Origin of the sequence: Micromonospora sp. NPDC048894, assembly GCF_040649765.1 — a bacterium.
GTDB classification, from domain to species: domain Bacteria; phylum Actinomycetota; class Actinomycetes; order Mycobacteriales; family Micromonosporaceae; genus Micromonospora; species Micromonospora antibiotica.
This window is the reverse complement of the sequence record NZ_JBEZFY010000007.1, coordinates 55,670-113,340: the sequence shown is the minus strand read 5'-3', so window position 1 is coordinate 113,340 and position 57,671 is coordinate 55,670. Positions and strand designations below refer to the sequence as shown.

Sequence of the window (57,671 nt, the reverse complement as noted above, 5' to 3'; positions counted from 1 at the left end):
GTCAGCGCCGCGCCCAGCCCCCGCCCCCGTCGGTCGCGGGCCACGGTCAGCCCGGCGAGGAAGCCGATGTCGCCGCGACTACGGTCCGCCCCACAGGCGACCAGTCGCTCGGCCTCCCACCTGCCGTACCAGTCGACGACCGTCGGGTCCTCGGGGCGCGACGAGGAGGTGGGGAAGGCGTCGTCGATCAGCGCGGACAGTGCCGGGTGGTCCGCCGGGCCGAGGCGGACCACCCGCTCCTGCCCGGGTTGCCGTGGCGGGGCGGCGGTGGTCCAGAGGAAATCCCAGTCGTCGACCCGGGTCGCGCCGAACCGGTCGACCAGCAGCCTCCGGTCGGCCCGGGGCAGCTGCAGGTACTGCCCCGGGCGCACGAACCCGTCGGTGACCAGCGCCGCGACCAGCTCCACCGCCGCGTCGACCGGACCGACCACACCACCCGCCCGGTCGTTCTCCGCCGCCGGGAGCACCCAGGCCACCGCGCCGTCGCGGACCCAGCCGCGGGGCCGGTCGTCGCGCCGCAACGCGTGCCGTACGTACGGATGGTTGTCGGTGGCGGCGAGGACTGCCGCCCGGCCGGCAAGTTCCCGGTCGGTGTCGATCATGCCAGCAGCCTAGAACCCGGCCGGTCGAGACGCCCCGGCGACGACGATCTCCACGGTGGAGATTGACGAGTCGACCGATTGGGTACATCGGGGCCGACCTACTGGGACCCCCTACCGGAGGACATACACATGCTCGCCATCCTCGCGGCCGTCGTCTTCGGCTTCGCGCTCCTGCTGGACCTGCTCAACACCAACTTCGGCGCCCCCGACCTGTTCAACTGGAACACCCTGGTCCTGATCGGCCTGCTGCTGCTCTCGCTCTACCTGGCCGGCGTCGGCAGCGGCCCGCGCGGCGGTGGCGGCGGCCGGTGGTACCGGGGCCGTCGGCCGGGTCGCGGCTGACCGCACCTGACCGCATCGGATCAGAACGGGCGGGGCCGACGGCGCGATTCCGGCGTCGTCGGCCCCGCCCGGTACTGTCTTCCTGATGGATTCCGACGCCCTCTTCTCCCTCGGTGCACCCGCCGCGGCGCCCAGCGCCCCCGCGGGCACCGTCGGCGTCGACGACTTCGCCTCGGTGGGGCAGGACGCCCCTCTGCCGGTGCGGATGCGGCCTGCGAGCATCGACGAGCTGGTCGGGCAGGAACACCTCCTCGCGCCCGGCGCCCCGCTGCGTCAGCTCGTCGGCGGCGGCGCGGCGCTGTCGGTCATCCTCTGGGGCCCGCCGGGCAGCGGCAAGACCACCATCGCCCACCTGGTGGCCCGGGCCACCGACCGTCGCTTCGTGGCCATGTCGGCGCTGACCGCCGGGGTCAAGGACGTCCGGGCCGTCATCGAGGCCGCCCGTCGGCAGCGCCGCTCCGGCGGCCCGCAGACCGTGCTCTTCATCGACGAGGTGCACCGGTTCAGCAAGACCCAACAGGATTCGCTGCTCGCCGCCGTCGAGGACCGTACGGTCACCCTGCTCGCGGCGACCACCGAGAATCCGTACTTCTCCGTCATCTCGCCGCTGCTGTCCCGGTGCGTGCTGCTCACCCTCCAGCCGCTGGACGACGCGGCCGTGCGGGCGCTGCTACGGCGCGCGGTGACCGACCCGCGCGGCCTCGCCGGCGCGCTGACCCTGGCCACCGACGCCGAGGACCACCTGGTGCGCCTGGCCGGCGGTGACGTCCGCAAGGCGCTCACCGCGCTGGAGGCGGCGGCGGCCTCGGCGACCGCGCTCGACGTCGACCGGATCGACCTGGCCACCACCGAACAGGCGGTGGACGTGGCGGCCGTGCGTTACGACCGCGACGGCGACGCGCACTACGACGTGACCAGCGCCTTCATCAAGAGCATGCGCGGCTCGGACGTCGACGCCGCGTTGCACTGGCTGGCCCGGATGCTGGTCGCCGGGGAGGACGCCCGGTTCATCGCCCGCCGCATGGTCATCTTCGCCAGCGAGGACGTCGGCCTGGCCGACCCGTCCGCCCTGTCGGTGGCCACCGCCGCCGCGCACGCGGTGGAGTACGTCGGCCTGCCCGAGGCCCAGCTCAACCTCGCCCAGGCGGTCATCCACCTGGCGACCGCGCCGAAGTCCAACTCGGCCACCACGGCCCTCGGCGCGGCGATGGCCGACGTACGGGCCGGTCGGGGCGGCGCGGTGCCGCGTGGGCTGCGCGACGCGCACTACTCCGGCGCCCGGGGGCTCGGGCACGGCACGGGCTACCGCTACCCGCACGACGACCAACGCGGAGTGGTCACCCAGCAGTACGCTCCCGACGACCTCGTCGGGACCGACTACTACCGGCCCAGCGGGCACGGTGCCGAGCGGTCGGTGGCCGCCCGGCTGCCCCTGCTGCGCCGGATCGTCCGGGGGCTGTCCACCCCGGTGTCACGACCCGACGGGCCGGTGCCGGTGGTCAACGGCCGTCACCCGTCGGGCCCGGGACACGCCGGTGGGGCGGATGAGGACGGCGGCGACGCCGGGGAGGTTCAGCAGTGACATCGCGAGGTGGGGAGCAACCGCAGGACGGTCCCGACGAGCGGCGTGAACCTCGCGCCAAGGGACGTCGGTGGGGTCGGGGGCGGGGCGGCGACGACACCCCGCCCGAGCCGGCCGGCGAAGAGTTCGGTTGGATCGACGACCTGCGTACGGCGAAACAGCAGCGCACCGAACTCGGCCCGGACGGTGGTCCCGTGCCGCCGGTCCGCCCGGTGCCGCCGGTTGCCGGACGGGGACCGGTCGCCCCGCAGGACGCCCCGGGGGGGCCGGTCGCGCCGCGCGTCGGTCAGCCGGTGTCCCGTCCCGACGGGCCCCCCTCGGCCGGCGTCCGCCCACCGCAGCCGGACCCCCGGCCGCAGCAGGCGCCGCCGGCTCTCCGGCCGCAGCCGGCCCCGCCGGAGCCTCGGCCGCAGCAGCAGCCGGGCGCCCGACCGGAGTCCGGACCTCCGACAGGTCCGCCGGCCGGTTCACCGGGTCCGCGGCGGGAGACGCCGACATCCGGTGGCCCCCGCCCGCCGCAGCCGGGTGGGCCGTCCCCGCTGCCGCCGGTCGGCCCCGCCCGGCCCGGGTCGGCGTCAGCCGGCACCGATTCGCCCCGTCCCGCCCGCCCCGACGGACCTCCACCGGGGCCGGCACACCCCGCTACCCAGGCTGCCCCACCGGTGCGCGGGCCGGGCTGGTCCGCACCCTCCGGGCAGCATCCGCGTCCGGGTGCCGGGCCCTGGCCGGGCCAGGCGTCCGCCGATCACCCCGGCCCGCAGCGGCCCGGACAGGCATCCCACCCGGACGCCACCGCCGGTGGTTCCGGTCCGGGCCGGGCTGCGGTCCCGGCCCCCGGCCGGGCGACGGTCCCCGGCGCCGCTCCCGGCCGGCCGGTGCCACCCGGTCAGGCACCACCTGTCGGATGGGTCGGTCCCGGTGCCCCGACGCCTGCCGGGCCTTCGCACGGTGCCCCGACACCCGCCGGGCCACCCCTGGGCCGTCGGGCGGTACCCGACGACCGGTCGGGGGCGGCAGCAGCGGATGGTCCTTCCCTGCGGGGTCGCCGGACCGTGCCGGACGACCGGCCGAGAGAGCGACGTCCCGGTCCGGTCGAACCGGCGAACCGGCCCGGCCCCGGGCCCGGTGGTCCCGCGCCCGCTGCGGCGCAGCCGGCGGGCACACCCCGCGCCGGGGTGGGTGCCCCGACCGGCGCCGGAGTACTACCGGACCCGACTGCCGGCGGCCCCCGTACCGCCCCGACGGCCCCGCCGGGCGGTAACCCTCCGCCCGAGAGGGCCGGGGGGGTCCGCCGCGCCGAGGCGCCGCCCACCCCAGTGCGCGATCCCGGTGGCCGGCCGGCCGGCGAGCGGGCAGGCCGTCGTCGTGCCGCCGAACCGGACCAACCGGTGGTGCCGCTGACCGGCAACGCGCCACCGCTACCCGGGGCCGCGCCGACCCCACCCGATGTTCCGTCGTCGCCGTCCGTTCCCGGCACCGGCCGGTCCGGTCCGGCTGCCCACGACGACAACGGGCGTCGCCGCCCGCCCACCGACATCGCCCCCCCACCGGGCCGACGGTCCGGTCCGGACGGCGGGCCGGCGGACCACCGTCCCGGGTCGGACGGCGACGGGCCCGGGGGGCGGCGGAACCGCCCGGACGGTGAGGAGCCGTCAGGGCAGTGGCATGTCCGGACCGGGAACGAGTCCGATCCCCAGGGTCGCCCGCCCCTCGACGAGTCGCGCGGCCGGCGGAGTCGGCCGGACGAGGGTACGGCGGCTGGTCGACCGGTCCCGACCGGTCCCGCCCAGGACGAGCGGCCCCGTGGCGACCGGCCGGATCGGCCGGCGGACTGGCTGCGGCAGGCCGGTCGCACCTCACACACCGACCCCGCCCTGCGGGTGCTCAACCGATCGACCCCACCGGGTGGTCGGCCGACCCCGCCGGGCGGCGTTGGTCCGGCCGACCCGGCTGGTCGGGGGCGACCGGGTGACCCGCATCGGCCGGAGCAGGCTGGCCCACGCCGGCCGGAGCACGGTGACCCGCATCGGCCGGAGCAGGCTGGCCCACGCCGGCCGGAGCACGGTGACCCGCATCGGCCGGAGCAGGCTGGGCCGGCTCGGGGGACGGCACGGCCGGTCCCGCCCGAGCGGCCGGCCGGTCCCGGGCCGGTGGGCGATGACCCCGGTCCGGTCCGTGCAGCCCGCCCCGGGCCCGACCCGGCTCGGGGTCCGCGTCCCGGTGGCTCCGATCCCGGGTCCGGCGGCCCCCGGGCCGGTGGTACCGCTTCCGTACCGGTTCCTGGCACCCCGCCGGTTGCGGGGGCTGCGCGCCCCGCCGGTCCCGGTCCGGTGTCCGGTGGCCCCCGGGTCGGCGGCTCGGCCCCGGTGCCCGGCACCGCGCCGGTCCCGGGCGGGTCGCGCCCGGCAGGCCCGCCGCCGGTGGCCCGACCGTCCCGCGACGCCGGTCCGGACGGTGCCGCGACGGCACCGACCTCCGGCGCTCCCCGCTTCGGCGCACCGGGTCCGAACGCTGCCGCCGCGCCCCGCAACGAGGTACGCGCCGGGGGCGGGCCACGTCCGGACGCCCCCGCCCCGCCGGCCCCGCAGCCGGGGGCACCCGAACCGGGCGCACGCCGACCGGGCGCGTCCGACCCGAGGGCGGCGCAGCCTGACCCGAGGGCGGCCAAGCCCGGCGCGTCCGACCAGGTCGCACCCCGTCCCGGCACGTCGTCGCGGGGCACCGCCCGTGCGGAGGGGTCGGTCACCGGCACCGCCCGCCCGGACGGTCCCGCCACCGGCCCGGTCACCGGCGTCGCCCGACCGCCCGCCATCACCGACGATCCGCATCGGGCGGCTGGTGCGGACGGCGGCCGGCCCGCCGGGCCACGGTCCGCTGCCCGACCCGCCGGTACGGGTGGGGCCGTCGCGGCGGCGGCTGTCGCCCGGGCCACCGCGCCGGGCGGACGACCGGTCGCCGGCCCGCAGGACGCCGTGGGCCGGGCAGCACCTCCGGTGCGCCCCCCCGATCGGACGGAGCCGGCAGGTGCTCCGGCCGGCCCGTCCTCCGGTCGGGTCGACGGCCCCGGGGTGGCCCGGGTGACGCCACCGCAGGGGGCCCGGTCTGATCCGGACGGGTCGGCCGGGGCGCCGTTGCGTTCGCCCACGCAGGACGAGCCCGACGGCGCCGACGACACCGGTGGCGAACCGCGTCGCCGGACCGGGCACCGGCGTCGCCTGCGGCTGGGAATCCTGGTGCTGGCCAGCGCGTTGCTCCTCGGGGCGCTCCCGGCCTTCTTCGGGATGCGGACCTTGAGCCGGGACCCGGTCTTCGGCACCCTCGACGAGTTGGGCGTGCCGGGTTGGGCGACGGTGGAGACGGTGGACAACGTCAGTGGCAGCCGCTGGTGCCTGCAGGACTGCCGGCTGCGGGAGCGCACCGTGGAGTCCGACCGCGCGCCGCAGGAGACCACCCAGGTCTACGAACAGGCCCTGCGCGCGCAGGGCTGGCGGCCGTGGAAGGTGACCCGGTGCCCGGAACAGCCGGCCAAGGGCAGCTACACCTGCTGGCGGCGCGACGAGTTGACCCTCGACCTGTGGGTGCGGGAGCCGACCTGTGCGGCACCGCAGGCCAGCGGTGACCCGGCGGTACCGCCGGCCACCCCGGTCCCGCCCGCGGCGGGGGAGTGCACCGGCTCGTTGGTGTCGGTGAAGGTCCGCAACGCGATCGACGACGAGCGGACCCGGCCACAGCCGAGCACCGACCCGTCACTGACCGGTGAGGACCCGTTCCCGACGATCACCGACGATCCGCTCGGCAGCCCGACACCTTCACCATCCTGAGCCGGCTTCCATCACGGACGGTAGGGTCTGGGGCTGGCAGGCCCGCCTGCTCCCGATCGACCCGGTGCGGGTCACGCCGCGACCCGGGTCGCGTGTTCCGGGGCGTCGGGCCCCGGAACCCTGCTTGAGGAGGACATGCGTGGATGGTGGACAGATCGCTGCGCTGATCGCGGCCGGCGCGTTCCTGATGCTGGTGCTCGTGCTGGCGGTACCGATCCTGCGGCTGCGGCACACCGTGGACGCGACGACCCGGATGATCAACGACCTCAACGAGCAGACCGCCCCGTTGCTGGGGGACGTGAACACCACGGTCAAGAACGTCAACGTCGCCCTGGAGCAGGTGCAGACCTCCCTCGACGGGGTGAACCTGCAACTCGCCAAGGTCGACACGATGACCAACCACGCGCAGAACGTCACCGCCAACGTGGCGAACCTGGCCACCGTCGTCTCCGCCGCCGCGGCGAACCCGCTGGTGAAGGTGGCGGCGTTCGGGTACGGCGTCCGCCGGGCCGCCTCGGCGCGGCGTACCGCGGAGACCGAGCGTGAGGTGCGCGACACCATCAAGCAGCAGCGTCGGGCCGCCCGGCGCGGCAACAGCTGACCCGGCCCGGGTCGCACAGGAGGCATGACACATGAGGCGACTTTTCTGGCTCGGCATCGGGCTGGCCGTGGGCGTGGTGGTGGTCCGCAAGGCCACCCGGACCGCCCAGGCGTACACCCCGGCCGGGATCGCCAGTGGGCTGTCCGAATCCGCTGGCGGTCTGGTCGAGTCGCTGCGTAGCTTCGTGGAGGACGTACGGATCGGGATGGCCGAGCGCGAACAGGAGATCCACGAGGCGTTCGCCCGGGGTGAGGCGTTCGACGACCAGTTCGCCGAGCTGCGGGAGGACCCGCGTATCGGTGACCGAGAGATCTTTCCGGAGGAGCACCAGCGATGAAGACGGCGGAGATCAAGCGGCGGTACCTCGCCCATTTCGAGGCGAACGGGCACACCGTGGTGCCGTCCGCTCCGCTGCCCGCCATCAGTGATCCGAACCTGCTGTTCGTCAACGCCGGCATGGTGCAGTTCGTTCCGTACTTCCTGGGGCAGCAGACCCCGGCGTACCGGCGGGCGGTGAGTGTGCAGAAGTGTCTGCGTACGCCGGACATCGACGAGGTCGGCAAGACCAGCCGGCACGGCACGTTCTTCCAGATGAACGGCAACTTCTCCTTCGGAGACTACTTCAAGTCCGGGGCGATCCCGCTGGCCTGGGACCTGGTCACCAAGCCGGTCGCCGAGGGCGGTTACGGGCTGGACGGGGAGCGGGTCTGGCCGACGGTCTACCTCGACGACGACGAGGCGTTCGAGATCTGGCGGTCGGTGGGGGTGCCGGCCGAGCGGATCGTGCGCCGGGGCAAGGCGGACAACTTCTGGTCGATGGGCATTCCGGGGCCGTGCGGCCCGTGCTCGGAGCTGTTCTACGACCGGGGTCCGGAGTACGGCCGCGAGGGCGGCCCGGCGGTCGACGAGGACCGCTACATGGAGTTCTGGAACCTGGTCTTCATGCAGTACGAGCGGGGTCCGGGCAGCGGGAAGGAGGACTTCCCGATCCTGGGTGACCTGCCGGCGCAGAACATCGACACCGGCATGGGCCTGGAGCGGATGGCCTCGATCCTGCAGGGCGTCGACAACCTCTACGAGATCGACGAGGTGCGGCCGATCCTGGACCGGGCGGCGGAGCTGACCGGCAAGCGGTACGGCGCGCACTCGGGTCACGTGGCGAGCGAGTCGCACCCGGACGACGTACGGCTGCGGGTGGTCGCCGACCACGTGCGGACCGCGTTGATGCTGATCGGTGACGGGGTGACCCCGAGCAACGAGGGGCGCGGCTACGTGCTGCGCCGGATCATGCGGCGGGCGATCCGGGCGGTGCGCCTGCTGGGCTGGCAGGAGCGGGCGTTGCCGGAGCTGCTGCCGGTGGCCCGGGACTGCATGTCCCCGTCGTACCCGGAGCTGGCGGCCGAGTTCGACCGGATCTCGCAGTACGCGTACGCGGAGGAGGACGCGTTCCTGTCGACGTTGCGGGCGGGGACGACGATCCTGGACACGGCGATCGCGCAGACCCGGTCGGCGGGCAAGCCGGCCCTGTCGGGTGAGCAGGCGTTCCAGCTGCACGACACGTACGGTTTCCCGATCGACCTGACGTTGGAGATCGCCGCCGAGCAGGGCCTCCAGGTCGATGCGGAGGGTTTCCGCCGGTTGATGGCCGACCAGCGCAACCGGGCCAAGGCCGACGCGCAGGCCCGCAAGACCGGGCACACCGACGTGTCGGCATACCGGTCGGTGCGTGACGACGGTGGTGCGGTGGAGTTCACCGGCTACACCGAGCTGAGCCGGGAGACCCGGGTGCGGGCGCTGCTCAGCGGTGGCGTCACTGTCGGCGCGGCGGTCGAGGGTGACACCGTCGAGCTGGTGCTCGACACCACCCCGTTCTATGCCGAGGGTGGCGGTCAGCAGCCCGACCAGGGGCTGATCACGGTCGGTGCCGGTCAGGTCGAGGTCTTCGACGTGCAGCAGCCGGTGCCGGGTCTGATCGTGCACCGGGCGAAGGTGGTCCGGGGTGAGGTGCGGGCCGGCGAGACCGGCTACGCGGAGATCGACGTGACCCGGCGGCGGGCGATCTCGCGGTCGCACACCGCCACCCACCTGGTGCACCAGACGATGCGCAACTTCCTCGGCGAGTCGGCGACCCAGGCGGGCTCGCTGAACGCCCCGGGGCGGCTGCGGTTCGACTTCAACACCCCGACCGGGGTGTCGCCGAGCGTGCTGCACGACGTGGAGCAGCAGGTCAACGAGGTGCTGTTGGCGGATCTGGAGGTCAACGCCTTCATCACCACCCAGGAGGAGGCGCGGCGGATCGGCGCGATGGCGCTGTTCGGCGAGAAGTACGGCGAGCGGGTCCGGGTCGTCGAGGTCGGCGACTACGCCCGGGAGCTGTGCGGCGGCACCCACGTGGCCCGTTCGGCCCAGCTCGGCCTGGTGAAGATCCTCTCCGAGGCGTCGGTGGGTTCGGGCGTGCGCCGGATCGAGGCGCTGGTCGGGATGGACGCGTTCGGTTTCCTGGCCCGTGAGCACCTGCTGGTGTCCCGCCTCGCCGAGTTGTTCCGGGTGCCCGGTGAGCAGGTCGCCGACCGGGTCGAGCAGACCGTGACGCAGCTGCGTGACGCCGAGAAGGAGCTGGAGAAGCTCCGCGCCCAGCTGGTGCTGGGCGGGGCGGCGGCGCTGGCCGGGCAGGCGAAGGACGTCGGCGGGGTGGCGTACGTCGGCACCGAGGCGCCGGAGGGCGCGGCCGGTAACGACGTGCGGACCCTGGCCCAGGAGATCCGCGGCAAGATCGATCCGGCGCGGCCGGCGGTGGTGGCGGTGGCGGCCCGATCGAACGGCAAGGCGTCCCTGGTGGTGGCCGTGAACGCGGCGGCCCGTGGCCGTGGTCTGGCGGCGAACGACCTGGTGAAGGCGGCCTTCTCCGGTCGGGGTGGCGGCAGCCAGGACGTCGCGCAGGGTGGTGGCCTGCCCGCCGCCGAGGCGCCGAAGCTGCTGCTCACGGTCGAGAAGGCGATCGCCGACGCGTGACGGATCAGCGCACGAGCCAGGGCGGACCAGAGCTGGTCCGCCCTGGCTCGTCACCGGGGAGGGTGACCGACGGTGAGTGAGTTGTCCCGGGGGGTCCGGTTGGGTGTCGACGTCGGGCAGGTCCGGGTGGGGGTGGCCCGCTCCGATCCGCACGGGATCCTGGCCACTCCGCTGGTCACTCTGGCCCGGGATCTGACCACCGGCCCGGACGCGGTGCCCGGTGACCTTGCGCAGCTCGCGCAGCTGGTGGCCGAGCACGAGGCCGTCGAGGTCGTCGTCGGGCTGCCGGTCAATCTGGCGGGCCGGCAGGGGCCGGCGGCCCAGCACGTGTTGGCGTACGTGCGCCGGTTGACCGAGGTGATAGCGCCGGTTCCGGTGACGCTCACCGACGAGAGGATGTCAACCGTCGTCGCGTCTCGTAGGCTTGCCGAGCGTGGCGTCCGGGGAAAGCGCCAACGTGCGGTGGTGGATCAGGCCGCCGCGGTCGAGATCCTGCAGAGCTGGCTGGAAGCGCAGCGGAGGCGGACGGAATGATCGACGATCTGGACCTCGGGTTCGACGAGCAGGAGAGGGGGGAGAAGGGCCGGCACCGGCGTGGCTTCGTCAGCCGACGCAACGGCGCGTCGGGTGGCGGCAAGTCGGGCGGCGGGCACCTGAAGACGATCTTCGCTCTGTTCATGGCCCTGGTGCTGCTGGGTGGCATCGGGGGCGGGGCCTTCTACGGCTTCGACCGGATCCGTAACCACTTCATCACGCCGGACTTCGACGGCCCGGGCACCGGTGAGGCGCTGGTCGACGTCAAGCAGGGCGACACGGCCACCGACATCGGCAACTCCCTCTATGACGCCGGTGTGGTCAAGAGCACCAAGGCCTTCGTCGAGGCGGCCGACGACAACGCGCTCAGCAAGAACATCCAGGTCGGCCGGTACAAGGTCAAGAAGGAGATGCGCGCCTCCGACGCGCTCGCCCTGTTGCTGGATCCGAAGAGCCGGGTGGTCAACGGGATCACCATCCCCGAGGGCATGATCACCCTGGCGATCTACGACCTGCTGGCCAAGGAGACCAAGATCCCGGTCGCCGAGTTCAAGGCCGCCGCGAAGGACCCGGTCAAGTTGGGCGTGCCGGAGTTCTGGTTCAACCGCAAGGACGGCAAGAAGGGGCCACGGAGCCTGGAGGGCTTCCTCTACCCGGCCACCTACGAGCTGCCGCCGAAGGCGACCGCCCCGCAGATCCTGTCGCTGATGGTGGACAAGTTCCTCGACGTGACCGGGGAGATGAAGTTCGTCGAGACGGTCGAGGCCGACCGGGGCATCTCCCCGTACGAGGCGTTGATCACGGCGTCGATCGCGCAGGCCGAGTCGGTCAACCACGTGGACATGCCGAAGGTGGCCCGGGTGATCTACAACCGGGTCTACACCGACCGCTACCACTGCAAGTGTCTGGAGATCGACAGCGCGATCAACTACTGGCTGCGGTTGCAGGGCAAGAACCCGAAGGATTCCGACATCCTCAAGCAGTCCGAGCTGAACGACCCGAAGAACCCGTACCGGACGCACGGCGCGGACGGGCTGACCATCACCCCGATCAGCAACCCCGGCGAGGACGCCCTCAAGGGGGCGATGAGCCCGCCCAACGGCACCTGGGTCTATTTCATGACCGTCGACAAGAAGGGCACCATGGGCTACGGGACGACCGACGCCGACTTCCGTGACCTGCAACGCCAGATGTGCACCAACGGCGTGCTGAGCGGAGAGAACTGCCGGTGAGGGCTGCGGTGCTCGGCCGGCCGATCGCGCACTCCCTCTCCCCGGTGATCCACAACGCCGGTTACGCCGCGGCCGGGCTCGACGGCTGGTCGTACACCCGGATCGAGTGCGGGGCGCAGGAGCTGCCGGCCCTGGTCGCCGGCCTGGGACCGGAGTGGGCCGGGTTGTCGGTGACCATGCCGGGCAAGGAGGCCGCGCTCGCGGTGGCCGACCGGGCGTCGCCGGTCGCCACCGCCGTCGGCGCGGCCAACACGCTGGTACGGCGTCCCGACGGCTCCTGGTACGCCGACAACACCGACGTCTCCGGCATGGTGACCGTGCTGACCTCGGCCGGGGTGCCGGCCGGGGCCGCCGTCACGGTGCTCGGCGCCGGGGGCACCGCCCGGGCCGCCCTGGCCGCCGCCGGTGGGCTCGGCGTGACCACGGTGACCGTGGTGGCCCGCCGCCCGGCGGCGGTGGCGCAGCTGCGGCCGGTGGCGGCGGCCGTCGGGGTGGAGCTGGTCCCCGTGGCCTGGGCCGACGCCGCCGCGTACCTGCGCGCCGACCTGGTCGTCTCCACCGTGCCGAAGGGGGTCGCCGACCCGTTGGCGGACGGGGTCGACTGGGGACCGTCCACGGTGTTCTTCGACGCGTTGTACGACCCGTGGCCGACCCCGCTGGCCGCCTCGGCGCTGGCCGCCGGCCGTCAGGTGCTCTCCGGGCTGGATCTGCTGCTGGCCCAGGCCGTCGGCCAGTTCACCCAGTTCACCGGGGTGCCGGCACCGGTCGAGGCGATGCGCGCGGCGCTGGCGGCGGCCCGCCGCTGACCCGCCCTCCCGCCGGGCCGGCCGGTCCGGCCGGCGTTCCCCGCGACCCTGCCCGGCCGGTCAGGAGCGGCCAGGATGACGGCGAACCGCATCGCCGACTTTCCGGTCAATCAGGCGTAACCTCGGGAAGCCGGCATTCGTTTGCTCGCCCGCCGAAAAGCAACCCCGGCTGCCTTATTCTTTGGTTAAGTCCTGTCGCCACCTTGATTTCACCCCTGCCACAGCCGCCCGTGGTGGTTACGCTGCTGCCGGTAATCGTCGCCCACCCGGGGAGAGTTCCTTGAGCAGGCACGGAATCCACCGCGCCCTTCCGGCCATCACCGGCCGACGCAAGGCGGTCGTCCTCAGTGTCCTGAGCGTCACCGCAGTCGGCGGCATCGTGGCCACGATGATGCCGCTGATCGCCGCCGAGGTGCCGCCGATCGTGCTCTCCGCCGTCGCGGACACCACGGCCACCCAGGTCCCGCAGGACGGCGACAACGGGGTCAAGACCACCCTGGCCAGCTGCCCGCAACTCTGCGACGGCAACCGGGTCGGCCAGCGCGACGCCGTCCTGGAGTTCCAGGTCCGTGGCCTGCCCGCCGACGCGGTGAAGGTCAAGGCGTCCCTGCGGGTGTACGCCTGGCAGCAGTTCACCTCCCGGGTCCGGGCGCACGCCGCCGAGGGCACCGCGGTCGGTACCGGCGCGTGGCACGAACGGCCCGTCCTCGGCCCGGCGCTGGCCACCGTCGACCGGGTCGCCCAGGGCTACAACGAGTGGGACGTCTCCGGCGCGGTCAGCGGCAACGGCCAGGTCACCTTCGCCCTGACCCAGGAGAACTGGAACACCCGCATCTACTGGGCGTCCCGGGAGAACACGAAGGCCACCATCCGGCCCAGCCTGGTGGTGACCTACCAGCGGGGCGGCCGGCCGCCGACCCGGCCACCGGCCACCACGGCCCCGCCGACCACCGCCGCCCCGAAGCCCACGCCGACGCGTACGGTGGCGCCGTCGCCGTCGCCGACCCGGACGGTCGGCCCGCCCGCGCCGACCACGGCCGCCCCCCGCCCCACGCCGACGGTCCGCCCCGGCACGGACGTGCCCGGCTGGCGGCTGGTCTGGTCCGACGAGTTCACCGGGCCCACCGTCGACCTGAAACGGTGGAACCTGCGCGACAACGAGGGCCGCGACATCGACAAGGGCTGCAACGTCGACGACGCGGACAACACCTTCGTCGCCGACGGGGTGCTGACCCTGCGCGCCCAGCGGGAGACCGCGGTGTGCAGCTCGCAGACCCGGCAGTACACCCAGAGTTACCTGGACACCATCGGCAAGGCGTCGTTCACCTACGGCCGGTTCGAGATGCGGGCCAAGTCGCCCAACGGGCCGACCGACTCCAAGGGCCTCTGGCCGGCGTTCTGGCTGCGCCCTGACGACGGCGGCAAGGGCGAGATCGACGTGGTGGAGCTGCCCGGCGGGTCGTCCCTGCACGGGGCCGCCACCCAGGCGATCTTCTACGACTACACACCGGTCAAGCAGGACCAGCGGTGGGACTTCCCGACCGGCTACCCGGGTGACGGCTTCCACACGTACACCACGGAGTGGGAGCCGGGGGTGATCCGCTGGTACATCGACGGCCGGCAGGTCTGGCAGCGCGACCGCAGCACCACCCCGTGGTTCGACGAGGCGTTCAACAAGCCGTTCAACCTGCGGCTGAACTTCCAGGTCGGCGGCTGGCTGGGCGACCCCGACGCGGCCACCCGCTTCCCGGCCGACTTCCGGGTCGACTACGTCCGCGTCTGGCAGCGCTGACCCGGACCGGGCACCGTACGCCGCCCGGTGGGCCTCGGCCCGCCGGGCGGCTGCTTGCCCGCTGCCCCTATCGTGTCCGCCAGCGCGCGGCGCTCGGGCGAGGACGGGAGAGGGCATGACGGCGGTGGCGGACCCACGGACCCGGCAGGACGGCCTGGGCTGGGTGACCCGGGCCATCTTCGGTGACCCCCGGCTCTGGCTCGGCGGTCCGGCCGACCCGGTGCCCACCACCCACCGCCCGGCCGTCCGGTACGCCGTGGTGCCCTCGGTGGAGCGGGCCAGGTTCCTGCTCCCGCTCGTCTCCCGCCGGGTCGGCGCGGCGTCGACCCTGGCGTACAACGCGCTGCGCCCGCCCCGGGTGCGGGCCAACCGGTTGGCCGTCGGGATGCTGGCCGGGCTCGGGGCGACCGGGCTGGCCCGGATGCCGGTGCTGACCGTCGCGGTGCCCACCGACGCCGATCCGGCCGAGTTGCTGCTCGCCGAGCACCTGGGCCGGCTGGCTGGCCGACCGCTGCACGCCGCGATCGGCATCCGGCCGCCGGACCCGCACCACAAGCCGACGTTGCAGCTCTTCGACGACCGGGGCGCCGCGCGGGCGTACGCGAAGATCGGGTGGAACGACGCGACCCGGGCGATGGTCCGCGCGGAGGCCGCCGCGCTGCGGGATCTGCCCCGCGACGGCGGTGACTTCCCGGACGTGCCCCGGCTGCTGGACGAGGTGAGCTGGGGTGACCTGGCGGTGACCCTGGTCGAGCCGATGCCGGCTCGGATCCGCCGGCCGCGTCACCCGCTGCGCCCGGAGGTGGCCGCGATGCTGGCGGTGGCCCGCCGCGGTGGCCCGGCGGCGGCCCGCCGCCCATTGCGCGGCTCGGCGTTCCTGGCCGATGTGACCGCGCGGGCCGCGACCGCCGGTGGTCCGGTGGTCGGGGCGCTGGCCGCCCTCGTCGACCGTGACGGCGACCGGCCGGTGGAGTTCGGGCACTGGCACGGCGACTGGGTGCCGTGGAACCTCGGCCGGCACCGGGGCCGGTTGGTCGTCTGGGACTGGGAGAACAGCGGTGCCGACCGGCCCCTCGGGCTCGACCTCGCCCACCAGGGTTTCCAGAGCGCGTTGTCGCTGGCCGGCCGGGACGTGGCGGGGGCGACCGGCGAGATGGTCGAGCTGTTGGACCGGCACGGCCCGGCGTTCGGCCTGGACCCGGCGGGGCGTCAATTCGTCGCCGACGCATATCTCGTCGAGCTGTGGTTGCGGACGGCGGAACTGGCAGCCGGCGGGGGCGGCTGGAGTGCGAAGTTGCATCCCGCACTGCTGCACACGCTCGCCGACCGGCTGGGCTCACCCCGCCCCTGACCGGCGGTTTCTCCCGGTGAATGGGACAAGTGTCGGGGTCCCGACCGGAAAAACGGCGAAAAGCCCACACTGCCGTCACCGCCGCTACCGAAGCCGGCTCACGTTCCATTAGGGTGGCCCCACTCGATGACCACTGGCCGGCGACGGCGTGGTCGGTGCGGCCCGGGACGGCGTGGGGACCTCGTCCGGGGTGTGGGGAGGCCCGGCCGATGGCCGGCACAATCAGGGAGCACGATGGGATCGTCACGCGTCAATCAGTTCGGGGTCACCTGCGCCCCGGCCGCCGGCCGTTCGGGCGGCGGTGACCCCAGGTGACCATCGTCTACGTGTTGGCCGTGTTGGCCGTGCTGGTGCCCCTGCTGACAGTTCCGGTGCTGGCGGCCCGGTGGGCGTCGGCCGTCGACACCGGCCGGACGGCCGAACGCTTCCGGATCGCCCTCGCCGGGCTGACCGCCGCGTTCGGTCGGACCGGGGCGGCGCTGGTGGTGCTGCTGGCCGGTGCGGCGGCGGTCGTCGCCGTCTGCTGGCCGCTCGGTGAGGCGATCTCCCGACTCGAACCCCACGTCGACCACCCCGTCTTCGACTACGTGCACGCCCACCGGGTCGGCTTCTGGGAAGACGTCAACCTGTTCATCTCCCCGATCGGCGACCGCTACCCGCTCAAGTGGGTGACCGTGGTGGCCGCGATCGGCTTCGCCATCGCCTGGCGTCGCCGCCGCTGGTGGATTCCGCTGGTGGCGATGCCGTTGCAGTTCGTCGTCGAGCAGTACACCCAGACGATCCTCGCGAAGGTCGTCGACCGGGGCCACCCGCCGACCGACCTGGGCACCTACCCCTCCGGCGGCTGCGCCCGGGTGCTGATGACCTTCGGCACCATCCTGGTGCTGGCCGCGCTGACCTGGCGGATCCCCCGCCGGGTGCTGATCGGCCTGGTCACCGCCCTGGCGGTGCTGGTCACGGTGGAGGGCTACACCCGCATCTACGCCGAGAAGCACTGGCTCACCGACGTCTTCGGCGGCTGGTTCTTCGGCACCCTGCTGACCGGCGTGATGGTGCTCGCCGTGCTGGTCGCCGACGGCCGGGTCCGCCCGCCGGGGACGCCTGCCGACCCGGCACCGCGCAACGCCGACCGGCTGACCACCGGTACCTGACCCCCTCCCCGTCCGGACCGGCGCTACCCCTCCCCGCGCCGCGACGGACCCGGCCCCCACCACTCCTCGAACGGAAGTTGGGCCACCACCGTGACCACCCTCCTCGTCGCCTCCACCGGTGGGCACCTCGCCGAGCTGCACGATCTGCTGCCCCGGCTCGGGGTGCAGGACGACTGCGTCTGGGCGACGTTCGACTCCCCGCAGAGCCGCTCGCTGCTCCACGGACACGAGGTCATCCACGTGCCGCCGGCCGCCACCCGGGACCCGGTCGGTGCGCTGCGCGATCTGCTGGCCGCCCGCCGGGTGCTCTGCGGCGGACGGTTCCGCCGGGTGGTCAGCACCGGTGCCAGCGTCGCCATGTCGTTCTTCCTGCCCGCCGTGCGGCACGGCCTCGACTGCCACTACATCGAGAGCGCCACCCGCACCGAGGGCCCGTCGCTGACCGGTCGGCTGGTCGCCCGGGTGCCCCGGACCCGGCTCTACACCCAGTACCCGGGTTGGGCGGGCGGCCGGTGGCGCTACGGCGGTTCCATCTTCGACGGCTACCTGCCCGCACCCGCCGCCCCGCGCCCGGTCTCCCGGATCGTGGTGACCCTCGGCACCCAGTCCCGCTTCGGCTTTCCGCGCCTGCTGCAACGCCTGGTCGACGTGGTGCCCCCCGAGGCGGAGGTGCTCTGGCAGGTGGGGTCGACCCGCATCCCCCGGATGCCGGCCGGGGCCCGCCGGCAGGTGCCGCACGCCGAGATGCAGCAGGCCATGCGGGAGGCCGACGTGATCGTCACCCACGCCGGGGTCGGTTCGGCGCTGGCCGCGATGCGGGCCGGCCGCCGTGCCGTCTACGTGCCGCGCCGGGCCCGGCACGGCGAACACGTCGACGACCACCAGGTCGAGATGGCCCGGGAACTCGACCGGCGGGGCCTGGTGCTGGCCCGGGAGGCCGACGCCGTCACGGCCGACGACCTGGCCAGCGCGGCGTCCTGGACGGTCACCACCACCGGCACGGTCCCGCCGTTCCGGTGGGCGGAGCCGGCGTGAGGCCGGCCGGGACCGGGCAGGCCGGTGACGGGTCCCGCCGGTCGATGCGCAATCCTCGTCCTCCGTGGGTCGCCCGGACGCGACCCGTACGGCAGGACCGGACCGAGCCGGTGGTCGAGTGGACCGGTCGGTTGATGGTGCGAAATGTCCGGGCAGAGCAAGCTACGCGTGATCTCACTTCATTTTTGGGGGCGCCAGTGCTTCACAGAACGTCTCGACCGGTGTGGCGGCGGTGGTTCGCCGCTCTCGCCGTACCGGTGCTCGCGGTCAGCCTGCTGGCCGCGCCCGCCCACGCGGCGGACCTCACCCCGGTGACCAGCACTCTCACGTCGGCGAACCCGGCGGACAACATTCCGCACGCGCAGGACGGCGACACCAAGGCGTTCGCCGAGATCGGTAACACGATCTACGTGGGTGGCTCGTTCACCTCGGTCAAGGCCGCCGGGGGCACGAGCTGGACCTCCCGCAACTACCTGTTCGCCTACGACCGCAGCAGCGGGGCGTTGAAGGCCGACTTCGCCCCGACCCTGGACGGTGCGGTGCACGCCCTCGCGGTGAGCCCGGACGGCAAGCTGATCGTCGGCGGCGCGTTCAAGAACGTCAACGGGGTCAGCCGCAAGAACCTCGTCCAGCTGGACCCGGCCACCGGCGCGACGATCACCGGCTGGGTCGGCCGCAGTGACGGCGGACTGGTCCGCCGGACCGTCGTGGTCGGCAACAAGCTCTACATCGCGGGCGCGTTCCACTGGGTCAACGGCACCGAGCACTCGCTGCTGGCCCGGCTCGACGCGACCACCGGTGCGATCGACCCGAGCTTCCAGATCGACGCCAGCGTCGCCCGGGCCAGCAGTGAGCTGGTCTGGGGTCTCGCCGTCGCACCCGACAACAAGACCCTGGTCGCGGTGGGCAACTTCACCGAGGTCAACGGCCAGCCCCGCAACCAGGTGGTGGTCGTCGACCTGGACGGCACCCCGGCGGTCGCCAACTGGAGCACCCAGCGCTACGTGGCGCCCTGCTACAGCGGCTCGTTCCCGTTCTACGCCCGGGACGTCGACTTCTCCGACGACGGCTCATACTTCGTGATCATCGCCGACGGTGGCCGGGGCGACGGGGCGTACTGCGACGCCATCGCCCGGTTCGAGACCGCTGACCGGGGTACGGCCCTGGACGCCACCTGGGTCAACTACACCGGCACCGACTCGGTGACCTCCCTCGAGGTGGCCGACAACGTGGTCTACGTCGGCGGTCACTTCCGCTGGCTGAGCAACGCCAACGGCAACGACTCGGCCGGCAGTGGCGCGGTCAACCGGTTCGGCCTGGGCGCGCTGGACCCGATCAACGGCCTGCCGCTGGTCTGGAACCCGACCCGGTCGGGCGCCCCGGCGGGCACCACCACCTGGGGCCCGATCATGTGGGAGCTGTGGCGGGGCAGCACCGGCCTGTACGCCGGCTTCGACTCCGACGGGCTGGGCAACGAGTACCACGGGCGGATGGGCCTGTTCCCGCTCGCCGGTGGGCGTACGGTCGCGGCGACCAACGCGCCGACGGCGTCGTCGGGTTACCTGTACGTCGGCACCGGCAACGGGCAGACCACCCGGGTGCCGTTCGACGGCAGCACGCTGGGCACGCCGGCGGGCAGCGCGCAGGCGAACCTCACCGCGGCCGGCGCGGCCTTCTCGGTCGGCAACAAGCTCTACTGGTCCAAGACCGACGCGACCGCCGCCGGTGGCAGCTACCTGGGTGTGTCGATGTTCACCGGCGGTTCGGTGGGCGCACCCTGGGTCAGCAGCGGCTACAACGACTGGTTCAACCCGGCGACCATGGCCGGCGCGTTCTACCTCGACGGCCGGATGTACTACACCAAGGCCGGCACCAACAAGTTGTTCTACCGCTACCTGGAGCCGGACGGCTACGTGGTGGGCTGCACCGAGTTCACCCTGCCGAGCGTGGGCCTGAACTGGGGCTCCGTGCGGGGGATGGCCTGGGTCAACGGCAAGATCGTCTATGGCAACACCAACGGCTCGCTGCGCGCCGTGCCGTTCGACGAGGTCGCCGTCGACGGCGCCGCCTCGGTGGAGATCGCGCCGGCCGGTGCCGGCGTGGACTGGTCGAGCAAGACGCTGTTCTTCGCCACCTCCTGACCCACCTTTGGTACGGGCGGTCCGCCGGTGTCCCCGAGGCACCGGCGGGCCGCCCGTCGCGCAGGGGACCGGTCGGCTGTCGACCATAAGTGAACGGTCGGCGACAATAGGACGACCGGCGGCTCGCACCGGGGCCGACGTCCGGCCCACGCCGACCTGCCCACCCCCCTCATCGCTAGAGGACCTGACTGATGGACGTGACCGACGTCACTCCCGCCCGGCAGCGCCCGGTCGGCCTGGCCGAGTTGGCCCGTATCCCGGTGCGGCGGTGGCGCACGGTGCTCGCCGCCACCGGGTTGGTGCTGTTACTGGTGGCCGCCTACCTGCTGGTCTTTCCCGCCACCTACACCGCCACCACGGCCGTGGTGGTCCGCCCGGTGGTCACCGACCCGTTCTCGGTGCCCTCCGGTGGTGCCGACCGGGCGGTCAACATGACCGCGGAGAGCGGGATCGCCACCAGCAACGGGGTCATCGACAAGGTCGCCTCGATCACCGGCCGGGACACCACCGGCGTGGCCGACGCGCTCACCGTGGAAACCCCGGTCGGTGGACAGGTGATGCGGTTCAGCTACTCCGGGCACAGCGAGGCCGAGGCGGTGGACGGCGCGAACGGCGCCGCCGAGGCGTACCTCGAACTGCGCAAGGGGATGTACGAGAACCAGCGCGCCGCTGTGCTCAAGTCGTACGACGACACGATCGCCCTGGTCACCAGCCAGCGCACCACCACCCAACGGTCGTTGCCGGCCAACCAGAACTCCTCCACCCCGTCGCCGCGCACCAGCGCCCTGCTGGACCAGCTGCGGGCGCTCAACGACCAGCTGGCGACCCTCGCCGAGCAGCGTTCCAAGATCGGCTCGGCGGATCTGAGCCCCGGATCGGTCACCAGCGCCGCCCGCGCCCCCGTCCCGTCGAGCCGGGACGCCGCCCCGCTGATCCTGGTCGCCGGGCTGCTCGGCGGGCTGCTGGTCGGCGGTCTGGTCGCCTTCGTCCGGGAGTCCATGGACCGCCGGGTGCGTACCGCCGACGAGGCGTCCGCGCTGGTCGGTGCCCCGCTGCTGGGGACCGTCGGGCGGGACCGCTCCGGGCGGCTCTCCGACACCGACCTGCGCTACCTGGTGCTGGCCCTGAGCCGCTGGGTGGACGGGCCGAGACCGCTGCCGCTGGTACTGCTGTCCAGCGCCGCCGACGAGCGACGCGAACAGGTCACCGCCGGGATCGCCGCGGCGCTCGCCCAGGGCGGGCACGAGGTGCGGCTCGGGGTGGCCCCAGAGAGCCGGGACCGGATCCGGCCGTTGCTCCAGGACGCCCAGCGCCGCCACCCGGCCACCGAACCGACCCGCCCCCGGGTGCCCCGCCCGCGCCCGGCGCCCAGCGCCGTCCCGGCACCGGCGGCCACCGCCCCGATGGGCAGCCCGGAAGACACCATGATCATCCAGCCGGTCCGCAAGCCCCGGCCGTTCCCCACCGAGGACCCGAAGAACGGCGGGGTCTACCGCTCCACCACCACCTCGGCGGACAAGACCGAGATCATCCCCCGGGTGCTGCCCAAGGAGACCCCCACGGTCGACGGTGAGGAGCTGCGCATCGGGTCCGGCGCGGTGCACCTGGTCCCGCTGGACGCCCCGACCGGCGGTGGCGTCACCGTGATCGACGCGCCTCCCGCCCTGCACGACGAGCGGGGCGTGCGAGCCGCCCGGGAGGGCCGGGCCGTGCTGGTCGCCGCCCGGGACAAGACCCGCACCGGCCGGCTGAGCCAACTGGTGGAACGGCTGCGCGCGGTGGGCGTCGAGCCGGTCGGATTCGTGGTGACGGGAGAGAAACGTGACTGAGTCGACGGCCGTCGGGCAGCACCCGCCGGTGACCGTGGTGATCGCCACCCGGGACCGGCCCGGCCTGCTGGAACGGGCCGTGGGTGCCGTGCTCGGCCAGGACTACCCCGGCCCGGTGGAGTGCATCGTCGTCTACGACCACACCGACCTGCGCGAGCTGGCCGTGGACGTCCCGGCCGGCCGTAGCCTCCGCTATGTCAACAACGCCCACCGGCAGGGCCTGCCCGGCGGTCGCAACACCGGCGCCGACGAGGCCACCGCCGACCTGGTCGCGTTCTGCGACGACGACGACTTCTGGCTGCCGGCGAAGCTGCGCCGGCAGGTCGAGCTGCTGGCGCAGCGCCCCGACGCCGCCGCCGCGAGCTGCGGCATCCGGCTGGAGGGCCCCGGCATCGCCAAGGAACGCCAACTCGACCGGGCCGAGGTCACCCTCCCCGACTTCGTCGAGGACCGGATCATGGAGGTGCACTCCAGCACCATCCTGATCCGCCGCTCGACCTGGGACGCCATCGGCCCGGTCGACGAGGAACTGCCCGGCGGCTACGGCGAGGACTACGAGTGGCTGCTGCGGATCGCCGCGCACGGCCCGGTGGTGATCGTGCCCGAGGTGCTGGTGGTGGTCGACTGGCACGGCGGATCGTTCTTCTTCGGCCGCTGGGCGACCATCGTCGAGGCCACCCGCTACCTGCTGGACAAGCACCCCGAGCTGGCGGGCAGCCGGACCGGCCTGGCCCGGCTGCACGGCCAGATCGCCTTCGCGCTCGCCTCCGGCCGACGGCGGCGGGAGGCGGTCCGGGAACTCGGCCGGGTGGTCCGGCTCAACCCCCGGGAGAAGCGGGTGCTGGTGACCGTCCCGGTGGTGCTCGGGCTGCTCTCCGGGGAACGGGTGCTCCGACTGGCCCAGCGTCGGGGTCGAGGTGTCTGACCGGCGGCGTCGGGCCGGCACGTCGCCGACCGGACTGCCGCCGCTGCCCACCTGGCCGCTGTTGGCCATGTTCGGGTTGATGCCGCTGTGGTGGGCGCTCGGCGGCTTCTACCTCGGCTGGTCGGCGTTCGGACTGGTGCTGCTGGGCCTGATGGTCACCCGGGGCCGGGTGGCGTTGCCCGCCGGCACGGCCTGCTGGATGGTGCTGCTGGCGCTGGTGCTGCTCAGCTTCACCCGGCTGGACCGGGCCACCGCCTACCTCACCTCCGGGTTGCGGCTCGGCTTCATGGTCACCGCCCTGATCGTCTGCGTGTACGTCTACAACCTGGTCCGCGACGGCGTCCCCTGGGCCCAGGTGCTCCGCCCCCTCGGCTGGTACTGGCTGGGCGTGGTCGCCCTGGGCTGGCTGGCGGTGCTGGCACCCCGCTTCCAGCTCACCACCCCGATGGAACTGCTGCTGCCGGGCAGCATGTCGGGGGAGCGGTTCATCCAGGCGCTGACCCACGTGCGGGCCAACGAGTTCAACCCGGTCTCGCGCGCCCCGATCTACCGGACCGCTGCGCCCTACCCGTACACCAACAACTGGGGCACGGCGTACGCGCTGCTGGTGCCGTGTGTGCTGGCGTACCTGACGTCGGTGCGTACCGGCAAGTTCCGGGTGGCGCTGCTGGTGTCGTTGCCGCTGTCGATGGTGCCGGCGTTCATGACCCTCAACCGGGGCATGTTCCTCGGCCTCGGCGCGGGACTGACCTACCTGGGCCTGCGGGCGCTGGTACGGGGCAACGCCAAGCTGATCGCCTCGATCGGCGGGCTGGTGCTGCTGGTCTGGGTGGTCAGCCTGGTGGTGCCCGTGCAGGAGCTGATCGACAACCGGGTCAGCAGCACCGACACCAACGTCGACCGGATGGACCTCTACGTGCGTACCCTCCAGGCCGTCGAACGCTCGCCGCTGCTCGGGTACGGCGCACCCAACAGCGTCGACACCACGCTCGCCGAGGAGCCGCTGGGCACCCAGGGCATGATCTGGCAGGTGCTCTACAGCCACGGCATCCCGGCCCTGGTCGCCTTCCTGGCCTGGCTGGTGCTGATCGCCAAGCGGCTCGCCAGCGCGGTCTCCCCGGCCGGGCAGTGGCTGAGCACGATCCCGGTGATCGCCCTGGTGGTGATCCCCGTGTACGCCTACATCGACCCCAACATGTCGGTGATCTTCTATGCGGTCGGGGTCGGGTTGGCGGCGGTCAGCGGGCCGGTGAACCGCCCGGTGACCCTCGCGCCCGGAGTCGTCGAGCCCCGCGCACCCCGCCCCACCGCGGCGGCCTCCGGCCCGCCGACGGCGGCGCTCACCGGCCCGCCGACGGCGGCGCTCACCGGCCCGCCGACGGCGGCGACCGGAACGGCATCCGTGCCGACCAGGGCATCGGCCACCGTCCCGCCCCCCAGCGCCACCGGCACCGCCCCGGCCACGCGTGGCCGAGCCACCGCCAGCGTCCCGTCCCCGCCCACCAGGGTCACGGCCAGCGCTTCCCCGTCCGCCCCCCGGGGCGCGACCCCACCCCCGACCCCGGTCCCGCCCCGCCCCGCGGCCCCAGCCCCAGCCCCAGTGCTGGCCCCGGCCCCGAGCCGAGTTCCAACCCCGGGCCCGAGTCCGGTTCCGAATCCGGCCCCAGGTCCGGCTTCGGCACCCGCTGCGGACCCGGCTCCCGCTCCCGCCGGCCGGAGCGCGTCGCCGTCGGCCCCGGCCCCGGCCTGGCCCCCGCTCCCGGCTTCCGCTCCGGCTCCGGCTCCCGCTTCCGCTTCCGCTCCGGCTCCGGCTCCGGTTTCCGCTCCGGCTCCGGCTCCGGCTCCCGCTCCGGCTTCCGCCGCTGCGCCGCACCCGGTGCCGGCCGCCACCCAGGCTTCGGTCCGGCCGTCGGTCCCACCGTCGGTGCCGGCCGCTACCCAGGCTTCGCCCCGGCCGCTTTCACCGCCGCTGCCCGCTGCCGCCCAGGCTTCGGCCCGGCCGTCGGTCCCATCGCCGACCTCGGCCCCGGCTCCGGGCGGCGGGTCCCGGCCGGGTGGCGGGGTGGACGCACCCACCGTGGTGCAACCGGCCCGGCCCGACGGGCCCACCCCACCGGTCCGGACCGCCACCCGGACCGCAGACCAGACCGGCACCGAGGACGGCAGGGAGCGGACATGAGCCATCCGGGCACCGGGACCGGGACCACACCCGCGGCTCCTCGGCAGGTCGACCGCCGTGCCACGGCGGCCGACGCACCGGCCGGGCCGGTGGCGGACACCTCCGACGCGGCGAGCGGCGCCGGGGAGGTCCGCCGCAGCGCCCGCAGCGGCGCGGTGGGGCTGGTCGGCGCGGCGGTCAACGGCGCGCTGGGTTTCCTGCTCACCGTGGTCATCGTGCGCGGTTTCGGCACCGACGGATCGGGTGCGCTGTTCACCGCCATCGGTGTGGTCTCCATTCTGGGCGCGATCTGCTGCGCCGGTGCGGACACCGCGCTGGTCTGGGCGCTGCCCCGACGCCGCACCGGTGTCGACGGTGACGCCGCCCGGCTGCTGCCGGTGGCGTTGCTGCCGGTGCTGCTGCTCACCGGGGTCGTCGCGACGGTGGGCGCGTTCACCGCCGACCGGCTCGCCCCGGTCTTCTTCGAGCGGTCGGACGGGCCGACACTGCTGCGGCTGGCGTTCCTCGCCCTGCCGGTCACCGTGGCGATGACCGTGCTGCTCGCCGCCGTCCGGGCGGTCCGCCCGGTGACCGCCGTGATCGGCATCCAGTACGTGCTGGTGCCGCTGGCCCGACCCGTACTGCTGCTGGCGACGGTCGCCACCGGGGCCGGGGTGGCCGTCGGGTTCGGCGGTTGGCTGCTGCCGGTGGCGTTGGCCGTGGTCGCCGCCGCCGTCCTGCTGCTGCGTCCGCTCGGGGTGCTGGCGGGGGCGCGGCTGCGGCCGGACGGCGCGGACTGGCGTACCCTCTGGGGCTTCGCGCTGCCCCGGGCGGTGTCGGCGGCGATCGACGCGAGCAGCATGTGGGTCGGGGTGTTGCTCACCGCGGCGCTGGCCGGTGCGGACGAGTCAGGTGTCTTCGGCGCGGTCGGCCGGTACGCCCTGGCCGGGCTGCTGATCATGCAGGGGTTGCGGGTGGCCGTCGCGCCCCAGCTCTCCCGGCTGCTCGGGCAGGGGCGCACCGCCGACGCGGCGCTGGTCTACCGGCGGGTCACCGTCGTGATCATCCTGCTGTCCTGGCCGGCGTACCTGCTGCTGGCGGTGTTCGCGCCCGGGTTCCTCAGCCTCTTCGGTGACGGGTTCACCGTCGGGGCCGCCCCGCTGGCGGTGCTCGCCTTCGCGATGCTCGTCAACTCCGGGGTGGGGATCGTGCAGACCATGCTGCTGATGAGCGGCAACAGCACCCGGCACCTCCAGGCCACCGTGGTGGGGCTGGCGCTCACCGTCGGCCTGGGTTTCCTGCTCATCCCCGACCACGGGGCGCTCGGCGCGGCGTACGCCTGGACGGCCGGCGTGGTCGCCGAGAACGTGCTGGCCGCGATCGCCGCCCGGGTGGCGATCGGCGAGCCGCTGCTCACCCGGTCGGTGGGTTGGGCGGCGCTCGGGGCCGGCGGCGGTGCGGCCGTGGTGGCGGTGCTCAGCGCGCTGGTCGCCGGCCGGGGCGTGGCCGGTCTGGCGCTGGCCCTGGCGGTGCTGGCGGTCGTCGCCGCCGGGCTGCTGCTGGACCGGCGGGTCCGGGGTACGGTCCGGGCCGCCGTGACGATGCTCAGGCCGAAACCGGCATGAGGCGCTCGGGCGGAGGCCGCCGTGACGATGCTCAGGCCGAAACCGGCGTGACGAGAGGGAGACGATGACGATCCGCGACCGCCTCAAGGGTGTGGTCCCGCACCAGGTCACCCACCAGGTACGCAGCTCGCTGGTCCGGTACGGCGAACGCACCAGCGACCGTCGGCCGCTGCCCGACTTCCTGATCACCGGCACCAAGCGGGGCGGCACCACCTCGCTGTGGCGCTACCTGCTGGCGCACCCCCTGGTGCCCCGGCTCTTCCCGGCCTGGAACACCAAGACCTCGCACTACTTCGAGGAGAACTGGGGTCGGGGCGAGGCGTGGTACCGCTCGCACTTCCCGACCGTGCGGCACCGGCAGGCCCTGGAACGTCGGCACGGCGGGCCGGTCCGCGTCGGTGAGGCCGCCCCGCTGTACATGTTCCACCCGCTCGCCGCGCAGCGGGTAGCCGAGCTGATGCCCGACGTCCGGTTGATCTTCCTGCTCCGGGACCCCGTGGAGCGGGCGTACTCGCACTGGAAGGAGCGGCGCACGGAGGGCAAGGAGCCGTTGGACTTCGTCGAGGCGCTGGCCCGGGAGGAGGAGCGGACGGCGGGGGAGCGGGAGAAGCTGATCGCCGACCCGACGTACTTCAGCGAGGCGTACGACTGGTACACCTACCGGGCCCGGGGCCGCTACCTGGAGCACCTGACGCCGTGGCTGGACCGGTTCGACCGTTCCCAGCTGCTGATCCTGCCCAGCGAGACGCTGTACGCCGAGCCGGCCGCCACGTACGCCCGGGTGTTGGACTTCCTCGGTCTGCCCCCGCACCAGCTCGCCGCGTACGAGGCGCACAACCACCGCCGCAGCAGCGCCATGCCCGAGCAGGTACGGGAAGAGTTGAGCGTGCACTTCGCCCCGCACAACGCGGCGTTGGAACAACGACTGGGTATGCGCTTCGACTGGTCGTGAACCCGGTCGGCGGCCCGCCCGGCGCAGCTCGGCGTCCGCAGGGCGGGACGGACCGGACAGGGTGCCGACGCCGGCACCGGGCGTGACAGACTGACCGTCGTGTTGCGTTGGCTGACTGCAGGTGAATCGCATGGTCCGGCTCTGGTGGCGTTGTTGGAGGGGGTTCCCGCCGGGGTGGCGGTGACTTCTGGTGACATCGTGGGTGAGTTGGCGCGGCGTCGGTTGGGTTATGGCCGGGGTGCGCGGATGGCGTTCGAGCAGGATGAGGTCGAGGTCGTCGGTGGTCTGCGGCACGGCGTCACGCTGGGCAGTCCGGTCGCGATCCGGGTGGGGAACTCGGAGTGGCCGAAGTGGCAGACGGTGATGGCCGCCGACCCGGTGGATGCGGGCGAGTTGGCGAGTCAGGCCCGGAACGCTCCGCTGACCCGTCCCCGGCCCGGCCACGCCGACCTGGCCGGCATGCAGAAGTACGGTCACACGGATGCGCGGCCGATTCTGGAGCGGGCCAGCGCCCGGGAGACGGCTGCGCGGGTGGCCGTGGGCACCGTGGCGAAGGCCCTGGTGAAGCAGGCCCTCGGCATCGAGATCGTGTCGCACGTGGTGGAGTTGGGTTCGGTGGCCGCGAAGCCGGGGCTACGGCCGACGCCCGAGGATGCTGAGCGGATCGACGCGGACCCGTTGCGGTGTCTCGATCCGGATGCCAGTGTCCGGATGGTCGCTGAGGTGGATGCTGCGAAGAAGGCTGCTGACACGCTCGGTGGGGTGGTGGAGGTGTTGGCGTACGGGGTGCCGCCGGGTCTGGGTAGTCATGTGCAGTGGGATCGGAAGCTTGATGCCCGGTTGGCGACGGCGTTGATGTCGATCCAGGCGATCAAGGGCGTCGAGATCGGGGACGGGTGGCAACAGGCCCGGTCCCGAGGCTCGGAGGCGCACGACGAGATCATGCCCACCGCGACCGGGGTGCGTCGGGTCACCGACCGGGCGGGTGGTCTGGAGGGTGGGATCACCACGGGTGAGCCGGTGCGGGTGCGGGCGGCGATGAAGCCGATCTCGTCGTTGAACCGGGCGTTGGCCACGGTGGATGTGACCACGGGTGAGCCGGCGACGGCGATCAACCAACGGTCGGATGTGTGTGCGGTTCCTGCTGCGGCGGTGGTCGCGGAGGCGATGGTGGCGTTGGTCCTCGCCGAGGCCGCCATGGAGAAGTTCGGCGGTGACTCGGTGGCCGAGATCCGCCGCAACCTTGCCGGCTACCTCGACGCGCTGATCATCCGGTGAGCGCCGGCTGCCAAGAAGGGCTGGCCCCGGTGAGGGCGAGGAGTGCAGCGCAGCGGAGCCCCGCAGTCGCGAACGAAAGGCTGGCTTCGGTGAGGGCGAGGAGTGCAGCGCAGCGGAGCCCCGCAGTCGCGAACGAAAGGCTGGACCAGTGAGGGCGAGGAGTGCAGCGCAGCGGAGCCCCGCAGTCGCGAACGAAAGGCTGGACCAGTGACGAAGCCTGTCTGCGTGCTGGTCGGGGCGCCCGGCTCCGGCAAGAGCACCGTCGGCGCGGAGCTGGCCACCCTGCTCGGGGTGGCGTTCCGGGACACCGACACCGACATCGAGCAGATGGCCGGCAAGCCGATCCCGGAGATCTTCATCGACGAGGGTGAGGCGCACTTCCGGGCCCTGGAACGGGCCGCGGTGCTGGCGGCGCTGACGTCGCACGCCGGGGTGCTCGCCCTCGGCGGTGGGGCGATCCTCGCCGAGGATAACCGGGCCGCGTTGGTCGGGCACACCGTGGTGCACCTGTCGGTGGAGTTGCCCGACGCGGTGAAGCGGGTCGGGCTCGGTGCCGGCCGGCCGTTGCTGTCGGTGAATCCGCGCGCCACCCTCAAGCACCTGATGGACCAGCGTCGGCCGCTCTACGCGGAGGTCGCGACGGCGACGGTGGTGACCGACGGCCGCGCGCCGGAGGACCTCGCCGCCGAGGTCGTCGCCCTGCTCAAGCCCTGACCGGGCCCACCCGGCGACGCCGGTGCGGCCGGACGGCCGTCGACCCGTTCCGGCGGGGTTCGGGCCGCCAGGTCACCAGCAGGGCCAGCGCGAGCAGGATCTCGGCCAGGTCGCCGACGTAGTACATCAGGGTCGCCGCCGTCCGTAGTTGGTCGGCGGGGGCGTCGGCGTCGACCAGGCCGGCGTACATCAGCTGGGCCAGGGTGGCGTGGGCGGCGACGGACAGGCCCAGCACCACCAGGCGCACCGGCACGCCGGGGCGGTGCGTCCCGGGGTCGGGGCCGGCGATCGCCCAGGTGAAGGCGTACCCGCTGAGCAGGAAGTGCAGCAGGAGCAGCGGGTGCAGGCCGGGGTGGGTCAGGGTGGCCCGGTACAGCGGCGTCAGGTGCAACAGGTACAGGCCCCCGGCGGTGAGCAGCAGGCCGGTGACCGGGTGGGTGGCCACCGCCACGGCGGGATGCCGCAGCAGCCGCAGCGCGGCCCGGCCGGCCCGGGGGCGTACCGTCCGCAGGGCCAGCGTGCCTGGTGCGCCGAGCACCAGCCCGAGCGGCGCGAGCATCCCGACCAGCAGGTGCTGCCACATGTGCCCGACCAGGTCGTGGGCGGGCAGCAGCAGGGCCACCGCGAGCAGCGCAGCGCCCGCGCCGAAACTGGCGGTCCGCCAGTGGCTCCAACCGGCCCGCCCCGGGTCACGCTGGCGCAGGGCGGCGGCCAGATAACCCCAGAACACCATCGCCGGTACGAGCAGCAGCGGTCCGCCCCCGCCGTCGTGCGCCCCGGTCATCGCGGCCCGGCGCAGGTGTCCACGGCCGTGGCGCGACGCTGGACCGCCCAGCCGAGGGCCACCAGTGCCGCCCCGAGCAGCAGGAAGCCGACGTCCCAGGCGGTCTGGTGCGGACCACCGTGTACGTGGTGGATGCCGAGCAGATGGTGGTCGATCACCCCTTCGACCAGGTTGAACAGTCCCCACCCGACCAGTGCCCAGCCCCAGAGCACCCCGGAGCGCCACAGTCGGCCCCGGGACCGGGTGACCCGGGAGTGGAGCAGGGCCAGCCCGGTGAGCACCGCCACCCAGGTCACCACGTGGAACAGTCCGTCCCACAGGGTGTTCATCTGCAACCCGGGCACGGTGTCCACCGGATACGCCCTGATCCCGACGTTGTCGCTGCCGGTGCTGCTGAGCATGTGGTGCCACTGGAGCACCTGGTGCAGGACGATGCCGTCGACGAACCCGCCGAGGCCGACGCCGAGGATGACGGCCGGCAGCCGGATGTCCGCGCCGTCGATGGTGGTGCCGGCCATGGGTTCCTCCGCGTTCGGGTCGATCCCGTCCCCGGTGCCCGGGTTCTGTCGGGCTAAACGCCGGCCCTGCCGTGCGGTCACGCGGTGGGTCCGGCACGCGGTGGGTCCGGCACGCGGTGGGCCCGGCATCCGGCGGGTCCGGCATGCGACGAGGGTCCGGCATCCGGCGGGTCCGGCACCCGATGAGGGTCCGGTCGGGCGGCCGATGGTCCGATCTCCGGGCCGTGGTCGGTCGGCCACCTCCTCTCCCGGACCGCCACCAGGTGGACACCCGCCGTGTCGAAGCCGACGCTGGACTAGGCTCCCGGCGATGGACGAGGTGACCCGGATTCCGGTCGGCGGCGAACGGCCGTACGACGTACTGGTCGGGCGGGGCCTGCTGGCCGAGCTGCCCGCGTTGCTGCCCGACGCGACCCGGGCGGCGGTGCTGTACGCGCCGCCCCTACGGGCGTTGGCCGAGGAGATCGGCGAGCGGTTGGCCGGGGCGGGGGTCACCCCGCTGGCGATCGAGGTGCCCGACGCCGAGGCGGGCAAGCGGGTCGAGGTGGCCGCCGACTGCTGGGAGCAGCTCGGTGCGGCCGGCTTCACCCGTACCGACGCGGTGGTCGGGGTGGGCGGCGGTGCCGTGACCGACCTGGCCGGCTTCGTCGCGGCCTGCTGGCTGCGCGGGGTGCAATGGGTGCCGGTGGCGACGTCGCTGCTCGGCATGGTCGACGCCGCCGTCGGCGGTAAGACCGGAGTCAACACGGGGGCCGGCAAGAACCTGGTGGGGGCCTTCCACCCGCCGGTCGGGGTGCTGGCCGACCTGGGCACGTTGGACAGCCTCCCGGCGGCCGACCTGGCCGCCGGGCTGGCCGAGGTGGTCAAGTGTGGCTTCATCGCCGACCCGGCGATCCTGGACCTGGTCGAGGGGGACCCGGCCGCCGCCGTCGACCCGACCGGCCCGGTGGCCCGGGAGCTGATCGAGCGGGCGATCCGGGTCAAGGCCGACGTGGTCTCCGGTGACCTGCGCGAGTCGGGTGTCCGGGAGGTGCTCAACTACGGGCACACCCTGGCCCACGCGATCGAGAAGGTCGAGGGGTACCGCTGGCGGCACGGGCACGCGGTCTCCGTCGGCACCGTCTATGCCGGCAGCCTGGCCCGGTTGGCCGGTCGGCTCGACGCGGCGACCGCCGAGCGGCACCGCAGCGTGCTGACCGCGCTGGATCTGCCGACCAGCTACCCGGCGGACGCCTGGCCGGACCTGCTGGCGGCGATGCGGGTGGACAAGAAGGCCCGGGGCAGTCGACTGCGGTTCGTGGTGCTCGACGGGCTGGCCAGGCCGGCAATCCTGGACGGCCCGGACGACGAGCTGCTGCACGCCGCCTACCGGGAGGTCAGCCGGTGACCACCGCCACCCCCCGGGTGTACGTGCTCAACGGGCCCAACCTGGGCCGGCTGGGCACCCGTCAGGTCGACGTGTACGGCGTTACCAGCTATGCCGACCTGGTGACGCTCTGCGTCGAGACGGGCCGCGAACTGGGGCTGGACGTGGTGGTCCGGCAGACCGACGCCGAGCACGAGCTGCTGGGCTGGCTGCACGGGGCGGCGGACGAGGGTGCGGCGGTGGTGCTCAACCCGGCGGCCTGGTCGCACTACTCGATCGCGGTGCGGGACGCCTGCGCGTTGCTGCGTGCGCCCCTGGTCGAGGTGCACATCTCCAACATCCACGCCCGGGAGGAGTTCCGGCACCACTCGGTGGTGTCGGCGGTGGCCACCGGCGTCATCTGTGGGCTCGGCGTGGACGGTTACCGGCTCGCGCTGCGGCACCTCGCCACCCGGCTCGGCGGGGCCGACTGACCCCCGCTTCCGTCACTGTGCGTGACGGTCGGGGTGGTCGGTGGCGGCGGGGCGGTCCCCGGCCGCCGGAACCGCCGCCGATTAGACGCAGCTAGTAGACTTGCCAGGTCTGTCCGCCAATTGATGATCAAGGCAGGAAATGGCATCCACCAACGACCTCAAGAACGGCCTGGTACTCAACCTCGACGGGGAGCTCTGGGCCGTCGTCGAGTTCCAGCACGTCAAGCCCGGTAAGGGTGGGGCGTTCGTCCGCACGACGCTGAAGAACGTGCTGTCCGGCAAGGTCGTCGACAAGACCTTCAACGCGGGCACCAAGGTCGAGACCGCCACCGTCGACAAGCGCACCATGCAATACCTCTACGCCGACGGCGAGGACTACGTCTTCATGGATCTGGAGACGTTCGACCAGATCACCGTCCCCGGCGGCACCGTCGGCGAGGCCGCCAACTACCTCCTCCCGGAGGCCGAGGCGACCGTCGCCACCCACGAGGGTGTGCCGCTCTACATCGAGCTGCCGACCAGCGTGGTGCTCCAGGTCACCTACACCGAGCCGGGTCTGCAGGGCGACCGGTCGACCGGCGGCAACAAGCCGGCCACCGTGGAGACCGGCGCGACCGTGCAGGTGCCGCTCTTCATCACCACCGACGAGAAGATCAAGGTCGACACCCGCGACGGCCGTTACCTCGGCCGGGCCTGATGGCCGAGGGCGCCAAGCAGCAGATGCCGGCGCGTCGCAAGGCGCGTAAGCGGGCGCTGGACGTGCTCTTCGAGGCGGACCTGCGGGACCGGCCTCCGGTCGAGGTGCTCGCCGGCTACGTCGAGCGGATCGAGAAACCGCGTCCCGAGCACCTGGACTACGCGGTCGGTCTGGTCGAGGGGGTCGCCGCGCACCTCGACCGGATCGACGAGGTGATCGCCAGCTACGCCGAGGGCTGGACCCTGGACCGGATGCCGGCGGTCGACCGCAACCTGGCCCGGATCGCCGTCTACGAGCTGCTCTACGTCGACGAGATCGACGACGCGGTGGCGATCAGCGAGGCGGTGGAGCTGGCCCGGCAGATGTCGACCGACGATTCGCCGCGCTTCCTCAACGGCATCCTCGGCCGGATCGCCGAGTACGCCACCCGCTGACCGGGTCGCGCGCGTGCCGCCCCACCAGGGCCGGTCCGCGCCGCCGGGGGCGGGAGACGGTGTGACAGAAGGGCCCGTGCCGGACGGCACGGGCCCTTCGACGTCAGCGACCGCGGATCAGGAGGCGAAGAACGCCCGCGGGTCGGCGACCAGCACACCGTGCTCGGTGAGCCGCTCGATCAGCCCGGACGGCGAGGCGTCGTAGACGATCGCCAGGGCGCGCAGGTCGTCGGCGCGGATGGAGAGCACCCGGCCGTTGTAGTCGCCCCGTTGCTGCTGGATCGCCCGGGCGTACCGGGCGACGTAGGCGAGGTCCTCGGAGGCCTCGTCGTAGAGCCGCTCCAGGTCCAGGACGATCTTGCTGGTGGGCTCGTGCCGTACGCCGCTGCCGTCGGGCAGCAGCTCCGAGACGGGTACGCGGTAGAAGTCGGCCAGCTCCGCCAGCCGGGACACGGTGACGGCCCGGTCGCCGCGCTCGTACGAGCCGACCACCACCGCCTTCCAGCGTCCGTTTGACTTCTCCTCCACCCCCTGCAGGGACAGGCCCTGCTGCTGGCGGATGGAGCGCAGGCGGGCGCCCAGCGACTTGGCGTATTCAGAGGGCATTCGGACACTCCCAGTGCTGTGCTTTGGGGTTCTCCCAGCGATCGCTACGGAGCGTGACGGTACGGGGATTGCGACACGTGGTCAAGTGCTCGTGACATTCCCATCGGAGATAGCGGGGGAGTTGTCCGGATTTCACCGTCCTGATCCAGGGATCAGTGGGTCGCGGTGAACCGCGAGGTGACCGCTGGTAACGTGGCCGCCAGCCCCGGTCGGGCCACCCTGACCCGACCGGACACCCCCGACATCCTTTAACGACCCGTCCCGTGAGGCGGGGAAGGAGGTCCGCCGTGGCCTGCCCACCGGCTGCCCATCCGTCGCCCGAGCGACAACCCTCGGTGAAGGTGATCCTCGCCAGCGCCGACGTCCAGCGCGTCGTCGACCGGATCGCCCACCAGATCCTGGAGAAGACCCAGGGCGCCGCCGACACCGTCCTGCTGGGAATCCCCACCCGGGGCGCCCCGCTCGCCCGACGGCTCGCCGCCCGGATCAGCACCTTCGAGGACGTCGACGTCCCGGTCGGGGTGCTCGACATCACTCTCTACCGCGACGACCTGCGTCGGCACGCCACCCGTGCGGTCGGCCCGACCCAACTGCCCCCGGGCGGCATCGACGGCAAGCGGGTCGTCCTCGTCGACGACGTGCTCTTCTCCGGCCGTACCGTCCGGGCCGCCCTCGACGCCCTCAACGACGTCGGCCGACCCGCCTCGGTGCAGCTCGCCGTGCTGGTCGACCGGGGCCACCGGGAACTGCCGATCCGCGCCGACTACGTCGGCAAGAACATCCCGACCGCGCTCGCCGAGAGCGTCAAGGTCACCCTCGTCGAGACCGACGGCGCCGACGAGGTCCGACTCTGCGGGGGGACCCGGTGAGCGCGCCGCGACGGCATCCGGCAGACGCGAACGAGAGGCGGCCCCGCCCGTGATCAGACACCTGCTCTCCGGGGCCGACCTGGACGCCGACACCGCGACCCAGATCCTCGACACCGCCGCCGAGATGGCCACCGTCGCCGGCCGCGAGGTCAAGAAGCTCCCGGCGCTGCGCGGCCGGACCGTGGTGAACCTCTTCTACGAGGACTCCACCCGGACCAGGATCTCGTTCGAGGCCGCCGCCAAGCGACTCAGCGCCGACGTGATCAACTTTTCCGCCAAGGGCTCCAGCGTCACCAAGGGCGAGAGCCTGAAGGACACCGCGCTGACCCTCCAGGCGATGGGGGCCGACGCGGTGGTCGTCCGGCACCCCGCCTCCGGGGCCCCGCACCGCCTGGCCAACTGGGTGGACGGGTCGGTGGTCAACGCCGGCGACGGCACCCACGAGCACCCCACCCAGGCGCTGCTCGACGCGTACACCATGCGGGCCCGGCTGGGTCGGCTCGCCGGCCTGCACGTGGCGATCGTCGGCGACGTCCTGCACTCCCGGGTGGCCCGCTCCAACGTCCTGCTGCTGAGCACCCTCGGCGCCAAGGTCACCCTGGTCGGTCCGCCGACGCTGATCCCGGTCGACTGGGCCGCCCGCGCCGGCGTCGGGTCCGTGGCGACCGACGCCGACCCCGGCACCGACGTCTGCTACGACCTCGACGCGGTGCTGCCCGGGGTGGACGTGGTGATGATGCTGCGGGTGCAGCGGGAGCGGATGAACGACTCCTACTTCCCGTCCGCCCGCGAGTACGCCCGCCGCTACGGGCTGGACGGGCCACGGATGCGCCGGCTGCCCGAACACGCGATCGTCATGCACCCCGGGCCGATGAACCGGGGGATGGAGATCACCCCCGAGGTCGCCGACTCACCCCGCTCCACCATCGTCGAACAGGTCGCCAACGGGGTCTCCGTGCGGATGGCCGTGCTCTACCTGCTGCTCGGAGGAAACAACCGGTGACCGCGTACCTGATCACGAACGTGAGCGTCGTCGGCGGCCCGCCGACCGACCTGCTGATCCGCGACGGCGTCGTCGCCGAGACCGGAGCCGGGCTGACCGACCCGGAGGCCGCCGTCATCGACGGCACCGGCCTGGTCGCCCTGCCCGGCCTGGTCGACCTGCACACCCACCTGCGCGAGCCCGGCCGGGAGGACGCCGAGACGGTCGACTCCGGCTCCCGGGCGGCGGCGCTGGGCGGCTACACCGCGGTCTGCGCGATGGCGAACACTTCGCCGGTCGCCGACACCGCGGGCGTGGTCGAGCAGGTCTGGCGGCTCGGCCGGCAGGCCGGGCTGGTCGACGTGCAGCCGATCGGCGCGGTCACCGTCGGGCTGGCCGGCGAGCGGCTCGCCGAACTGGGCGCGATGGCCGACTCGGCGGCCCGGGTGCGGATCTTCTCCGACGACGGGCACTGCGTCGCCGACCCCAAGCTGATGCGCCGGGCCCTGGAGTACGTCAAGGCGTTCGACGGGATCATCGCCCAGCACGCCGAGGAACCCCGGCTCACCGAGGGCGCGCAGATGCACGAGGGGGAGGTCTCCACCCGGCTCGGGCTGACCGGCTGGCCGGCCGTCGCCGAGGAGGCGATCATCGCCCGCGACGTGCTGCTCGCCGAGCATGTCGGCAGCCGGCTGCACGTCTGCCACGTCTCCACCGCCGGCAGCGTCGAGGTGCTGCGCCAGGCCAAGGCCCGGGGGGTACGGGTCACCGCCGAGGTCACCCCGCACCACCTGCTGCTCACCGACGAGGTGGTGGCCGGCCGGGGTGAGCAGGCCAGCCCCGGGCTCTCGCCCGACTGGAGCCCGACGGCCAGCTACGACCCGGTCTTCAAGGTCAACCCGCCGTTGCGGACGGGCACCGACGTCGCCGCGCTGCGCACCGCGCTCGCCGAGGGCGTCATCGACGTCGTCGCCACCGACCACGCCCCGCACGCGGTGGAGGACAAGGAGTGCGAGTGGGCGTACGCCCGGCCGGGCATGCTCGGTCTGGAGACGGCGCTGTCCATCGCCCTCGACGTGCTCGGCCCGCAGTGGGACCTGATCGCCGACCGGATGTCACGGACCCCGGCCCGGATCGCCGGACTCGACGGCCACGGCCTCGACCCGGCACCCGGGGTACCGGCCAACCTGACCCTGGTCGACCCGGCCGCCCGACGCGTGATCGAGCCCGCGGAGCTGGCCAGCCGCAGTCGCAACACCCCGTACGCCCGCATGACGCTGCCGGGTCGCATCGTGGCGACCTTCCTGCGCGGCGAGCCGACGGTCCTGGACGGAAAGGCTGTCAAGTGATCCGAGCGAGGAACGTAGCGAAGCGGAGTCCCGCAGTCCGGATCGGAGGTGGGCGCGTGATCCGAGCGAGGAACGTAGCGGAGCGGAGTCCCGCAGTCCGGATCGGAGGTGGGCGCGTGATCCGAGCGAGGAACGTAGCGGAGCGGAGTCCCGCAGTCCGGATCGGAGGTGACGTGTGATGGGTAGGCGCAGATCGGCGATCCTGGTCCTGGAGGACGGGCGCACCTTCCACGGTGAGGCGTACGGCAGTGTCGGGGAGACCTTCGGCGAGGCGGTCTTCAACACCGGGATGACCGGCTACCAGGAGACCCTGACCGACCCGTCCTACCACCGGCAGGTGGTGGTGCAGACCGCCCCGCACATCGGCAACACCGGCGTCAACGGCGAGGACGACGAGTCCGACCGGATCTGGGTCGCCGGGTACGTGGTGCGCGACCCGGCCAGGATCGGTTCCAACTGGCGGTCCACCGGCGGCCTGGAGGACCGGCTCGGCGTCGAAGGTGTGGTCGGCATCGCCGGGGTGGACACCCGGGCGCTCACCCGGCACCTGCGCGAACGTGGTGCGATGCGGGTCGGCATCTCCAGCGTCGAGGACGACCCGCGCGCCCTGCTGGAGCGGGTCCGGCAGTCCCCGCAGATGGTCGGCGCGGATCTCTCCGCCGAGGTGAGCACCGCCACCCCGTACGTGGTCGAGGCCGAGGGCGAGCACCGCTACACCGTCGCCGCGCTGGACCTGGGCATCAAGCGCAACGTGCCGCGGCGGTTGGCCGCCCGGGGGGTCACCACCCACGTGCTGCCCGCCAACTCCAGCATCGACGACCTGCTGGCCACCGGCGCGGACGCGGTCTTCTTCTCGCCCGGCCCGGGTGACCCGGCGACCGCCGACGGGCCGGTGACGCTGGCCCGGGAGGTGCTGAGCCGGCGGATCCCGCTGTTCGGCATCTGCTTCGGCAGCCAGATCCTCGGCCGGGCGCTCGGCTTCGGCACCTACAAGCTGGGCTACGGCCACCGGGGCATCAACCAGCCGGTGCTCGACCGGGCCACCGGCAAGGTCGAGGTGACCAGCCACAACCACGGCTTCGCGGTGGCCTGGCCGGGCCGCGAGCCCGGGGCGGCGGCCGGCGCGGTCGTCCCCGACGAGGTCATCGAGACCGAGTTCGGTGGCGTGCAGGTGTCGCACGTCTGCCTCAACGACAACGTCGTCGAGGGGCTGCGGGCCATGGACGTGCCCGCCTTCACCGTCCAGTACCACCCGGAGGCGGCAGCCGGCCCGCACGACGCCGACTACCTCTTCGACCGCTTCGCCGAGCTGATCGAGGGCCGTGGCCCCGACGGGCAGCCCGGTGCGGGCCGGAACCACAGCGAGGGGCGCACGAATGCCTAAGCGCGACGATCTCAAGCACATCCTGGTGATCGGCTCCGGGCCGATCGTGATCGGTCAGGCCTGCGAGTTCGACTACTCCGGCACCCAGGCCTGCCGGGTGCTGCGCAGCGAGGGGATCCGGGTCAGCCTGGTCAACTCCAACCCGGCGACCATCATGACCGACCCGGAGTTCGCCGACGCCACCTACGTCGAGCCGATCACCCCGGAGTTCGTGGAGCTGGTCATCGCCAAGGAGCGCCCCGACGCGCTGCTGCCGACCCTGGGCGGGCAGACGGCGTTGAACACGGCGGTCGCCCTGCACGCCGCGGGCGTCCTCGACAAGTACGGCGTCGAGCTGATCGGCGCGAACATCGAGGCGATCAACCGGGGTGAGGACCGCCAGCTGTTCAAGGAGATCGTCGCCAAGGCCGGCGTACGGCTGGGGCTGGCCGACCCGGCCGGCCTGGTGCCCCGGTCGCGGGTCTGCCACTCGATGGACGAGGTCCGGGAGACCGTCGCGGAGCTGGGCCTGCCGGTGGTGATCCGGCCGTCGTTCACCATGGGCGGACTGGGTTCCGGCATGGCGCACACCGACGAGGACCTGACCCGCATCGCCGGGTCCGGCCTGGCCGCCAGCCCGGTGCACGAGGTGCTCATCGAGGAGAGCGTGCTCGGCTGGAAGGAGTACGAACTCGAGCTGATGCGCGACCGGCACGACAACGTGGTGGTGGTCTGCTCGATCGAGAACATCGACCCGATGGGCGTGCACACCGGCGACAGCGTCACCGTCGCCCCGGCGATGACGCTCACCGACCGGGAGTACCAGAACCTGCGTGACCTGGGCATCGCGGTGCTGCGCGAGGTCGGGGTGGACACCGGCGGCTGCAACATCCAGTTCGCGGTCAACCCGGCCGACGGCCGGATCGTGGTGATCGAGATGAACCCCCGGGTGTCCCGGTCGTCGGCGCTGGCGTCGAAGGCCACCGGCTTCCCGATCGCCAAGATCGCCGCGAAGCTGGCCATCGGCTACACCCTCGACGAGATCCCCAACGACATCACGTTGAAGACGCCGGCGGCGTTCGAGCCGACGCTGGACTACGTGGTGGTGAAGATCCCCCGGTTCGCGTTCGAGAAGTTCCCCGGCGCGGACCCGGAGCTGACCACCACGATGAAGTCGGTCGGCGAGGCGATGAGCCTGGGCCGTAACTTCACCGAGGCGCTCAACAAGGCGATGCGCTCGATGGAAACCAAGGCGTCGGGTTTCTGGACCACCCCGGACCCGCAGGGGGCGACGCGGGAGAACACCCTCGCCGCGCTGGGGACGCCGCACGACGGGCGGCTCTACACCGTCGAGCGGGCGCTGCGGCTGGGCGCGTCGGTCGCCGAGGTCGCGGCGGCGTCCGGCGGTATCGACCCGTGGTTCCTGGACCAGATCGTCAGCCTGGTCGAGCTGCGGACCGAGATCGTGGCCGCCCCGGTGCTCGACGCCGACCTGCTGCGCCGGGCCAAGCGGGCCGGGTTGTCCGACCGGCAGCTCGCCGCGCTGCGCCCGGAGCTGGCCGCCGAGGACGGCGTGCGCACCCTGCGGCACCGGCTCGACGTGCGCCCGGTCTACAAGACGGTGGACACCTGCGCCGCCGAGTTCGAGGCGACCACCCCCTACCACTACTCGACGTACGACGAGGAGACCGAGGTCGCCCCGTCGGACCGGCCGAAGGTGCTGATCCTCGGGTCGGGGCCGAACCGGATCGGGCAGGGCATCGAGTTCGACTACTCCTGCGTGCACGCCGTCCAGGCGCTGCGTGCCGCCCCGCTGCCCGGCCCGGACGGGTCCGGTGCCGGATCGGGTTCCGGCGGTGGGTCCGGCTCCGGCGGTGGGTCCGGTGCCGGCGGCTACGAGACCGTCATGGTCAACTGCAACCCGGAGACGGTGTCCACCGACTACGACACCGCCGACCGGCTCTACTTCGAGCCGCTGACCTTCGAGGACGTGCTGGAGGTGTGGCACGCCGAGGACTCCTCCGGGAAGGCGGCCGGCGGCCCCGGCGTGGTCGGGGTGGTCGTGCAGCTCGGCGGGCAGACCCCGCTGGGGCTGGCGCAGCGGCTCAAGGACGCCGGGGTGCCGGTGGTCGGCACCTCCCCGGAGTCGATCCACCTGGCCGAGGAGCGCGGCGCGTTCGGCCTGGTGCTGGCCCGGGCCGGCCTGCGTGCCCCGGCGCACGGCATGGCCACCTCGTACGACGAGGCGAAGGCGATCGCCGACGAGATCGGCTACCCGGTGCTGGTGCGCCCGTCGTACGTGCTCGGCGGGCGGGGCATGGAGATCGTCTACGACGATGCCACGCTGCGCGACTACATCGGGCGGGCCACCGACATCTCCCCGGACCACCCGGTGCTGGTCGACCGGTTCCTCGACGACGCCATCGAGATCGACGTGGACGCGCTCTGCGACGCCGACGGTGAGGTCTACCTGGGCGGCGTGATGGAGCACATCGAGGAGGCCGGCATCCACTCCGGCGACTCGTCGTGCGCGCTGCCGCCGATCACGCTGGCCGGTTCGCACCTGACCGAGGTACGCCGCTACACCGAGGCGATCGCCCGGGGGGTGGGGGTACGCGGCCTGCTCAACGTCCAGTACGCCCTCAAGGACGACATGCTCTACGTGTTGGAGGCGAACCCGCGGGCCTCGCGTACCGTCCCGTTCGTCTCCAAGGCCACCGCCGTGCCGTTGGCGAAGGCGGCGGCCCGGATCGCCCTCGGCGCGACCATCGCCGAGCTGCGCGCCGAGGGGCTGCTCCCGGCGACCGGCGACGGTGGGGTGCTGCCGCCCGACGCCCCGATCGCGGTCAAGGAGGCGGTGCTGCCGTTCAAGCGGTTCCGCACCCCGGCCGGCAAGGGTGTCGACTCGTTGCTCGGCCCGGAGATGAAGTCCACCGGCGAGGTGATGGGCATCGACACCAGCTTCGGGCACGCCTTCGCCAAGAGCCAGTCCGCCGCGTACGGCTCGCTGCCGACCACCGGGAGGATCTTCGTCTCGGTGGCCAACCGGGACAAGCGGGCCATGATCTTCCCGGTCAAGCGGCTGGCCGACCTGGGCTTCGAGATCGTCGCCACCACGGGTACCGCCGAGCTGCTGCGCCGGCACGGCATCGCCTGTGAGCAGATCCGCAAGCACTACCAGGCGGGCGAGGGCGCGGACGCGGTGTCGATGATCCTCGCCGGTGACGTGGCCCTGGTGGTGAACACCCCGCAGGGCTCCGGCGCGAGCGCCCGCTCGGACGGCTACGAGATCCGTAGCGCCGCCGTCACGGCCGACATCCCGTGCATCACCACCGTGCCGGGGGTGGCGGCGGCGGTGATGGGCATCGAGGCCCGCATCCGGGGCGACATGCGGGTACGCCCCCTCCAGGAACTCCACGCCGCCCTCCGGGCCGCCCAATGACCCCCCACCCCCCGCTCGGTCCGCGCTCCCCGCTCGGTCCGCGCTCCCCGCTCAGGCCGGTGATCAAGAGGTTTCGGTCACCGGACGGCGGTTGTGGTGACGCAAACCTCTTGATCACCGACGAGGGCGTCACCGACGAGGGCGTCACCCATGAGGGCTCCGGCCGAGGGGGCGTCACCGACGAGGGTGCCGGCCGGGGGAGTGTCGGTTGGGGGGCCGGGGCGTGGTGATGTTCGAGAAGGGGGTCCGGAGGGCGCTGTTCCGGATCGGGGGCGGGGACGCCGAGGCGGCGCACGAGTGGACGTTGCGGCGGTTGGCGACCCTGTCGCGGCGGCCGGCGGCGCTGGCCCTGCTGCGGGCCCGCAACCTGCACCGGGCGCCCCGGACGGTGTTCGGGGTGGAGTTCCCCAACCCGGTGGGCCTGGCGGCGGGGATGGACAAGAACGGGGTGGCCCTGCCGGCCTGGCCGGCGCTGGGGTTCGGCTTCGTCGAGGTGGGCACGGTCACCGCGCACGCCCAGCCGGGCAATCCCCGGCCCCGGCTGTTCCGGCTGCCCGACAGCGCGGCGGTGATCAACCGGATGGGCTTCAACAACGCCGGCGCGCAGGCTCTGGCCGACCGGCTGGCCGCGCTGCCCCGCCCGCTCGGGGTGCCGCTGGGCATTTCGCTCGGCAAGTCCAAGGTGACCCCGCTGGACGAGGCGGTCGAGGACTACCTCGCCTCCTACCGGGCGTTGCGGGGGCACGGTGACTACTTCGCGGTCAACGTCTCCTCCCCGAACACCCCGGGTTTGCGGTCGTTGCAGGACAAGGCACACCTGGATGCCCTGCTGACCGCCCTGGTGGGGGAGAAGCCCGTCCTGGTGAAGATCGCCCCGGACCTCACCGAGCCGGCCGTGGCCGAGCTGTTGGAGGTCTGCCTGGCCCGGGGTGCGGCCGGCGTGATCGCCACCAACACCACCCTGGGCCGGGCCGGTCTCGCCCCCGCCGACGCGGAACGTGGCGCGCAGGCCGGCGGCCTGTCCGGTCGTCCGCTGACCGGACGGGCCCGGGAGATGGTCGCCTTCGTCCACCGGGAGACCGGCGGTCGGCTCCCGGTGATCGGCGTCGGTGGCATCCTCGACCCGGACGACGCGGCCCGGATGTTCGACGCCGGTGCCAGTCTGGTCCAGCTCTACACCGGTTTCATCTACCGGGGCCCGGCTCTGGTCCGGGCCGCCGCCCGCGTCTCGACCGGGTCCGGGATGCCGACGGGTGATCCGGCGGTGAGCGGCCGGTGATCCGGCGGGCGCGTCCGGTGTATCCGGTCGTGCCCGCCGTGGTGCCGCCCGGGAGCCGATCCGACCCCGGCCGGGCCGCCGCGCACCGCCACGGGCGCGGCGCGTGACACCCGCGCGGGTCGCCGCCGCCGCAGCCCTGCGGCGGTCCGGGGGCGTCGCTGTCCCTGTCGCCGCGCAGCCGGGGCGGGGCGTGGCCGTCGGGGCCACCGTGCGGCAGGTCCAGACCCGCCGCCGTCGCCGTCAGGGCAGCAGAGCAGCGCAGGCCGCCGGTGGTGCGGCGGCTGACGAGGGTACGGAGGAACGCGCGTGACGCCCGAGCAGATCCTGGCCGTCGACCGGGCCCGTGTCTGGCACCCGTACGCGGCGCTGCCGCCGGCTCACCCGCCCTATGTGGTGCACAGCGCCGAGGGTGTCCGGCTGCGGCTGGCCGACGGCCGGGAACTGGTCGACGGGATGTCGTCGTGGTGGGCGGCGATCCACGGTTACCGGCATCCGGTGCTGGACGCGGCGGTCACCGACCAGCTCGGCCGGATGAGTCACGTGATGTTCGGCGGGCTCACCCACGAGCCGGCGGTCCGGCTGGCCGAGACGCTCGTCGAGTTGGCCCCGGACGGCCTGGAACACGTCTTCCTGGCCGACTCGGGCTCGGTGTCGGTCGAGGTGGCGATCAAGATGTGCCTGCAGTACCAGCGGGCCACCGGCCGGCCGCAGCGCCGTCGGCTGGCCACCTGGCGGGGCGGTTATCACGGGGACACCTTCCACCCGATGAGTGTGTGCGACCCCGAGGGCGGGATGCACCACCTGTGGGGCGACGTGCTGCCCCGGCAGGTCTTCGCCTCGGTGCCGCCCGGTGGCTTCGCCGACCCGCCCGACCCGGCGTACGTGACGGCGCTGACCGACGCGGTCGCCCGGCACGCCGACGAGTTGGCTGCGGTGATCGTCGAGCCGGTGGTGCAGGGGGCCGGCGGGATGCGCTTCCACCACCCGGGGTACCTGCGGGTGTTGCGCGAGGTGACCCGGGCGCACGGGGTGCTGCTGATCTTCGACGAGATCGCCACCGGGTTCGGCCGGACCGGGCGGATGTTCGCCGCCGACCACGCCGGGGTGACCCCGGACGTGCTCTGCGTGGGCAAGGCGCTCACCGGGGGCTACCTGACCCTCGCGGCGGCGCTGTGCACGCCGGAGGTGGCCTGGGGGATCTCCGCCGACGGGGTGTTGGCACACGGCCCCACGTTCATGGGCAACCCGTTGGCGTGTGCGGTCGCCAACGCCTCCCTGGGGCTGTTGCGGGCCGGTGACTGGGTCGCCGGGGTCGCCCGGGTGGGTGCGGGGCTGCGGGCCGGCCTGGAGCCGTTGCGCGGGACGCCAGGGGTGGTGGACGTGCGGGTGTTGGGTGCGATCGGCGTGGTGCAGTTGGACCACGAGGTGGACGTGGCGGCGGCGACGGCCGCTGCGGTGGCCCGGGGCGTGTGGCTGCGCCCCTTCCGCGACCTGGTCTACGCCATGCCGCCGTATGTGACCGGGGAGGACGACGTGGCCCGGATCGCGGCCGGGATGACCGCTGCGGTGGCGGCCGGCTGACCGGCCGCCCGGGGCCGACGCCGCGGTGGCGACCGCCGCTCGCGGTGAACGCAGGAGCAGACGAGAGGAGCATCGATGGAGACCTTCGGATTTCGATTGCACCGGGCGGTGGCGGAGCGTGGGCCGCTGTGCGTGGGCATCGACCCGCATCCCGGGCTGCTGGCCCGCTGGGGGCTGCCGGACGACGTCGACGGCTTGGAGCGGTTCGCCCGGACCGTCGCGGAAGCGCTCGGTGACCGGGTTGCGGTGATCAAGCCTCAGTCGGCCTTCTTCGAGCGATTCGGGAGCCGCGGAGTGGCGATTCTTGAGTCAACTATCCGACAGTTGCGCGAAGCTGGCGCGCTCGTTCTCCTCGACGTCAAGCGTGGCGACATCGGTTCGACCGTCGCCGCGTACGCCTCCGCGTACCTTGATCCATCCAGCCCGCTGTATGTCGACGCGGTCACCGCGAGCCCCTACCTGGGAGTAGGTTCGCTGGCCCCGATGTTCGAGTCGGCCGTCGCGCACGGTGGCGGAGTGTTCGTGTTAGCGCTCACCTCCAACCCCGAGGGGGCTCAGGTGCAGCGTGCCGTCACGGCCGGTGGGCGGACGGTCGCGCAGCTTGTTATCGATGAGATTTCGCAGCTCAACAGGGGTGCGGAACCGCTCGGCAGCATCGGGTTGGTGGTCGGCGCGACCATCGGCGACACCGGTCACGACCTGTCCCGGGTCAATGGCCCACTGCTCGCGCCGGGGCTCGGCGCCCAGGGTGCGACGGCCGCCGACCTACCCACCGTGTTCGGTTCGAACCTGTCCGCAGTGCTGCCGTCGTACTCCCGGGAGGTGCTCAACGCGGGCCCGGACGCCGACGCGTTGCGGGCCGCCGCGGACCGGGCGGTGGCCGACTGCCGGCACATCCTGGCTGCCCGACACTGACTGACGGCTCGGTCACTTTACGTTGATCATCGCGCGTCCACGTTGCCGAAAGCTCCGCCGAACGCTAGTTTTCCCCGCGCTGGGAACCACGGACCCCTTTGGTTTTCAGCGACACCACGTTTCACAGAGCGACGGTGCGTTCCGCCCGTCGCGATAGGGACCTGAGGAGAACTGGTGCCGCTCCCGTCACTGACCCCCGAGCAGCGCGCTGCCGCGCTGGAAAAGGCCGCGGAGATCCGCAAGGCCCGTGCTGAGCTGAAGGAGCAGCTCAAGCAGGGCAAGACCACCCTGGCCGCCGTCCTTGCGCGAGCCGAGTCCGACGACGTCGTCGGCAAGCTCAAGGTGTCGGCCGTGCTGCAGGCGATGCCGGGTATCGGAAAGATCCGGGCCACCCAGATCATGGAGAAGCTCAAGATCGCCGACAGCCGCCGTCTGCGTGGTCTGGGCGAGCAGCAGCGTAAGGCGCTGCTTGGAGAGTTCGCCGCCAACTGATCGCCGCAGCAGGTAGAAACAAGCGGTGAGCACGGTTGACGAGGCGTGCCCGGCGGCGCGGCTCACCGTCCTGACCGGACCTTCGGGTGCCGGTCGGGGCGGTGTGGTCGGAGCGGTCCGGGCACGTTCTCCCGCCGTGTGGGTGCCGGTCCCGGTGACCACCCGGGCACGTCGCCCCGGCGAGTCCGACGGCGTCGACCGGCTCTTCCGGGAGCCGGCCGAGTTCGATCGGATGATCGCCGCGGGCGAATTGCTGGAGTGGTCCCGGGCCGGGCCGTACCGGCGGGGCACCCCGCGTGCCCCGCTGATCGACCGACTGACCCGGGGGTGGCCGGTGCTGCTCCCGTTGGACCCGCCCGGGGCGCTCGTGGTGACCGAAGCCCTGCCATCGGCCCGGCTGGTGCTGCTGCTCCCGCCCGGACACCGCGCGGACCCGGCCCTGGCGGCCCTCGTCGAGCGCACCGTCCACCACGACCACACCGAGCGTGCTGCCGCTGAGCTGGTAAGCTTGCTCGGTTCGTCCTAATCTGGCTCCCGTCCGACCGCAGACCGTGTTCGAGCGACCAGCAGTGTTCGAGTGACCAGCCGCGGTCGAGCGACCAGCCGCCTCCGCGCGGCGAGCGACCAGCCGCGTCCGCGCGGACACCTTTCAGACGCAGAGGTATTTCGTGGGATCCATCGCCAACCCCGAGGGCATCACCAACCCGCCGATCGACGAGCTGCTCGAGAAGACCACCTCGAAGTACGCGCTGGTGATCTTCGCTGCCAAGCGTGCGCGTCAGGTCAACGCCTACTACAGCCAGCTCGGTGAGGGCCTGCTCGAGTACGTCGGCCCGCTCGTGGAGACCACCCCGCAGGAGAAGCCGCTCTCCATCGCCATGCGCGAGATCAACGCGGGCCTGCTCACCGCCGAGCCGACCGACCAGCCGTAACCCCCGTACCCCCGATGTCCGCCGAGATCGTGCTCGGAGTCGGCGGTGGCATCGCCGCCTACAAGGCGTGTGAGCTGCTGCGGCTCTTCACGGAGTCGGGTCACCGGGTCCGGGTCGTGCCGACCGCGTCGGCGCTCCGCTTCGTCGGGGCGCCGACCTGGGCGGCGCTGTCCGGCCAGCCGGTCGCCGACGACGTCTGGGCCGAGGTGCACGAGGTCCCGCACGTCCGGCTCGGCCAGCGGGCCGACCTGGTGGTGGTCGCGCCGGCCACGGCGGACCTGCTCGCCCGGGCCGCCCACGGCCTCGCCGACGACCTGCTCACCAACACCCTGCTCACCGCCCGCTGCCCGGTGGTGCTCGCCCCGGCGATGCACACCGAGATGTGGGAACACCCGGCCACCGTCGCCAACGTGGCCACCCTGCGGTCCCGGGGGGTGCGGGTGATCGAGCCCGCCGTGGGCCGGCTCACCGGGGCGGACAGCGGCAAGGGCCGGCTGCCCGACCCGGCCGAGATCTTCGCGGTCGCCCGCCGGGCCCTCGCCCGGGGCGTCGACGCCCCCGCCGACCTGGCCGGTCGACACCTGGTGGTCACCGCCGGCGGCACCCGGGAGCCCCTCGACCCGGTCCGCTTCCTCGGCAACCGTTCCTCCGGCAAGCAGGGGTACGCCTTCGCCCGCGCGGCCGTCGCCCGGGGCGCCCGGGTCACCCTGATCGCCGCCAACGTCGCCCTGCCCGATCCGGCCGGGGTCGACCTGGTCCGGGTGGGCACCACCGAGGAGTTGCGCACGGCGACGCTGACCGCCGCCGTCGACGCCGACGCGGTGGTGATGGCGGCGGCGCCGGCCGACTTCCGCCCGGCGACGTACGCACCCGGCAAGATCAAGAAGTCGGACGACGGCAGTACGCCGACCATCGCCCTCGTCACCAACCCGGACATCGCCGCGGAGCTGGGTCGAACCCGTCGTCCGGAGCAGGTGCTGGTGGTGTTCGCCGCCGAGACCGGTGACGCCGAGGCCAACGGCCGGGCCAAACTCGCCCGCAAACGCGCCGACCTCGTCGTCGTCAACGAGGTCGGCGTCGACAAGGTCTTCGGGGCCGAGACCAACGCGGCCACCGTGATCGGTGCCGACGGCGCCGTGCACCGCCTGCCTGAGCAGGCCAAGGAGGATCTGGCCGACCGCGTCTGGGACCTCGTGCTCGCCCGGTGGCCCGCCCGGTCCTGAACGGTGGATGCCGACTCGCCGGGTCGTGAGCGGTACGTGAGGGTGACTAGACTGCTGCGCAACGATTATCTAAAGAGCTTAGGAGTGCCGTGACACGCCGCCTCTTCACGTCCGAATCGGTCACGGAAGGCCACCCGGACAAGATCGCCGACCAGATCAGCGACGGGATCCTCGACGCCCTGCTGACCCAGGACCCGCACAGCCGGGTGGCGGTCGAGACCCTGATCACCACCGGTCAGGTCCACGTCGCCGGTGAGGTGACCACCAAGGCCTACGCCGACATCCCGACCATCGTCCGCGAGACGATCCTCGGTATCGGCTACGACTCGTCGAAGAAGGGCTTCGACGGCGCCTCCTGCGGCGTCAGCGTCTCCATCGGCGCCCAGTCGCCCGACATCGCGCAGGGCGTCGACAACGCCTTCGAGCTGCGCACCGGGGCCTCGGAAAGCGCGCTGGACGCGCAGGGCGCCGGCGACCAGGGCATGATGTTCGGCTTCGCCTGCTCCGAGACGCCGGAGCTGATGCCCCTGCCGATCGCGCTGGCACACCGGCTGGCCCAGCGGCTGTCCGCGGTGCGCAAGGACGGGACCATCCCCTACCTGCGGCCGGACGGCAAGACCCAGGTCACCATCGAGTACGAGGGGCTGCGTCCGGTCCGGCTGAACACCGTCGTGGTGTCCAGCCAGCACGCCGCCGACATCTCGCTGGACTCGCTGCTCACCCCGGACGTGCGCGACCACGTCATCGCCCCGGAGCTGCAGAACCTGGGCCTGGACACCGAGGGCTACCGGCTGCTGGTCAACCCGACCGGCCGATTCGAGATCGGTGGCCCGATGGGTGACGCCGGCCTGACCGGTCGGAAGATCATCGTCGACACCTACGGCGGGTACGCCCGGCACGGTGGTGGCGCGTTCTCCGGCAAGGACCCGTCCAAGGTGGACCGCTCGGCCGCGTACGCGATGCGTTGGGTGGCCAAGAACGTCGTCGCCGCCGGCCTGGCCGAGCGCTGTGAGGCGCAGGTCGCGTACGCGATCGGCAAGGCCCACCCGGTCAGCCTCTTCATCGAGACCTTCGGCACCGAGACGGTGCCGGTGGCCGCGATCGAGAAGGCGGTCGGTGAGGTCTTCGACCTGCGGCCGGCCGCCATCATCCGGGACCTCAACCTGCTCCGCCCGATCTACCGGCAGACCGCCGCCTACGGCCACTTCGGCCGGGAGCTGCCGGAGCTGAGCTGGGAGAGCACCGACCGGGCCGCCGACCTGAAGTCGGTAGCGGGCGCCTGACCGGCACCACGCCCAGCGACCGGCGACCCGCGGACGGGTCGCCGGTCGCGCGGGTTTGCGTGGACGTCCCGCTGCCGCACCTCGACCGGCCCTTCGACTATCTGGTCCCCGCCGGCCTGGCCGCCGACGCGGTCCCCGGGGTGCGGGTCAAGGTGCGCTTCGCCGGTCAGCTGGTCGACGGGTGGCTGCTGGAGCGGGTCGACGCCTCGGCGCACGGCGGCAGGTTGGCCTACCTGGAGAAGGTGGTCTCCGCGGAGCCGGTGCTGGCCGCCGAGGTGGCCCGGCTGGCCCGGGCGGTCGCCGACCGGTACGCCGGCAACCTCGCCGACGTGCTCCGGCTGGCCGTGCCGCCCCGGCACGCCCGGGTCGAGAAGGAACCCCACACCGCCCCCGAGCCGCCTGTCTCCGATCCGACAGTCGCCGATCCGACAGTTCCCGTTCCGGGCGGCGGCCCGGCGGCGCGGCGGCGGGCGGTACCCGACCCGCGCGGGTGGCGGGACTATCCGGCCGGCCCGGCCTACCTGACGGCGCTCGCCGACGGGCGGGCCCCCCGGGCCGTGTGGTCGGCGCTGGCCGGGGAGGACTGGGCGGCCCGGTACGCCGACGCGGTCGCCGCCACCCTCGCCGGTGGCCGGGGCGCCCTGGTGGTGGTCGCCGACGCCCGGGACCTCGACCGGCTCGACGCGGCGTTGACCGCGCTGCTCGGCCCGGGGCGGCACGTGACCCTCTCCGCCGCGCTCGGCCCGGCCCGCCGCTACCGGGCCTTCCTGGCCGTCCGGCGGGGCGACGTGCCGGTGGTGATCGGCACCCGGGCCGCCATGTTCGCCCCCGTCGACCGGCTGGGTCTGGTGGCGATCTGGGACGACGGCGACGACCTGCACGCCGAGCCGCGCGCCCCCTACCCGCATGCCCGGGAGGTGCTGCTCACCCGGGCCCGGCTCGGCGAGGCCGCCGCTCTGGTCGGTGGCTGGACCCGGACCGCCGAGGGGCAGCTGCTGGTGGAGACCGGGTGGGCCCGTGAGGTGGTGGCGGACCGGGCGACCCTGCGGGCGCGTACCCCGGCGATCGCCCCGACCGGGGACGACCCGCAGCTGGCCCGCGACCCGGGCGCGGCGACGGCCCGGCTGCCCAGCCTGGCCTGGACCACCGCCCGGGACACCCTGCGCGCGGACGCGCCGGTGCTGGTCCAGGTGCCCCGCCGGGGCTACCTGCCGTCGGTCTCCTGCGCCGACTGCCGGACCCCGGCGCGCTGCCCGCACTGCGCCGGTCCGCTGGCGTTGCGCGCCGCCGACGCCCCGCCGGCCTGCCGGTGGTGCGGCCGGGTCGCCGCCGCGTACGCCTGCCCGCAGTGCGGGGGGCGACGGCTGCGGGCGGCGGTCACCGGGGCCCGGCGGACCGCCGAGGAGCTGGGCCGGGCCTTTCCCGGGGTGCCGGTGCGCACCTCGGGCCGCGACGAGGTGCTGACCGACGTCCCGGCCGGCGCGAGCCTGGTCGTCGCCACCCCCGGCGCCGAGCCGGTGGCCGAGGGTGGGTACGGCGCGGTCCTGCTGCTGGACTCCTGGGCCCTGCTCACCCGGGCCGATCTGCGGGCCGGCGAGGAGACGCTGCGCCGGTGGCTGTCCGCCGCCGCCCTGGCCCGGCCCGCCCCGGCCGGTGGCAAGGTGGTGGTGGTCGCCGACGGCGCGCTCGCCCCGGTGCAGGCGTTGCTGCGGTGGGACCCGGGCTGGTTCGCCGCCCGGGAGCTGGCCGAGCGTCGGGAGCTGGGTTTCCCCCCGGCGGTGAAGATGGCCAGCGTCACCGGCGGCGCGGAGGCGGTGGCCGACCTGCTGGCGCAGGCCCGGCTGCCTGACGGGGCGGAGGTGCTCGGCCCGGTCCCGGCCGATCAGGACCGGGAGCGGATGCTGGTCCGGGTGCCCCGGTCCCGGGCCGCCGCGCTGGCCGAGGCGCTGCACACCGCCGCCGGGGTACGCAGCGCCCGCCGGGCCGCCGACCCGGTCCGCCTCCAGGTCGACCCGCTCAGCCTTTTCTGAGTCACCAGTCAGCTTCGGAGTGCACCTGGCCAGTCGTCCGTCGCACACCGCGTGCGGCGGGAGGCGATGGGCCGCGTGATAGCATCGCCCGTCATACCCGGGCGCACGATGGCGCGACGAAGGCGCAAACGCGTCGGGCCGACGCCGGATCGATGAAGTCAAGCAGCCGGTGAGCAGGGGTGGGTCAGTCGTGACCGTTCGTCAGTCGATCGTCTTCAACGGTGACCTCGGCAGCGGCAAGAGCACCGTCTCCGTCGAGATCGCCCAGCGGTTGGGCCTGCGCCGGGTCAGCGTCGGTGACCTCTACCGGCAGATGGCGCAGGAGCGGCAGATGACCGCCCTCCAGCTCAACCTGCACGCCGAGCTGGACCAGGCCGTCGACGGCTACGTCGACCAGCTCCAACGCGACATCGCCGCCTCCGGCGAGTCGCTGGTGATGGACTCCCGGCTGGCCTGGCACTTCTTCACCCACGCGCTCAAGGTCCACATGATCACCGAGCCGGCCGAGGCGGCCCGCCGGGTGCTGCTGCGCCCCTCCGGCCCGGCGGAGAGCTACACCTCGCTGGACGAGGCGGAGGCCAAGCTGCGCGAACGCAGCGAGAGCGAGCGCAACCGGTTCATCCTGCGTTACGGCGTCGACAAGGCCCGGCTGCGCAACTACGACCTGGTCTGCGACACGACCCGCGCCTCCGCCGAGGAGGTCATCACCCACATCGTCGACGTGTACGAGGGCCGCCTCGGTGCCGACGTGCTGCGTGACGCCCCGCCGCTGCTGCTGCTGGACCCGGCCCGGGTCTACCCGACCGAGGACGTCGCCACCCTGCGCGGGCTCGACGGGTCCGAGTTCGTCGGCGGGCTGGCGGCGGCCGGCGACGAGGCGCTCGAACCGCTGCGGATCGGCTTCACCGGTGAGTACTTCTTCGTCGTCGACGGGCACCGCCGGCTCAGCGCCGCCCTGCGCAACGGGTTCTCCCTGGTGCCGGCGCAACTGGTCGCCGAGGTGGACGAGCCGGTCGTCGGGCAGACCAGCGCCGTCGACTACTTCGCCGCCCACGTGCGCCCGAGCCTCGTGCACGACTGGGAGGCCGCCCACGGCACCCGGCTCCCGCTGCCCGCGCACGCCCTGCTCGGCGACCACGCGGTGCTGGCCGGCGAACCGGGCGCCAACGCCTGACGCCGGCGTCAGCGGCACCATCCCGACCCGTCGCGGTACGCCGGCCGACACCACCTCGGCACTCCGTAGACTGGTACGGCACCACGCCGTCCAACGAAGGAGCCACCCCGCGTGACCGTCCAGCCCATCCGTCTGTTCGGGGACCCGGTGCTGCGCACGCCGGCCGATCCGGTCGTCGACTTCGACGTCGAGCTGCGTAGGCTCATCGCCGACCTCACCGACACGATGCGTGACCGTGGCGGCGCCGGGCTGGCCGCCCCCCAGCTCGGGGTGGGCCTGCGGGTCTTCACCTTCGAGGTGGACGACGTGCTCGGCCACCTGGTCAACCCGGTGCTGGAGTTCCCCGACACCGAGGAGCAGGACGGCCCGGAGGGCTGTCTGTCCATCCCCGGGCTCTACTTCGACACCAAGCGCCGGCAGAACGTCGTCGCCAAGGGCTACAACGGCTACGGCGACCCGTTGCAGATCGTCGGCACCGGGCTGATGGCGCGCTGTGTCCAGCACGAGACCGACCACCTCGACGGGGTGCTCTTCCTCGACCGGTTGGACCCCGCCGGGCGCAAGGAGGCGATGAAGGCGATCCGCCAGGCCGACTGGTACGACGACGCCGCCCCACCCACCGTCAAGGTCAGCCCGCACGCCGCCGGTGGCCCCTTCGGTCTGGGCCGGTGACCCGCCGATGCGTCTGATCTTCGCCGGCACCCCGGCGGTCGCCGTCCCCGCCCTGGCCGCCGTGCACGCCTCCGGGCACGACCTGGTGGCCGTGGTGACCCGCCCCGACGCCCCCGCCGGACGGGGCCGGGGGGTGCTCCGCTCACCCGTCGGCGCCTGGGCCGACGAGCACGGCGTCGAGGTGCTCACCCCCGCCCGGCCCCGGGAGCCCGAGTTCCTCGACCGGCTCGGCGCGCTGGCACCCGACTGCGTGCCGGTCGTCGCGTACGGCGCGCTGGTGCCCCCGGCGGCGCTGGAGATCCCCCGGTTCGGCTGGATCAACCTGCACTTCTCGCTGCTGCCCGCGTGGCGGGGCGCGGCACCCGTGCAGCACGCGGTGCTGCACGGCGACGAGCTGACCGGGGCCAGCGTCTTCCAGCTGGAACAGGGGCTGGACACCGGCCCGGTCTACGGCACCCTCACCGACGAGATCCGCCCCACCGACACCTCCGGCGACCTGCTGGAGCGGCTCGCCCACTCCGGCGCCGGGCTGCTGGTGGCCGTCCTGGACGCGATCGAGGCGGGCACCGCCCGGGCCGAACCGCAGCCCGCCGACGGGGTGTCGCTGGCCCCGAAACTGACCGTGGACGACGCCCGGGTGCGCTGGACCGACCCCGCCTTCGCGGTGGACCGTCGGATCCGCGCCTGCACCCCGGCCCCCGGCCCGTGGACGACCTTCCGGGGCGAGCGGGTCAAGCTCGGCCCGGTCACCCCGGTCGGCAACGGCCCCGAACTGAAGCCTGGAGAACTGCTGGTGGAGAAGTCCCGCGTGCTGGCCGGCACGGCGACCGTACCCGTTCAACTCGGTGAGGTGCGCGCAGCCGGCAAGCGGGCGATGCCGGCGGCCGACTGGGCGCGCGGCGTGCGGGCCGGTGCCGGGGAGGAACTCGCGTGACCGGGCCGACGCAACGACCCGAGCGCCCTGTCGACGGCGGGCGACGTGAGCAACGCGGCGACGACCGGCGACCTGATCGGCCGAGTGGCGGCTTCCGGGGGGACCGCACCGCCCGTACCGGCGGCTGGGGTGGCCGGGACGACACGCGGGGCGGGCGGCCGGGCCGCCCGGTCCGCCCGGCCGTGGACCTGCCCCGGTACGCGGCGTACCAGGCGGTCGCGGCGGTGCACCGCGACGACGCGTACGCCAACCTGGTGTTGCCGGTGATCCTGCGCGAGCAGGGACTGACCGGTCGGGACGCCGCCTTCGCCACCGAGCTGACCTACGGCACGCTGCGTCAGCTCGGCACCCTGGACACCATCCTCACCGCCGCGGCCGGCCGGGACGTCGAGCGGATCGACCCGCCGGTGCGTGACGCGCTGCGGCTCGGGGCCTACCAGCTGCTGCACACCCGGGTACCGGCGCACGCCGCCGTGTCGTCCACGGTCGACCTGGTCCGCACCGTGGGGGAGGGGGCCACCGGGTTCGCCAACGCGGTGCTGCGCGAGGTGGCCGGCCAGGACCTCGACGCCTGGGTGACCAAGCTCGCTCCGTCCCCGACGGCCGACCCGATCGGCCACCTGGCCGTGACCTACAGCCACCCGCAGTGGATCGTGCGGGCCTTCGCCGACGCCCTCGACGGTGACCTGGGTGAGGTCACCCGGCTGCTGATCGAGGACAACGAGCGCCCGCCGGTGCACCTGTGTGCCCGTCCCGGCCGGGCCGACCCGGTCGAGCTGGCCGACGAGGTCGGCGGCGCTCCGGGCGCGTTCTCCCCGTACGCGGTCTACCTGGCCGGTGGGGCCCCCGGTGACCTGCCGGCGCTGGCCGACGGTCGGGCCCACGTGCAGGACGAGGGTTCCCAGTTGGTGGCGAACGCGCTGGCGGCGGGCCCGCTGGACGGCCCCGACGGGCGCTGGCTGGATCTGTGCGCCGGCCCCGGCGGCAAGGCCGGGCTGCTCGGTGCGCTCGCCGCGCAGCGGGGCGCCCGGGTGACCGCGGTCGAGGTGTCCGAGCACCGGGCCCGGCTGGTCGAACAGGCCACCCGGGGGTTGCCGGTGAACGTGCTGCACACCGACGGGCGCACCGTCGGGGCGGACCCGAAACTGCCGGAGGGGCACTTCGACCGGGTGCTGGTCGACGCCCCGTGCACCGGGTTGGGTTCGCTGCGTCGTCGGCCGGAGTCGCGCTGGCGGCGGCAGCCGTCGGACCTGCCTCCGTTGACCCGGTTGCAGCGGGAGCTGCTCGCCGCCGCGCTGCGGGCGACCCGCCCGGGTGGTCTGGTCGCCTACGTGACCTGTTCCCCGCACACCGTGGAGACGCACGTGACGGTCACCGAGGCCGCCCGTCGCGCCGGGGTGCCGGCGGACTTCGTGGACGCCCGTACCCTGCTCCCGTCCGGCATGCCCGGCCTGGGCGACGGCCCCACCGTCCAACTCTGGCCCCACCGCCACGGCACCGACGCCATGTTCCTGGCCGTCCTCCGCCGCAACTAACCCACCCCAAACCCCACCCCCACCCACCCTCACCCACCCCCGCCTGACCTCGGTGATCAAGAGGTTTACGTCACCCGCCAGCGCGATCCTGACGTAAACCTCTTGATCAACTCGGGTGGGGGTGGGGGGTGGGGTTGGGGTTAGGTGATGGGGAGGCCTTTGGGGCCGGCGCCGCGCATCGAGCGGGTCAGTTTGCGGTCGTCGCTCCAGAGGAAGCAGCGGATGCCGCGGTCGCCCTCCTCCCACTCCCGCTGCGACGGCGGATAGAAGATCGACCCGGCCCGGTACGGCAACTCGCTGTTGTTGGGGACCTCGGCGAAACCGGCGATCAGCGCCATGCACCGCCGGTGCACCCGCTGGTTGGCGCGACTGAAATCGGCCCAGCTCAGGTCGCTGCGTTCCAGGTAGACGCCGACGAACTCGGCGCGGTGCGGCTCGGAGCACAGCACCGGGGCCATGTAGTTGAGGTTGTTGCCGATCAGCTTGGGATCGAAGCAGCGGTGGCTGAGCGGGTTGTCACCGACCATCGCCCCGCGCAGGCTGCCGACCCGGTTGACCGGCCGGGTGTTGTCGATGCTGTCGGTCTCGCTGAGGTCGCACCGGAACCAGCGGGCCCCGCTGTTCCACGCCGAGTTGGACGGCAGCGCGATGTTCATCGTGAGCCGGGCCGAGTGCCAGTCACCGCCGAGCACGGCCCGGGCCCGCTGGTCGCACTCGGTGCGGGCGGGACGCAGCGCGGCGGAGCCCGGCTCGGGCCGCTCGCCCCGGGTCACCGCGCCGGTGAAGGTACCGACGTGGACGGCCTCGGCCAGGTGGCTGCGCGCACAGTCCACCGTCTCGTAGGTGCCGGCCTGCACGACGGGGGTGATCCGGGGCAGGCAGGCGTCGGTGGCGGGCACGAACGACTGGGCCACCGGGAGCACCGGCCAGTCGTCGAGCAGGTCGCCGTCGGCGCTGTGCTGCGACACGCAGCCGCTGAGTGACACCGTCACCGCGCCGGCCACCGCCACCGCCACCGCCACGAACCACCGTCGCATCGTTCGCCCTTCCCGCGCCATGACGGTCCGTCGCCGTGCCCCATGTGGCGTCACCCGTCGACGGGCGAGCAGCATACGTGACCATCCCTGATGGAGTGTCGTCATTTCGGTGCCGTTCGGCCAGTCGCCACCGGCCATTCGTCCCGCACTCCCGCCGAAGGGAGCCGATGCTGCACCGTGGGTCACGCCTGGATCACAGGGCGTCGCTCATGGTGCCG

General features: G+C 73.4%; 48 protein-coding genes (1 of these 48 cut by a window edge). 43 read left to right on the top strand and 5 right to left on the bottom strand.

Features of this window, described 5'->3' with window-relative positions; translation table 11 throughout:
• Nucleotides 1–602: the 5' portion of a GNAT family N-acetyltransferase gene (locus tag AB0C22_RS17375; RefSeq protein WP_357535859.1), read on the bottom strand. The gene continues 142 nt to the left of window position 1, outside the view; the window shows 602 of its 744 coding nt (coding positions 1–602); it begins with the start codon at nt 600–602; the stop codon falls past the left edge of the window.
• Between the two features lie 129 nt (nt 603–731).
• Here AB0C22_RS17375 and AB0C22_RS17370 point away from each other — a divergent pair, with 129 nt between their 5' ends.
• From AB0C22_RS17370 to AB0C22_RS17270, 21 genes are all read left to right on the top strand, one after another.
• The gene (locus AB0C22_RS17370) at nt 732–944 is read left to right on the top strand and encodes a hypothetical protein (protein WP_067307861.1); all 213 of its coding nucleotides are present in this window, start codon (nt 732–734) and stop codon (nt 942–944) included.
• Nucleotides 945–1,029: 85 nt separating this feature from the next.
• Nucleotides 1,030–2,526 (top strand): replication-associated recombination protein A, encoded by a 1,497-nt coding sequence (locus AB0C22_RS17365; protein WP_219469657.1) that lies wholly within the window; start codon nt 1,030–1,032, stop codon nt 2,524–2,526.
• Nucleotides 2,527–5,657: 3,131 nt separating this feature from the next.
• Entirely contained in the window at nt 5,658–6,347 is a 690-nt protein-coding gene (locus AB0C22_RS17360; RefSeq protein WP_357024742.1) for a hypothetical protein, read from the top strand.
• A gap of 139 nt (nt 6,348–6,486) precedes the next feature.
• Nucleotides 6,487–6,948 carry a DUF948 domain-containing protein gene (locus AB0C22_RS17355; RefSeq protein WP_219469662.1) on the top strand — a complete coding sequence of 154 codons (462 nt, stop codon included), beginning with the start codon at nt 6,487–6,489 and terminating at the stop codon, nt 6,946–6,948.
• Between the two features lie 31 nt (nt 6,949–6,979).
• Entirely contained in the window at nt 6,980–7,285 is a 306-nt protein-coding gene (locus AB0C22_RS17350; protein ID WP_208569474.1) for a hypothetical protein, read from the top strand.
• Nucleotides 7,282–9,960 (top strand): alanine--tRNA ligase, encoded by a 2,679-nt coding sequence (gene alaS / locus AB0C22_RS17345; protein WP_357535856.1) that lies wholly within the window; start codon nt 7,282–7,284, stop codon nt 9,958–9,960. Before AB0C22_RS17350 ends, alaS begins: the two co-directional genes overlap by 4 nt.
• 72 nt (nt 9,961–10,032) lie before the next feature.
• Nucleotides 10,033–10,494 (top strand): Holliday junction resolvase RuvX, encoded by a 462-nt coding sequence (gene ruvX, locus AB0C22_RS17340; protein WP_208569476.1) that lies wholly within the window; start codon nt 10,033–10,035, stop codon nt 10,492–10,494.
• Nucleotides 10,491–11,726: an endolytic transglycosylase MltG gene (mltG, locus tag AB0C22_RS17335; protein WP_219469668.1), complete on the top strand. Its 1,236-nt coding sequence runs from the start codon at nt 10,491–10,493 to the stop codon at nt 11,724–11,726. Before ruvX ends, mltG begins: the two co-directional genes overlap by 4 nt.
• Nucleotides 11,723–12,532: a shikimate dehydrogenase gene (locus AB0C22_RS17330; RefSeq protein ID WP_357535854.1), complete on the top strand. Its 810-nt coding sequence runs from the start codon at nt 11,723–11,725 to the stop codon at nt 12,530–12,532. Before mltG ends, AB0C22_RS17330 begins: the two co-directional genes overlap by 4 nt.
• A gap of 280 nt (nt 12,533–12,812) precedes the next feature.
• Nucleotides 12,813–14,324: a family 16 glycosylhydrolase gene (locus AB0C22_RS17325; protein ID WP_357535852.1), complete on the top strand. Its 1,512-nt coding sequence runs from the start codon at nt 12,813–12,815 to the stop codon at nt 14,322–14,324.
• Nucleotides 14,325–14,439: 115 nt separating this feature from the next.
• Nucleotides 14,440–15,675, top strand: a complete 1,236-nt coding sequence (locus tag AB0C22_RS17320; RefSeq protein WP_357535850.1) for a hypothetical protein — start codon at nt 14,440–14,442, stop codon at nt 15,673–15,675.
• Nucleotides 15,676–15,986: 311 nt separating this feature from the next.
• Complete coding sequence (locus AB0C22_RS17315) at nt 15,987–16,826, top strand: phosphatase PAP2 family protein (protein WP_219469682.1); 840 nt, start codon at nt 15,987–15,989, stop codon at nt 16,824–16,826.
• Between the two features lie 90 nt (nt 16,827–16,916).
• Nucleotides 16,917–17,861: a glycosyltransferase gene (locus AB0C22_RS17310; RefSeq protein ID WP_357535848.1), complete on the top strand. Its 945-nt coding sequence runs from the start codon at nt 16,917–16,919 to the stop codon at nt 17,859–17,861.
• A gap of 221 nt (nt 17,862–18,082) precedes the next feature.
• Nucleotides 18,083–20,002 carry a delta-60 repeat domain-containing protein gene (locus AB0C22_RS17305; RefSeq protein WP_219469688.1) on the top strand — a complete coding sequence of 640 codons (1,920 nt, stop codon included), beginning with the start codon at nt 18,083–18,085 and terminating at the stop codon, nt 20,000–20,002.
• Nucleotides 20,003–20,193: 191 nt separating this feature from the next.
• Entirely contained in the window at nt 20,194–21,831 is a 1,638-nt protein-coding gene (locus AB0C22_RS17300; RefSeq protein WP_219469691.1) for a hypothetical protein, read from the top strand.
• On the top strand, nt 21,824–22,756 hold the full coding sequence (locus tag AB0C22_RS17295; protein WP_219469693.1) for a glycosyltransferase family A protein: 933 nt from the start codon (nt 21,824–21,826) through the stop codon (nt 22,754–22,756). Before AB0C22_RS17300 ends, AB0C22_RS17295 begins: the two co-directional genes overlap by 8 nt.
• A complete protein-coding gene (locus tag AB0C22_RS17290; protein WP_357535845.1) occupies nt 22,749–24,935 on the top strand; it encodes a hypothetical protein in 2,187 nt (728 codons plus the stop codon). Before AB0C22_RS17295 ends, AB0C22_RS17290 begins: the two co-directional genes overlap by 8 nt.
• The gene (locus AB0C22_RS17285; RefSeq protein WP_219469700.1) at nt 24,932–26,539 is read left to right on the top strand and encodes a polysaccharide biosynthesis C-terminal domain-containing protein; all 1,608 of its coding nucleotides are present in this window, start codon (nt 24,932–24,934) and stop codon (nt 26,537–26,539) included. The genes AB0C22_RS17290 and AB0C22_RS17285 overlap by 4 nt, the downstream gene beginning before the upstream one ends.
• A 64-nt stretch (nt 26,540–26,603) precedes the next feature.
• On the top strand, nt 26,604–27,491 hold the full coding sequence (locus AB0C22_RS17280; RefSeq protein ID WP_219469702.1) for a sulfotransferase domain-containing protein: 888 nt from the start codon (nt 26,604–26,606) through the stop codon (nt 27,489–27,491).
• Between the two features lie 99 nt (nt 27,492–27,590).
• Entirely contained in the window at nt 27,591–28,769 is a 1,179-nt protein-coding gene (gene aroC / locus AB0C22_RS17275; RefSeq protein ID WP_357535842.1) for a chorismate synthase, read from the top strand.
• A gap of 207 nt (nt 28,770–28,976) precedes the next feature.
• On the top strand, nt 28,977–29,483 hold the full coding sequence (locus AB0C22_RS17270) for a shikimate kinase (protein WP_357535840.1): 507 nt from the start codon (nt 28,977–28,979) through the stop codon (nt 29,481–29,483).
• On the opposite strand, the gene AB0C22_RS17265 is transcribed toward AB0C22_RS17270, so the two are convergent.
• Together AB0C22_RS17265 and AB0C22_RS17260 are read right to left on the bottom strand one after the other, a co-directional pair.
• Nucleotides 29,473–30,267, bottom strand: coding sequence for a cytochrome c oxidase assembly protein (locus AB0C22_RS17265; RefSeq protein ID WP_357535838.1), 795 nt, complete (start codon nt 30,265–30,267; stop codon nt 29,473–29,475). The two genes, AB0C22_RS17270 and AB0C22_RS17265, sit on opposite strands and share 11 nt — an antisense overlap.
• Entirely contained in the window at nt 30,264–30,785 is a 522-nt protein-coding gene (locus AB0C22_RS17260) for a DUF2243 domain-containing protein (RefSeq protein ID WP_219469714.1), read from the bottom strand. Before AB0C22_RS17260 ends, AB0C22_RS17265 begins: the two co-directional genes overlap by 4 nt.
• Before the next feature lie 310 nt (nt 30,786–31,095).
• Between AB0C22_RS17260 and aroB the strand changes: the two genes are divergently transcribed.
• The 4 genes from aroB (at nt 31,096) to nusB (ending at nt 33,755) form a co-directional block, all read left to right on the top strand.
• Nucleotides 31,096–32,172 carry a 3-dehydroquinate synthase gene (gene aroB / locus AB0C22_RS17255; protein ID WP_219469717.1) on the top strand — a complete coding sequence of 359 codons (1,077 nt, stop codon included), beginning with the start codon at nt 31,096–31,098 and terminating at the stop codon, nt 32,170–32,172.
• A complete protein-coding gene (aroQ, locus tag AB0C22_RS17250) occupies nt 32,169–32,624 on the top strand; it encodes a type II 3-dehydroquinate dehydratase (protein WP_208570157.1) in 456 nt (151 codons plus the stop codon). Before aroB ends, aroQ begins: the two co-directional genes overlap by 4 nt.
• Before the next feature lie 139 nt (nt 32,625–32,763).
• Complete coding sequence (efp, locus tag AB0C22_RS17245; protein ID WP_091253160.1) at nt 32,764–33,321, top strand: elongation factor P; 558 nt, start codon at nt 32,764–32,766, stop codon at nt 33,319–33,321.
• A 23-nt stretch (nt 33,322–33,344) separates the two neighbouring features.
• Nucleotides 33,345–33,755 carry a transcription antitermination factor NusB gene (gene nusB / locus AB0C22_RS17240; RefSeq protein WP_208570213.1) on the top strand — a complete coding sequence of 137 codons (411 nt, stop codon included), beginning with the start codon at nt 33,345–33,347 and terminating at the stop codon, nt 33,753–33,755.
• A gap of 117 nt (nt 33,756–33,872) precedes the next feature.
• Here the strand turns inward: nusB and AB0C22_RS17235 are convergent, their stop codons facing one another.
• Entirely contained in the window at nt 33,873–34,361 is a 489-nt protein-coding gene (locus AB0C22_RS17235; protein WP_013285505.1) for a helix-turn-helix domain-containing protein, read from the bottom strand.
• Nucleotides 34,362–34,648: 287 nt separating this feature from the next.
• Between AB0C22_RS17235 and pyrR the strand changes: the two genes are divergently transcribed.
• From pyrR to AB0C22_RS17145, 18 genes are all read left to right on the top strand, one after another.
• Nucleotides 34,649–35,230: a bifunctional pyr operon transcriptional regulator/uracil phosphoribosyltransferase PyrR gene (gene pyrR, locus AB0C22_RS17230; RefSeq protein WP_088645219.1), complete on the top strand. Its 582-nt coding sequence runs from the start codon at nt 34,649–34,651 to the stop codon at nt 35,228–35,230.
• 49 nt (nt 35,231–35,279) lie between these two features.
• On the top strand, nt 35,280–36,233 hold the full coding sequence (locus AB0C22_RS17225; protein ID WP_208570158.1) for an aspartate carbamoyltransferase catalytic subunit: 954 nt from the start codon (nt 35,280–35,282) through the stop codon (nt 36,231–36,233).
• Entirely contained in the window at nt 36,230–37,561 is a 1,332-nt protein-coding gene (locus tag AB0C22_RS17220) for a dihydroorotase (RefSeq protein ID WP_208570159.1), read from the top strand. Before AB0C22_RS17225 ends, AB0C22_RS17220 begins: the two co-directional genes overlap by 4 nt.
• 178 nt (nt 37,562–37,739) lie before the next feature.
• Nucleotides 37,740–38,945 (top strand): glutamine-hydrolyzing carbamoyl-phosphate synthase small subunit, encoded by a 1,206-nt coding sequence (carA, locus tag AB0C22_RS17215; protein ID WP_357535834.1) that lies wholly within the window; start codon nt 37,740–37,742, stop codon nt 38,943–38,945.
• Nucleotides 38,938–42,366, top strand: coding sequence for a carbamoyl-phosphate synthase large subunit (gene carB, locus AB0C22_RS17210; protein ID WP_357535832.1), 3,429 nt, complete (start codon nt 38,938–38,940; stop codon nt 42,364–42,366). The genes carA and carB overlap by 8 nt, the downstream gene beginning before the upstream one ends.
• 226 nt (nt 42,367–42,592) lie before the next feature.
• Nucleotides 42,593–43,645, top strand: coding sequence for a quinone-dependent dihydroorotate dehydrogenase (locus AB0C22_RS17205; protein ID WP_219470873.1), 1,053 nt, complete (start codon nt 42,593–42,595; stop codon nt 43,643–43,645).
• A gap of 306 nt (nt 43,646–43,951) precedes the next feature.
• Nucleotides 43,952–45,226 carry an adenosylmethionine--8-amino-7-oxononanoate transaminase gene (locus tag AB0C22_RS17200; protein ID WP_219469728.1) on the top strand — a complete coding sequence of 425 codons (1,275 nt, stop codon included), beginning with the start codon at nt 43,952–43,954 and terminating at the stop codon, nt 45,224–45,226.
• A gap of 75 nt (nt 45,227–45,301) precedes the next feature.
• Nucleotides 45,302–46,141 (top strand): orotidine-5'-phosphate decarboxylase, encoded by an 840-nt coding sequence (gene pyrF / locus AB0C22_RS17195; RefSeq protein ID WP_219469730.1) that lies wholly within the window; start codon nt 45,302–45,304, stop codon nt 46,139–46,141.
• A 174-nt stretch (nt 46,142–46,315) separates the two neighbouring features.
• Nucleotides 46,316–46,633 (top strand): integration host factor, actinobacterial type, encoded by a 318-nt coding sequence (mihF, locus tag AB0C22_RS17190; RefSeq protein WP_067309448.1) that lies wholly within the window; start codon nt 46,316–46,318, stop codon nt 46,631–46,633.
• Nucleotides 46,634–46,658: 25 nt separating this feature from the next.
• Nucleotides 46,659–47,159, top strand: a complete 501-nt coding sequence (locus AB0C22_RS17185; protein WP_208570165.1) for a guanylate kinase — start codon at nt 46,659–46,661, stop codon at nt 47,157–47,159.
• Nucleotides 47,160–47,301: 142 nt separating this feature from the next.
• Nucleotides 47,302–47,565 carry a DNA-directed RNA polymerase subunit omega gene (gene rpoZ / locus AB0C22_RS17180; protein WP_007075826.1) on the top strand — a complete coding sequence of 88 codons (264 nt, stop codon included), beginning with the start codon at nt 47,302–47,304 and terminating at the stop codon, nt 47,563–47,565.
• 14 nt (nt 47,566–47,579) lie between these two features.
• Complete coding sequence (gene coaBC / locus AB0C22_RS17175; protein ID WP_357535829.1) at nt 47,580–48,788, top strand: bifunctional phosphopantothenoylcysteine decarboxylase/phosphopantothenate--cysteine ligase CoaBC; 1,209 nt, start codon at nt 47,580–47,582, stop codon at nt 48,786–48,788.
• A gap of 89 nt (nt 48,789–48,877) precedes the next feature.
• Complete coding sequence (metK, locus tag AB0C22_RS17170) at nt 48,878–50,071, top strand: methionine adenosyltransferase (RefSeq protein ID WP_208570167.1); 1,194 nt, start codon at nt 48,878–48,880, stop codon at nt 50,069–50,071.
• A 59-nt stretch (nt 50,072–50,130) separates the two neighbouring features.
• A complete protein-coding gene (locus AB0C22_RS17165; RefSeq protein WP_357535827.1) occupies nt 50,131–52,101 on the top strand; it encodes a primosomal protein N' in 1,971 nt (656 codons plus the stop codon).
• A gap of 190 nt (nt 52,102–52,291) precedes the next feature.
• Nucleotides 52,292–53,275, top strand: coding sequence for an AAA family ATPase (locus AB0C22_RS17160; RefSeq protein ID WP_208570168.1), 984 nt, complete (start codon nt 52,292–52,294; stop codon nt 53,273–53,275).
• Between the two features lie 111 nt (nt 53,276–53,386).
• Nucleotides 53,387–53,947 (top strand): peptide deformylase, encoded by a 561-nt coding sequence (def, locus tag AB0C22_RS17155; RefSeq protein WP_208570169.1) that lies wholly within the window; start codon nt 53,387–53,389, stop codon nt 53,945–53,947.
• 7 nt (nt 53,948–53,954) lie between these two features.
• Nucleotides 53,955–54,881, top strand: coding sequence for a methionyl-tRNA formyltransferase (fmt, locus tag AB0C22_RS17150; RefSeq protein WP_357535824.1), 927 nt, complete (start codon nt 53,955–53,957; stop codon nt 54,879–54,881).
• Entirely contained in the window at nt 54,878–56,416 is a 1,539-nt protein-coding gene (locus tag AB0C22_RS17145) for an RsmB/NOP family class I SAM-dependent RNA methyltransferase (RefSeq protein WP_308291084.1), read from the top strand. The genes fmt and AB0C22_RS17145 overlap by 4 nt, the downstream gene beginning before the upstream one ends.
• Nucleotides 56,417–56,556: 140 nt before the next feature.
• Here the strand turns inward: AB0C22_RS17145 and AB0C22_RS17140 are convergent, their stop codons facing one another.
• A complete protein-coding gene (locus AB0C22_RS17140) occupies nt 56,557–57,453 on the bottom strand; it encodes a septum formation family protein (RefSeq protein WP_357535822.1) in 897 nt (298 codons plus the stop codon).
• Nucleotides 57,454–57,671: the final 218 nt, after the last annotated feature.

Bases quoted from the DNA above. Each gene is read 5' to 3' on its own strand.
- aroB (WP_219469717.1), top strand. From the start codon at position 31,096: ATGGACGAGGTGACCCGGATTCCGGTCGGCGGCGAACGGCCGTACGAC.
- AB0C22_RS17370 (WP_067307861.1), top strand. From the start codon at position 732: ATGCTCGCCATCCTCGCGGCCGTCGTCTTCGGCTTCGCGCTCCTGCTG.
- efp (WP_091253160.1), top strand. From the start codon at position 32,764: ATGGCATCCACCAACGACCTCAAGAACGGCCTGGTACTCAACCTCGAC.
- carA (WP_357535834.1), top strand. From the start codon at position 37,740: ATGGGTAGGCGCAGATCGGCGATCCTGGTCCTGGAGGACGGGCGCACC.
- AB0C22_RS17265 (WP_357535838.1), bottom strand. From the start codon at position 30,267: ATGACCGGGGCGCACGACGGCGGGGGCGGACCGCTGCTGCTCGTACCG.
- AB0C22_RS17320 (WP_357535850.1), top strand. From the start codon at position 14,440: ATGACGGCGGTGGCGGACCCACGGACCCGGCAGGACGGCCTGGGCTGG.
- carB (WP_357535832.1), top strand. From the start codon at position 38,938: ATGCCTAAGCGCGACGATCTCAAGCACATCCTGGTGATCGGCTCCGGG.
- AB0C22_RS17260 (WP_219469714.1), bottom strand. From the start codon at position 30,785: ATGGCCGGCACCACCATCGACGGCGCGGACATCCGGCTGCCGGCCGTC.
- AB0C22_RS17235 (WP_013285505.1), bottom strand. From the start codon at position 34,361: ATGCCCTCTGAATACGCCAAGTCGCTGGGCGCCCGCCTGCGCTCCATC.
- nusB (WP_208570213.1), top strand. From the start codon at position 33,345: ATGCCGGCGCGTCGCAAGGCGCGTAAGCGGGCGCTGGACGTGCTCTTC.
- AB0C22_RS17140 (WP_357535822.1), bottom strand. From the start codon at position 57,453: ATGCGACGGTGGTTCGTGGCGGTGGCGGTGGCGGTGGCCGGCGCGGTG.
- coaBC (WP_357535829.1), top strand. From the start codon at position 47,580: ATGTCCGCCGAGATCGTGCTCGGAGTCGGCGGTGGCATCGCCGCCTAC.
- mltG (WP_219469668.1), top strand. From the start codon at position 10,491: ATGATCGACGATCTGGACCTCGGGTTCGACGAGCAGGAGAGGGGGGAG.
- alaS (WP_357535856.1), top strand. From the start codon at position 7,282: ATGAAGACGGCGGAGATCAAGCGGCGGTACCTCGCCCATTTCGAGGCG.
- AB0C22_RS17285 (WP_219469700.1), top strand. From the start codon at position 24,932: ATGAGCCATCCGGGCACCGGGACCGGGACCACACCCGCGGCTCCTCGG.
- AB0C22_RS17280 (WP_219469702.1), top strand. From the start codon at position 26,604: ATGACGATCCGCGACCGCCTCAAGGGTGTGGTCCCGCACCAGGTCACC.
- fmt (WP_357535824.1), top strand. From the start codon at position 53,955: ATGCGTCTGATCTTCGCCGGCACCCCGGCGGTCGCCGTCCCCGCCCTG.
- AB0C22_RS17350 (WP_208569474.1), top strand. From the start codon at position 6,980: ATGAGGCGACTTTTCTGGCTCGGCATCGGGCTGGCCGTGGGCGTGGTG.
- pyrF (WP_219469730.1), top strand. From the start codon at position 45,302: ATGGAGACCTTCGGATTTCGATTGCACCGGGCGGTGGCGGAGCGTGGG.
- AB0C22_RS17300 (WP_219469691.1), top strand. From the start codon at position 20,194: ATGGACGTGACCGACGTCACTCCCGCCCGGCAGCGCCCGGTCGGCCTG.
- AB0C22_RS17365 (WP_219469657.1), top strand. From the start codon at position 1,030: ATGGATTCCGACGCCCTCTTCTCCCTCGGTGCACCCGCCGCGGCGCCC.